Below are 57,671 nucleotides of genomic sequence, written 5' to 3'. Positions count from 1 at the left end.
CGCCGCAGCCGGTTGGCGCGCTGCTGCGCCGGGCCGACCTCATCGAGGCAGGCCAGCGGCTGCAGCTCGGTATCGGCGTCCTCGACCAACAGCCAGCCGCCGGGCCGCAGCGCCGCCACCATCGTCGCCAACGCCCGGGCACGGTCGGGCACGTGGACGAGCACGAGCCGGGCGTGTACCAGGTCGAACGTGCCTGGCTCCGGCGGCGGGTCCCCGACGATGTCGTGCCGGAGCACCTCGTACCCGCCGTGCGGGTCCAACCAGGCCGGATTGATGTCCGTGGCCAGCACGTAACCGGTTGGTCCGACGGCCGTGGCGAGTGCCTCGGGAACGCTGGGGCCTCCGGCGCCGACTTCCCAGCAGCGCCAGCCCGCCTTCACTCCGAGCCGGTCGAAGTGCCCCCGTGTGACACCGTCGAACAGCTCGGCCAGCCAGGTGAACCGCTCGCCCGCCTCCCTCCGGGCGTTGTCGAGCAGGTAGCGGTGATCCGGGGCAGACCCAGAGGTGTGCGGCGATGGGGGGCCGGACCCCACGCCAGCAGTATTCACCGCCCCGCCTGCGGTCGTGTCCGGCTCGGACCCGGGGTCGGCGAAGGGCTGCGATGAACTCATGCCTACATCCTCACGACCTACCACGTGCTGTGTCAGGGGGATATGGAATGAAACCAGACGGCCTCCGGGTGACCGGCCGGCGGGGGCGCTCCCACGCGGCCTCGCCGGCAGCGGTCAGCCGAGCCAGCTCGCGACCTGCGACTCGACCGCGGGGTACCAGCCGAGCTGGAGGTGGTTGGCGCCGCCCACGAGCGCGGTGCCGGCCACGGCGCCGATACCCGCCGTGGACAGCGCGCTGCTCACGAACACCACGCCGTCGCTGGGGCCGCGGTTCTCGTTGTAGATGCCGGCGACGCTCGGCGACCCGCCGGCCAGCAGGTACGTCGCCACCGACGCCGGCACGCCCGCCTGCCGGATGCGCGAGATCAGCGAGCCCGCGTCGATCGCGGCCTGGATGCCCGGCCCTGAGGTGTAGAAGCCCTGCCCGCCGTAGTACGTGGTGTACCAGTCCTGCTGCGTCTGGTCGACGCCGTACGTGCCGTCGAAGCGCGCCAGCATCTGCCGCTGCCCGGCATAGCAGTCGAACCCGCCGGCCGGCACGAACGAGAACTCCGGATGGTAGGCGTAGACGCCGTAGCAGGTCATGTGCGTGTGCGGCGCGGGCGAGTTGACGCCGCCTCCGCACTCGGGCCAGATCGAGAAGTCGTGCGCCCAGCCGTGCGCGAACGGGTAGTCGTACCCGGCGTTCGGGCCGCCCAGCGTGATGAGCTTGCGCACGTCGCCGGCGTACGGACGGCCCCAGCTCGGCTTGACCGACGACACGTACATTCGCGCCGACATCATCCCCTTGCTCCAGCCCACCAGGTCCACGGCGGGCACGCCGAGCTTGGCCTTGATGAGCGAGACCGCGTCGCCGACCTCCTGGGCCTGCATCAGGTTGTCGCCCTCCTTGTGCGCGAACCCGATCGCGAAGACCCGGTACCCGGCGTTCGCCAGATGCTGCATCATGCCGGTGCCCGGGCAGCTCAAGGCGCCGCACCCGAAGCCGCCCGACTCGCCGGGGTTGGCCCACGCCCGGTCCGGGTTGTCGTTGGCGCCGTGCACCAGCAGGACCGGCGGGCTCTTGGGATTGGTGTTCCATCCGGGGGCGTGGTACAGGAGGAACCGGCCGGAGAACGGTCGCTTGACGCCGCCGAAGAAGGTCAGGCGCTGGCCGTCCTGGTCGCCGCGGCCGTCCGGCGGGTAGCTCTCCTGGGTGAAGCCCGGCGTGGTGTCCAGGTACCTCTCCACGGTGGACCAACCGTTCGCGACGCTGTTGTACGTCGCTTCCAGCGTCAGGTACGACGGCGTCGCGGCCTGGGCCGCGGTCGGTACCAGCAACGCGGCCAGCATCACCGCGACCGTCCATAAGCAGCGCATGGGGCTCCTGTCCACAGGGTTGCGAGATGCCGCCGAGCTCGGGCTCGCCCCCCGCGCCGGCGGCACCCGGGGAACGCCCGCCATCGTCACCGCATCGTCCCGGCCGTTCCAGCGCCCCCCGTCACACCTTTGCCACACCGGGCGTGTGCGGACGGCACATCCGCCGGGCCGGCGGCGCGGCGCGTTGCTTGCGCGCTGCCGCGGATCTTACGGGCGGCACGGCCTGGTGACGCGGTGCCGCCCAGGCGCGACGCACCTGGGCGACGGTGCCGCGAGTGGAGGGTCGGATCAGGCCGCCTCGTCCTTGGGCTCGGGAGCCGGAGCCAGCCGCACGCGGCCGGGGTGAGCCTCCTCGTCGGGGAAGACCCACTTCCGGAACGCCCAGAACCGGAAGACCATGGCGATCAGCGTGCCGATGACCTGCGCGCTCACGAAGTCGGCGATCTCCTGGGTCACCAGGCTCACGTCCGGGGTCTCCAGCAGGAACACGTACCGGGAGATCCATAGCGGCACGGAGCTGAGCACCAGACCGACACCACTGACCAGGAAGAACAGCGCCGCCTCGTGATGGCGCTCGCGACCGCCCCTGGTTCGGAACGACCATTCACGGTTCAGCACGTAGGACACGATCGTCGCCACGAGCACCGCGATGACCTTCGCGGTCACCGGCTTCGGCTCCAGAATGGTCAGCTTCAGCCCATAGAACACTGCGTTGTCCACCAGGAACGCTGTTCCACCCACCACCACGAACTTCAGCAGCTCACGGTGCTTCAGCACAAGGGCGGGCAGCGGTCCCGGCAATCCTGCGAGTACTGCCTTTGCTGTTTCCCAGCGTCCCGATCTTCTCACCCGCTGGACACTCTGGTCTCAAGACTCACTGACACGGCCTTTCCGGCTCGGGCGACTGGCGCCGCACCTGACGACATCTGGTATCAATCCTCGCCCACACCACAGCCGAGTGCTTCGCGGTGGAGCGCCCGTCAGGGGCAGGACCGTCTCGGTGACCGGATGAGCCACCCAGCAAACCGCAGCCAGGACACGACGTTGGGATGACTCCCCGCCGAAAGCGGATGCTCAACACCGATCAGGCGGCCACCATACATTCGTCCCCTGGCCCCCACCACTGATCCCCTTCGGTGCCCGTCCTTGCAGTATCCGACCTATCAGACCGTCTCGTCGCCGCCCGCTGAGGCGAACCCGCTCTTGTCCAGGATGGATACCGGTATGGCGGAGGGTTTCGATCGCCGCGGCGGCGGGCCGGTGTCGGGGTCGTCGGCCCGGACCTTGGCCGCGGGGTTCTCGGTGACCGACCGGCACGACCGGGTGGCGCGTCAGGCGGTGCGGCGGGAGCGGGCCAGAGCCAGCCCACCGAGGACCATGGCGATCGGCCCGACCACCAGGTCTATGTAGCCCCCGACTATTCCGTAGCCGGTGCCGGGACCGCCCTCGGCGGCGGCCACGACCAGCGCGCCGATGACCGTGCAGGCGAGCCCCGCCGCCAGTGCCACGATGGCCCCCCTTCTCCCGGTGCCGGTGCCGATACGGCCGGCGGAGCGGGCCAGAGCCAGCCCGCCGATGACCACGCCGGCCAGCCCCAGCAGCGCGGCCACCACGGACCAGAGACGCCCGGTCGTCAAGGCGTACGCATCGACGGGCTGGGCCAGAACGTGCGCGGCTGCCGGTGTGGCGAGCCCCAGGACACCGAGCAGGGCGGCTGCGGCGGTGGCCGGCAGGTGACGGACGAACATGAGGATCCTGTCTGTCGAATGGCGGGCGTCGGCAGCGTGTGCAGCGGGGTGGATCGCCTGTGCCCGTCGAGGTGCCGGTGACGAGGGCGAGCGTCCAAGGAGAGGTTTCACGGAATCGATCCTCGCGCCGTCGAGGCAGCCGCGGCCTCCGGCAGGGGACGGCAGCGGCTACGCAGTTCTGCGTAGCCGGCTCGTGCCCCGGTACGCCCGTCGTCGTAGGCGGCCGCACACGGATCGGACCGGTGAGCCCTCACCGATCTGATCAACCAGTGCGCTGGGAGCAAACCGTTTTCGGCGCTGTCACCGACCGGCTCTCCGTTCGCTGACAACCCCGGACGACGATCGCGCCATCCGGCTACCGTTGCTCCGCATGACGCACACCGAGATCGACGTCAGCGCGGAGTTCGTGCGGGATCTGCTGCGTGAGCAGCACCCCGACCTGGCCGATCGCCCTTTGCGGCTTGGCGCGCGGGGCTGGGACAACCAGCTGTGGCGGCTCGGTGACGACCTCGCCGTCCGCCTGCCCTGGGCGACGCAGGACGCGGACGAGCTGCTGCTCAAGGAGCACACCTGGCTGCCCGTCCTCGCCCCGCGCCTTCCGCTGCCGGTTCCCGTCCCGCAGCGCCTCGGCGAGCCCTCCGCCCTGTTTCCACGACCCTGGATCGTCACCACCTGGGTGCCGGGCGAGCCCGCCGACCGCGCCCCTGTCACGCGCGCCGCGGAGGCTGCCGACGCCTTGGCCGCCTTCCTGACGGCTCTGCACCGGCCGGCCCCCGAGCAGGCACCCGCCGGCCGGGGGCGCGGCGGGCCGCTGGCCGACCACTCCGAGGGATTCGCCAGGCAGCTCGCCTCGGCGACCGAGCTGGGGCTGATCCCCGACCCGGACGCCGTCCGCGCGGTCTGGGAAGACGCCGCCGCCGCGCCCGAGTGGGCGGGCCCGGCGCTCTGGCTTCACGGCGACCTGCATCCGGCCAACGTCCTCACCGCGGACGGCACCTTCTGCGGCGTGATCGACTTCGGCGACCTCTTCGCGGGCGATCCGGCCTGCGACCTCTTCGCCGCCTGGATCCTGCTGCCGGATGGCGCCCGCGACCGCTTCCATGCCGCCTACCAGCCGGCGCCGGACGCCGCGACCCTGCGCCGCGCCCGCGGATGGGCGGTGGGACGCGCCCTCAGCGGCATCCTCATCGGCGAAGCCGGCGTCCGCGGCCGGCGAGGCGGCAAGGCCACGTGGGGCCCACCCGCCCACGCGGCACTGCGACGCCTCATCGCAACGGCCCATCCCTGATCGATCACCTCTCCACACGCTCGAACACCTTCGCGCCGGACCCCACGGTCGTGATCGCCTCGATAATGTACGTGCCCGGGTGGCACCGCTTGGGGAGTACGGCAGCGTTCGCGGGAGAGAGGCCAGGCGATGATGCAGGCGTCAGCGGCCGCGCGTGCGGTGGGTGCCGCCAGGTCGATCGCCTCAGCGCTCGACCTGGCCGTCGACGACGCGATCGTTCTGCATGACTCGAACAAGCTCTCTCTGCGTCTGCTGCCGTGTGACGTCCTGGCCCGGGTGGCACCCGCAACGCATCAGGTCGCGCGGTTCGAGGTCGAGCTTGCTCAGCGGCTCGCCGAGTCCGGGTGTCCTGTGGCTGTTCCCGACCCGCGGGTGGAGCCACGCGTCCATGAGCGTGACGGCTTCGAGATCACGCTGTGGACCTACTACGAACCCGTGACACCTCAGGCGGTCCCACCAGCCGGCTATGCCGATGCGCTCGAGCGGCTGCATGCCGGCATGCGCGAGCTCGACGTCCCGACGCCGCACTTCACGGATCGGGTCGAGCAGGCCCAACAGCTCGTGGCGAGCCGCGACCGTACGCCGGGGCTCGCCGACGCGGACCGGGAGCTGCTCGACGAGACGTTGCGAAGCCTGAGACGCGTGATCGGCGAGCGCGGCGCCGCCGAGCAGCTGCTGCACGGCGAGCCGCACCCGGGCAACGTGCTCACCACGACGAACGGGCTGCTGTTCATAGACTTCGAGACGTGTTGCCGCGGGCCTGTCGAATTCGACCTCGCCCATGCGCCCGAAGAAGTCAGCGAGCACTATCCGGGCGTGGACCAGGAGTTGCTGAGGGTGTGCCGGATCCTCGTGCTGGCGATGATCACGACGTGGCGCTGGGATCGAGGCGACCAGCTGCCGAACGGGCGCCGGCTGGGCGCCGAGTGGCTCAGCCGGATCCGAGCGGCGCTCGGTCGCGAAGGGCTGGACACCCGTGGCTGATCGCAGGTCTTCGGGGTCGCAGCCGCCACCCGGCGCCGGGCGCTTCCGGGGGCAGGGCGGCTGAGACGGCCCGGCGCATGACTCAGCGGTCGCACATCGCGGCGAGGAAGGCGTCGATCAGGTGCTGCCGATTGCGGGGCACGCCGGTGACGTAGACCGTGGCGGCGCGCCCGGCCCGGTCCCGGCCGCTGAACACCGCGGCCCCCGGCATGTCACCGGCGGCGAAGTAGGCGTAGCCGCAGCTCGACTTCATCCGGGCCACGCCGTAGCCGTAGCGGGCGCCCGCGGGCCAGCCTTCCGCCTCGACCTTGACCGGCCGGGTCATCATCGTGCTCAGCGGGGCCTCACGCCAGAACCGGATGAGGTCTTCGGGGGTGGACACCAGGCCGCCGCTGGGGCCGAACGCGTAGGTGGGCAGCTGGTCGGTCAGGTCGACCTCGCCGTCCTTCGGATGGCCGGGGTGCACCCCGTAGGTGTGGGCGTGCGGGCCGCGGATGCCGTAGTCGCCCTTGGCCGGCCAGTACGTGTCCCGCATCCCGTACGGCTTGAGGATCAGTTCCTGGCTCGCCTGGCGGTAGTCCTTGCCGGTCACCGCGGTCACGATCATGCCGAGGACCAGGTAGTTGGTGTTGGCATAGGCGAAGGAGCCGCGGGGCGTGGGCTTGAGCCTGAGCGCCACCCGCAGGAAGTCCGGGAAGGGCTCCTTCCACTCGATCGCGTCGGCGAACTCGGGCAGGCCGCTGGTCTGCTGCAGCAGCATCCGGACGGTGATCTTTCGGCCGTCGATCTCGGCGCCGTCACCGGTGCCGCGCAGCGCCCCGGGCAGGTAACGCTCCACCGTGGCGTCCAGGTCGAGCTTCTTCTGATCGGCCAACCGCAGCACGGTGGCGGCAATGATCGGCTTGCTCCCGCTGGCGATCCTGAACCGGCCCCGAGGGCCGATCATCGGCTTGCCGGTGCCCCGCTCCGCGGTGCCGGAGCGCCGGGTCACGGTCGCGCCGCCCGGGCTCCGCACCTGGCTCAACGCGCCCGCCATGCCGTCCTCGGTGGTGAGCACGTCAAGGCTGGACTGCGGCGAGGGCGTCACGGCGGCGGCGAAGGCGGGGGCGACAGGGGCGAGGACCAGGGAACCGGCGACAGCGGCGGCGAGCAATTTCGTCATGCCCCCAATGTCGCAGGAAGATCACCCACGATCAGTCAGGCCTGCCTGCCTGTCGGGGTGAGGCATTCCCTACCACCGAGGTGATCACCGCGCGAGCTGGATCGGGCGGTCCTGGATGCCGCCGAAGGCGATCAACGGCCCGGAACGACACAGGACAGAGCCCGGCGCAGGATGGCGGCGAAGGATTCGGGGTTGCCCGGCATGAGCCAGTGCCGCCCCGCCACGCGGATGGCGCCGGCGACCGCGGCGGCCGTGACGGCCGGGAACAGGTCGCGTCCGGGGTCCGTACCGGTGCGCGCCGCGATCGCCTCGGTGAGCGGGCCCTCCGCCATGGTGAACGCCTTCAGCGCCTCGCCCTCCAGCTCGGGCGTCGACATGATCATGCGCAGGCCGGCCTGGTCGGGCTCGGGGTCGGTGTAGAGCTCGATCACGGCCGCGATGATGGCTTGATCCAGCGGCTCGCCGGCGGGCCGGGCGTGCAGCGCCTCCCCCACGCGCTTGGACTGGCCGGCCTGGAAGGAGCAGATCGCCTCCTCCTTGCTGGAGAAGTAGTTGTTGTAGGTGCGGGGGGAGACGCCCGCGGCCGTGGCGATGTCATGGACGCGCACCAGGGCCAGTCCGTGGGGGCCCTGCTCGATGGCCAGGCGCAGCGCGGCGTGGCCGATCGCCTCCTGGGTGGCTTGCCTGTTGCGCGCCCGAAGATCCATGGCGTCGTTCATAGGGCCCACTCTACCCACAACTTGCGCGCCGCGCACTGTGTGCGTGACACGCAAGTTGTGGGTAGAGTGCGACGAGACGCCTGGCACTCACGCCTGGAGAGTGCCAACCACCTGGCGTGCGCCGGGACGACGAGGTCCGTGGGCAGGTCGGCCGCCCGCCAGCAGACCGTCCGTCGCGGGCGCCGTCCCGGCAACCCCCGACCGGACAGCCCTACGAAGAGCAGGAGCAGGAATGGCTTCGAAGATGATCGCGTTCGACGAGGACGCCCGGCGCGGACTCGAGCGCGGCATGAACCAGCTCGCCGACGCCGTCAAGGTGACCCTCGGCCCCAAGGGCCGAAACGTCGTGCTGGAGAAGAAGTGGGGCGCCCCCACCATCACCAACGACGGCGTCTCCATCGCCAAGGAGATCGAGCTCGAGGACCCTTGGGAGAAGATCGGCGCCGAGCTGGTCAAGGAAGTCGCCAAGAAGACGGACGACGTCGCGGGTGACGGCACCACCACGGCCACCGTGCTCGCCCAGGCGCTGGTGCGCGAGGGTCTGCGCAACGTCGCCGCCGGCGCCAACCCGATGGCCCTGAAGAAGGGCATCGAGTCCGCCGTCGAGCGCGTCAGCGAGGAGCTGTCCAAGCTCGCCAGGAACGTCGAGACCAGGGAGCAGATCGCCTCCACCGCCTCCATCTCCGCCGCCGACCCCGAGATCGGCTCGCTCATCGCCGAGGCGATGGACAAGGTCGGCAAGGAAGGCGTCATCACCGTCGAGGAGAGCAACACCTTCGGCCTGGAGCTCGAGCTCACCGAGGGCATGCGCTTCGACAAGGGCTACATCGCCCCGCTGTTCATCACCGACTCCGACCGGCTCGAAGCGGTCCTGGACGACCCGTACGTCCTGATCGTGAGCGGCAAGGTGGCCGCGAACAGGGACCTCCTCCCCCTGCTCGACAGGGTGGTCCAGGCCGGCGGGCCGCTGCTGGTCATCGCCGAGGACGTCGAGGGCGAGGTGCTGGCCACCCTGATCGTCAACAAGATGAAGGGACTCTTCAGGTCGATCGCGGTCAAGGCCCCGGGCTTCGGTGACCGCCGCAAGGCCATGCTCGGCGACATCGCCATCCTGACCGGTGGCCAGGTCATCGCCGAGGAGCTCGGCCTCAAGCTGGAGAGCACCACGCTCGACCAGCTCGGCCGCGCCCGCAAGGTCGTCGTGACCAAGGACGAGACCACCATCGTCGACGGCGCCGGCGACCCCGACGCCATCTCCGGCCGGGTCAACGAGATCCGCGCGGAGATCGAGCGCACCGACTCCGACTACGACCGCGAGAAGCTCCAGGAGCGGCTGGCCAAGCTCGCCGGCGGTGTCGCCGTCATCAAGGCCGGCGCCGCGACCGAGGTCGAGCTCAAGGAGCGCAAGCACCGCATCGAGGACGCCGTTCGCAACGCGAAGGCGGCCGTCGAGGAGGGCATCGTCCCCGGCGGTGGCGTGGCGCTGCTGCAGGCGGGCGCCAAGGCGTTCGACAAGCTGGAGCTGTCGGGCGACGAGGCCACCGGTGCCGCGATCGTGCGCAAGGCTCTGGAGGAGCCGCTCAAGCAGATCGCCGTCAACGCCGGCCTCGAGGGCGGCGTCGTGGTGGAGAAGGTCCGCAACCTCACGCCGGGTGAGGGCCTCAACGCCGCCACGGGCGAGTACGTCGACATGTTCGCCTCGGGCATCATCGACCCGGCCAAGGTGACGCGCTCCGCGCTGCAGAACGCCGCCTCCATCGCGGCGCTCTTCCTCACCACCGAGGCCGTCATCGCCGAGAAACCGGAGAAGAACCCCGCCGCTCCCGCCGGTATGCCCGGCGGCGGCGACATGGACTTCTAGCTCATCCTCACGTGCATCGCGGACGCGGGCGGGCGGACGTCCCCGGGGCCCGCCCGCCGCGGCCTGCCGGCGTACGCCGAGCCCGGACGAAACTGCCAGGACGCCGAGACCGGAAGAGGACGATGACGTGACGCTGCCAACCGCGAAGCTCGGCAGGACCGGACTGCGGGCGAGCCGCCTCGGATACGGAGCGATGGAACTGCGCGGGCCGCAGGCGTGGGGCAGGCCGGTGAGCGACGACGAGGCCCGCACGGTGCTGAACACGGTCCTCGATTCGGGGGTGAACCTCATCGACACCTCGCCCGACTACGGCGACGCCGAGGAGCACATCGGCCGCTGGATCTCCCACCGGCGCGACGAGTTCATCCTCTCCAGCAAGTGCGGCTGCCCCCTCGCGGCGGCCAGTGACCCGCGGATGTTCCCGCCGCACGTCTACACGAGGGCGAACGTCCGCGCGTGCGTCGAGCAGAGCCTGCGCCGGATGCGCACCGACCATCTCGACATCCTGATGGTGCACATGAGCCCGAGCGTCGCGGTGATGCGGGCCGAGGAGACGATCGCCGAGATGCGGGCCCTTCAGGACGAGGGCGTGATCCGCTTCACCGGCATGTCAGGCGAGCTGCCCAACCTTCCGGAGCACATCGCGACCGGGGCGTTCGACGTCTTCCTCCTCCCCTACTCGGCGCTCGACCGCTCCCACGAGGAGCTCGTCGGCGCCGCCGCGGCCGCCGGCGCCGGAACGATCGCCCGCGGCTCGGTCGCCCGCCCGCTCACGGCCCCGCCCGAGGCCATGCCGGAGCCGATGCGCCGGCCGCTGGCCGACCGCCACGCACGACTGGCCGCCGCCGGCCTGGACGATCTGGCCGACGGCGCCTCGACGATGGAGCTCCTGCTCCGCTTCATCCTCAGTCACCGGGATCTGGACTCGGTGATCGTCGGCTCGGCCCAGGTCGCGCACGTGCGGGCCAACGTCGCAGCCGCCCGGAAGGGCCCGCTCCCGGCGGAGGTGTACGACGCGCTGCGGGACCGCCTCGGCACGGGGTGAGAGCACGGGGGTGAGAGCACGGGGTGAGAGACTGCCGGCGAGCACGACGGGCGGTCCCCCGGCGGGCCGGCTCAGGGCCCCGGTGGATGATGTCCGGATGACATCTCAGGCGAACGGCGGCAAACGTATGCCCGTCGGGCTCATCGCGCTCACCCTCGGCAGTTTCGGGATCGGCCTGACCGAGTTCGTGATCGCGGGCCTGCTTCCGCAGGTGAGCCGGAGCCTGGCCGTGTCCGAAGCCGCGGCGGGGTGGCTGATCTCCGGATACGCGCTGAGCGTCGCGGTCGGCGCGATCGTGGTGACCGCCGCCACCAGCGGACTGTCCCGCAAGGCGGTCCTCGTCGGACTGGTGGCGCTGTTCTTCGTCGGCAACCTCCTCTCCGCCGTCGCATCGGGCTACCCGATGATGCTGCTCGGACGCGTCGTCGCCGCCCTGTGTCACGGCTCGTTCTTCGGCCTCGGCTCGCTCGTCGCGCGGCGGATGGTTCCGGCGGAGCGGGCGTCGAGGGCGGTGGCGGTGATGTTCGCCGGGTTGACACTCGCGAACGTCCTGGGCGTGCCGTTCGGCGCCCTGATCGGCGAACGCTGGGGCTGGCGGGCCACGTTCTGGGCGATCACCGCGATCGGCGTGATCGCGCTGATCGCCATCGCGGCGCTGGTGCCGCACTGGGCGGGCGCGGTGGACCGCGGGCATCCCTCGACGGCTTCCGGCCTGAGCGGCCTGCGTGTCCAGCTACGCGCGTTCCGCTCCGCGCAGGTCTGGCTGACGCTGGCGGCCACCGCGCTCGGTTACGGAGGGATGTTCGGCGCGTTCAGCTACATCGCGTACACCTTCACCCGGATCACCGGCTTCTCCAGCGCCGACGTCGCCTGGCTGCTCGTCGTGTACGGGAGCGGGCTGGTGATCGGGAACATGGCCGGCGGGCGGGCCGCGGACGGCAACCGGGACCGCACGCTGATCGTCTCCCTGGCCGGCCTCGCCGTCACGCTCACCGCGTTCGGGCTGCTGGCCGGCAGTCCCGTCGCCGCGGTGGTCCTGGTCTTCCTGCTGGGCCTGTTCGGGTTCGCCGGCGTTCCCGGCATGATCACCCGCGTCACCGACTACGCGAACGGGGCCCCGCTGGCCGCCAGCGCCAACGTGTCGGCCTCGAATGTCGGGAACGCCCTGGGGGCCTGGCTCGGCGGCCTGGCCATCAGCGCCGGCCTCGGCTACACCGCTCCGCTGTACGTCGGCGCCGCCGTCGTCCTGGCCGGGCTCGTCGTGATGACGATCAGCGCGCGACGAGCAGCGGCCCAGGCTCCGGCGGATTTGCTAAGGCTCCGCTGACGGCAACACCCGGACCCCGGCCCGCCCCGGCCGTGCGGCCAGGACCGCCGTCCTGGCCGCGTCCGCCGGCGCCTTCGTCACGTCACCGCCGGTCGGCGGCACCTGACGGGAACCGGACGCACCTGACCGGGCCGGCCGTCCCCGGCCTGGTCATCCGGTCAGGCCTGGCGACGGCGGCGCCGCTCGTGGGCGGCGGCGAGGATCAGGTAGGCGCTGGCCGTCCACGTGTAGGCACGGTCGCGGAGCCCTTCGCCGGTGCGGGCGTCGAAGTTCTCGGCGAACCCGGACCGCTCGCACAGCCTGCGGAAGCGGGCGCTGATGTCGTCGGCCAGCGCGGTGTGGCCGGCACGGCGCAGCCCGTCCTCGATGAGGACGGTCGAGGGCGCCCAGATCGGGCCGCGCCAGTAGCCGTCGTCCTGGTAGTGCTCCGAGGAGGGGTGCTCGGTGGCGGGCCCGAACGTGGTCAGGTGCTCCTGGACCCGTGCGGCGAGCGCCGTGTGCACGGCCTCCGGGAGTTCGTCGCCGAGCACGATCGGCATGAGGTCGAGCAGGCTGGAGCTGGCCCAGGTCTTGCCGGAGTGCGCGCCGCGGGCGACGAACCGCTCCCCGGTCCACAGCTCGGCGAGCAGCGCGTCGCGCATCCGGTCGGCGGCGCCGGACCAGTGGGCCGCCGCGGCCGGATCCGGCGCGCGCCGGGCCAGCTCGCGCAGTTGCAGGACGAGGAAGGCGGCCAGGTCGGCGGTCTCGACGACGCGCTCGGGGTCGAACGTGGTGGCGTTGTCCCAGCCGCTGTCGTTGCCGTGCTGGTAGTGCGGCAGCTCGTGGCCGGGGACGCGGCGGGCCTCCAGCCAGAAGGCGGTCCAGCGTTCCAGGAGCCGGTAGGTCTCCTCCGGCTCGTCCGCCGGCGGGAGGTGGCGCAGGGTCCAGCCGTGAATGGGGGGTTTGACGAAGTTGTAGAGGATCTCGGAGTGGGTGACGGAGTCGGGCAGCGCCCCGGCGGCGTCCTGGTGGTCGAACGGCAGCCGGAACTGGTCCCACGCCATCTCGGGCAGCCCGCCGCCCAGGGCGATGGCGTTGAAGCAGTGGTCCCAGCTCCACACCTTGTCCATCCAGTGCTTGGACATCAGCACGGCCGGTCGGGTGACGAATCCGGCCGGCCGTACGGTGGCCGACCACAGGACGTAGGCGGCCAGCTCGGCGGCGGGCGTGGCGTCGCTGCGCCAGGGGGCGACCGCCTCGGCGAAGACGTCGAACTCGGCGCGCGCCGCCTTGACCACCTGCTCGAAGGTGTCGGTGCCGGCGTAGGGAGCGCGGGCGGTCTCGTACTCCTCGATGGCGATCTCCCAGTCGCCCAGCAGCGTGACGCCGCGTTCGGCGGTGCCGAGCGCCTGCGCGCCGAGCGCCTCGGCCTGTCCGCCGAGCACGGTGATCCGATAGCGGCGTCCGGTCTGGTAGACGGTGAAGACGAACGATCCGTCGACGGGATCGATGTAGAAGTACGGGCCGCTGAAGGGCGTCAGCACGGGGTCGGCGGCCAGCAGCCGCAGTCCGAGCCCCCGTCCGCGCAGCCGCACCGTGTCGGCGCCGTCGTAGGCGAGGTCGATCCGGCCGTCGTCGCGGCTCCAGGTGAGCTGGTGCGGGGTGGCGGTGACGTCGCTCTCGGCGGTGGGGGCCAGCCGCAGGATCGGGTGCATGCCGGTCTGGTGGGAGACCAGATGCACATCCTGGGCATAGGTGTGTTCGGCGATCACGGGCGAGAAGCCGAACCAGGAGCCCCGATGACTGAACGGGATGTCCCGCAGGGAGAACACCGGGCCTGAGGCGGCGACGGTCATGAAGAGGGGGTCCCTTCTTTTCACAGGTCAGTCCTTGACGGCGCCCGCTGTGACGCCGGCGGCGACGTAGCGCTGGGCGACGATGAGCAGCAGGGTGGCCGGGACGGAGGCCACGACGGCGGTGGCCATGATGGCGTTCCACTCCTGGTTGTTGTTGCCGATGTAGTGGTAGATGCCGAGCGTGATCGGCTGGTGGTCGCCGCCCTGGTCCAGGGTGGAGGCGAAGACGAAGTCCGACCACGCCCACAGGAACGCGAACAGCGACACGGTGATGAGCGAGTTGCGGGAGACGGGCAGCACGATCGAGACGAACGTGCGCACCACCCCGGCGCCGTCGGTGCGGGCGGCCTGCAGCAGCTCCTCGGGGATGCCGGACATGAACGTGGTCAGGATCAGCACCGCGAACGGCACCGCGAGGGTGGAGTCGGCCACGATCAGCCCGGGGACGGTGTTGAGCACGCCGGTGGTGAGGAAGATGGCGTAGAAGCCCATCGCCATGATGATGCCGGGGATCATCTGCGCGATGAGCAGCACGAAGCTCAGCGCTCCCCCGCCGCGCGGTCGCAGCTTGGCCAGGGAGTACGCGGCGGGCGCCGCGAGCAGCAGGGTCAGCGCCACCGTGCCGAGCCCGACGACCAGGCTCACGCCCAGGTACGGGAGCTGCTGGCCGAGGACCGCGCGGTAGCCGTCCAGGGTGCCGTTGACGGGGAAGAGGTTCGGCGGGCTCTTGCGCATGTCGGTGTCGCGGGTGAACGACACGTTGATCATCCAGTAGACCGGGAACAGCATGACGCCCGTCAGCACCAGACCGATGCACGTTCTGAGGTGTCTCATGCCGGGGACTGCCTTCGCTGCGCGCGGATGTAGACCAGCCCGAACACCAGAGCCATCACGATCAGCAGGTTGCCCACCGCCGCGCCGGGGCCGAAGGAGGGCACCAGGTTGCCGAACCCGAGCCGGTAGGACCAGGTGGCGAACGTGGTGGAGGACCCGCTCGGCCCGCCCTTCGTCATGATCCAGATGATGTCGAACACCTTCAGCGTGTAGACCAGGCCGAGCAGCAGCGTGATCGCCGAGACGGGCCGCAGCAGCGGGAAGGTCACCCGCCAGAAGCGCTGCCATCCGTTCGCGCCGTCCAGCGCGGCGGCCTCGTAGATGGCCGGCGAGATGCCCTGCAGCCCGGCGTACAGCACCACGAGGTTGAACGGGATGCCGATCCAGACGTTGGCGATGATGACCGACCACAGCGACCAGTCGGGCGAGGTCAGCCAGTTCACCGGCCCTGCCCCGAGCAGGCTCAGCATGGCGTTGACCACGCCGGAGTCGCTGTTGAGCATCCATGACCAGGTCGAGGCCGACACGATCAGCGGCAGCAGCCACGGCACCAGGAAAAGCGCCCGCAGCGTGGCCGACAGCCGGAAGTTCCTGATGAAGAACAGCGCCAGGGCCAGCCCGATGGTGAACTGGAAGGCCAGCGACACCACGGTGAAGAGCACGGTGTGCCACAGTGCCGGGCCGAAAGTCGCGTCGGCGAAGACCTTGGCGTAGTTGTCGAACCCGGCGAACGGCGCGTCCCCCTGCACGAAGGAGCGCACGGTGTAGTTGCGCAGGCTCAGCTCGACGTTGCGACAGAGCGGGTAGGCGTAGAAGACCAGCAGGTAGACGACGACCGGGGCCAGGAACGCCCACGCCGCCCACTGACCCGACCGGCCCCGCCCCGTCGCCGGGACGGCGGCGCGGGCGGGGCGGACCTGCGTCTGTGTGACTCGGTTCATCGCGGGTTACTGCGTCGCGCTCGCCGCGGCCGTCTGTGCCGAGGCCATCGCCTCCTGCGGAGGCTTCGACCCGCTCAGCGCGGCCTGCACCGCGCCCCACATCGGCTCGGAGATCTTCGGGTACTTGGTGCCGAGATCGTCACTGGTGCGACCCTTGGCCGCCTTGACCGCGTCCACCCACACCTGCAGCTCCGGGGTCGCGGAGACCTGCTTGGCCTGCACCGCCTCGGTGGGCGCGATGTAGGACAGGGTGGTCGTGGTGCTCAGCGAGTTGTCGGTGCTGGTCAGGCAGGCCACCAGCTTCTGCGAGGCGACGTAGCGGGCGGTGTCGGACTGCACGGGGATGCTGACGAACTCCCCGCCGGTCGGCGCCGGCGCGGTGCCGCCGTCCTTGCCCGGGATCGCGATGATGCCGTACGCGAAGCCGGTCTTCTTGGCGTTGGCCAGTTGCCAGGTGCCGTTCTCGGCGAAGGCGAAATCACCGCCGGCGAACTCCTGCCAGCTGGTGGTCTGCGTGTTGTTGATGACGGAGTTGGGGGCGTAGCCCTTCTTCAGCCAGTCGTGCCACAGGGTCACCGCCGCGACGCCCTCGGGCGAGTCGAGCTTGGTGAGGGTCGCCCCGGAGCCCCAGAACCAGGGCAGGAACTGGAAGCTGCCCTCCTCGGTGCCGATCGCCGAGAACGTGATGCCCTTCTTCCCGGCCGCCTTCACCTTCTCCAGCGCGGCGGTCAGCGACGCCCAGTCCTTGACGCCGGCGGGGTCCACCCCGGCCTTCGTCAGGACGTCCTTGTTGTAGTACAGCGCCAGGGTGTTGGCGCCGATCGGCACGCCGTAGGTCTTGCCGCCGCTCTGCCCGGCCGCCAGCAGGTTGGGCGCCAGAGCGGAGACGTCCAGCTTGTTCTCCTCGGTCGTCGTCAGCACCCCGGCCTCGGCCAGCGTGGAGACGACCGGGTTGTCCACGATCAGCACGTCCGGCGAGTTGCCCTGCTGGGCCGCCAGCAGGGCCTTGTTGGTCAGGTCGCTGGTGTCGTAGCCGGTCCGTTCGACCGTCACCCCGGCCTGGGTGCCGCACGCCTGGAGCAGCTTCACCCACTCCGAGCTCTTGTCGTACTGCGGATAGGGGTCCCAGATCGTGTAGGCGCCGCCGCCCGCGGCGGTCCGGCCGGCGCTCGCCGAGCCGCCGCCGTCAGACGATGACGATGACGACGAGCAGGCCGCCAGTCCACCGGCGGCGGCCAGGACCGCCAGACTCATGCCGGCCGCGCGCCGGCCCCTTGACGCTGAACTCATTTGGCGTGACCTCCGCAGCGTTACGCGGCTGTTCTCGGGCCGCGGTCGAACCGATTCGGCGAATCGGTTCGACCGAACATAGGCCCGGCCTGTCGTGTGCGTCAATGGGCTGGGAGGCACGGTGTGCGGTCCGTGACACATCCCCGTCACGGACCCCGGGAGAGAAGGGCCGCGGCGTGAAACGATTCGACCTACGATGGTCTCCGGCCGACTGCCAGACTGAGGAGCGCGCGGGTGAACATCGGGGAGATCGCCAAGCGGGCAGGTGTGTCACGCAGCACCGTGTCGTACGCGCTCACCGGCAAGCGCCCCGTGTCCGAGGGGACCAAGCGGCGCATCCAGGCGGTGATCGACGAGCTGGGCTACCGGCCCAACGCCACCGCCAGGGCGCTGAAGGAAGGCCGCACCCGCACGATCGGCCTGGTCATCCCGCCCGCCGGCCGGCGCCTGACCGACATGCAGCTGGGCTTCGTGGCCAGCGTGGTCGACGCCGCCGCCCGCGCCGACCTCGACGTCCTGCTGTCGCCCTCGGGCGGCGAGCACGACCGCTCCTTCGAACGCGTCGTCACCGGCCGGCGCGTGGACGGCGTCATCCTCATGGAGATCCGGCTCGAGGACGACCGCGTCGCCCGCCTGAACGGCGCCGGCATGCCGTTCGTCGGCATCGGCCACACCAGCCACCCGGAGGAGATGTCCTGGGTGGACCTCGACTACGAGACGCTCATCGCCTCCTGCGTGCACCACCTGGCCGACCTCGGCCACCGGCACGTCGCCCTGGTCAACCGTAACGCCGAGCTGGTCGCCGCCGGTTACGGCCCCGGCCACCGCGCCCAGGCCGGTTTCGACCGCGCGCTCGCCGAGCGCGGGCTGCGCGGCGTGCGGGTCTGCTCCGGGGACGACGCCCAGGCCGGGCAGGCGTGTGTCGAGCGGCTGCTGGCCGAGCACCCGGAGCTGACCGCCATCGCCACCATCAACGAGGCCGCCGTCGCCGGCATGTACCGAGCGCTGGCCGGAGCGGGCCTGGCCGTGCCCGCGGACTTCTCCGTCGCCGGCGTCGCCGCCCGGCACTGGGCCGAGAACCTGCACCCGCCGCTGACCGCCGCCGACGTGCCCGCCGACGACATGGGCGCGCACGCGGTCGAGCTGCTCCTCCAGCGCATCGCCGACCCGCTCGCCCCGCATCGCCGTCTTCTGCTGACCCCGCCGATCTCGCTGCGCGGCACGACCGGACCCGCCCGGCACCGCCCCTGACCCGGGGACACGGCGGACTCGACTCCGGGCCGGACGCACGGCCGTGCGTGACGGCGGCATGGCCCCGGTGTGTCGGCGGCGTTTCCGGCTCTTGACCGCTTCGCGGCATGACGCCTATCGTCCAGTCGAATCGATTCGCCGAATCGATTCGACTCCTCCCCCCGCACCCCCCGAAGGGCAAAGCGCATGGCACCTCCCTTGTCCCGGCGGATTCTCGGCCGCAAGCCGCACACCGCCCTCGCCTCCGCCTCCGCCCTCGCCTCCGCCCTCACGCTGACCGTCCTCACGATGACCGCGATCCCGGCGGCCGCCCTACCGGCCGCCGGCGCCGGCCCGGCGCTCGTCCTGCACTACGACTTCGAAGGCGACCTGTCGAGCGGCACCGTCGAGGACCGATCCCCCTCAGGGCTGGACGGGACGCTGGTCAACCCCGGCTCGGCCACCACCGCCGCCGGCGCCGACGGCACGCAGGCGCTGTCCCTGCCCGGCGGCGCGAACGGCTCGGCCACCGCCCCCTACGTGACGATTCCGGGCGGCCTGTTCCGCGACCGCCACGCCATGACGATCTCCACCTGGCTCAGCTGGGACGGCGGGCCCGACTTCCAGTGGGTCTACAACCTCGGCAAGGACGCCGGGACCGCCACCTTCGCGACCCCGTCCTTCGCCGGCGACGCCACCACCCGCTCCTCCATCAAGCCGGTCAACGGCAACGTCGAAGTCGGCGTCCCCGGCACGCAGAAGCTGCCCACCGGCCGATGGGTCAACCTCGTCACCACCATCGACGGCAGGACCCTCACCTACTACGTCAACGGCGCGGCCATCGGCAGCACCGCCGCGCAGATCGACCTGGCGGCGGTGATGCACGCCGACGGCAACACCACCTCCGGCTTCCTCGGCAAGGCGTTCTGGGGCGGCCACCCGTTCCTGGCCGGCGACCTGGACGACTTCCGCGTCTACGACGCCGCCATGAGCCCCGAGCAGGTCGCCGAGCTGGCCGGCGACCACCTGGCCACGCTGAAGAAGATGGAGCGGACCTCCTTCGGCGTCACCACCTACACCGGCATCGCGCCCGACCTGCCCAAGACCGCCACCGCCGAGTTCTCCGACGGCATCCGCCGCGGCGTGGCGGTCACGTGGGACCCGATCGACGCGGCACGGTACGCCGAGCCCGGCCAGTTCACCGTCAAGGGCAGCGCGTACGGCACCCCGGTCGAGGCCACCGTCAAGGTGATCGCCAACAACCTCACCGTCGATCTGGGCGCCCCGACCGGGCCGTTCCACGGCGGCGCGTCCGGCACGCTGTACGGCGTCTACGGCGAAGGCGTCCCCACGGGCAACCTGCTGGAGGGCATGGGGCTGCGCACCGTGTCGACCAAGGCCCAGGACGGCCCGCAGCACCCCGGCGCCGACGCGCTGGAGGTGGTCAAGCCGCTGGCCGACGCCACCGACGGCGACGTGTACATCTACATGACCGACATCTACCGCGGCTTCCCCTACCAGTGGCCCGGCGACACGCCCGAGGAGCGGCTGAACGACTACAAGGCCAAGATCGCCAAGCAGGTCGACCAGGTCCGCAAGCTCGACCCGAAATATCAAGACAACGTCGTCTTCGTGCCGTTCAACGAGCCCGAGGGCAACATGTTCGGCAGCGGCTCGTGGAGCTACAACAACGTCAGCTGGCTCGCCGATCCCCAGTACTTCTTCAAGGCCTGGGACGAGGTCAACGCGCTGATCAAGGGCAGGATGCCGAACGCCAGGATCGCCGGCCCCAACACCAGCTGGCTCTACGACGGCGTCAAGGGCTTCCTGCGGCACACGGCGCAGGCCGGCACCGCTCCCGAGGTCGTCACCTGGCACGAGCTGTCCGAACCGGCCCACATCCGCAGCGCCGTCGCCACGTACCGGCAGTGGGAGCAGGCCGCTTTCGACGGCACCGCCTACGCGGGCAAGCGGTTGCCGATCAACCTCAACGAGTACGCGCACAACTACCACACCTCGGTGCCCGGCCAGATGATCCAGTGGGCCTCGGCCATCGAGGAGTCGAAGGTCGACGCCGACATCGCGTACTGGAACATCGACGGCAACCTGTCCGACTCCGCCGTCCAGGCCAACCGCGGCAACGGCCAGTGGTGGCTGCTGAACGCCTACAGCCGGTTGTCCGGCGACACCGTCAAGGTCACGCCGCCGCGCCCGGACTTCAGCTACACCCTGCAGGGCGTCGCCACCCTGGACAGGGCCAAGGCGCAGGCCCGTGCCCTGTTCGGCGGCACCTCGGGCAACGCCGGCATCCGCTTCGACCACGTGGACACCAGACTGTTCGGCGGCACCGTGCACGCCCTGGTCCAGGAGATCCCGTGGACCGGCCAGGTGGGCGACTCGGCCCAGCCGGACGTCGTCGCCGAGCTCGACCAGCAGGTGAGCGACGGCTCGGTGGCCTTCGCCTTCGGCGACGTGCTGCCGCAGCTGAAGGAGTCCTCGGCCTACCAGATCATCCTCACCCCCGGCCGCAACGCCACCTCCCCCGCCAAGGCGACCAAGCTGTGGCAGAGCACCTACGAGGCCGAGGACGCGGCGCACACCGGAAGCGCCTACCGGCGCGAAGGGCCCCAGGGCTCGCCCGACGACGTCGGCCGGTACTACACCTCCGGCCGTCACGACGTCGGCGGCCTGCGCACCGGCTCCGACCTGACGCTCGACGTCAAGGTCTCGGTGCCGCGGGACGGCACCTACGACCTGTCGGTCTTCGCCAACTCCCAGAACACCGCCGACGCCGTCAAGGAGCAAGGGCCCACCAACGTCTTCCTCCGCGTGGACGGCAAGGCCGAGCAGGAGCTCCACCTGCCCCTGGCCTACCGCTGGCTGGTCTGGGACCACGCCGACACGAAGGTCGAGCTGACCAAGGGCGAGCACGTCGTCACCCTGGCCACCAGGAGCCTCGACGGCACCCGTTCCACGAAGGGCGACGCACTCGTCGACAAGATCGACCTGTCGCTCGCCAATCCGGCGGCGGACGAGACGATCTACGAGGCCGAGTACGCCACCCTCAAGGGCGCCGGCACCGACTACACCCGCAAGAAGGTCTCCGGGTCCGGCGTGGCGACGGTCTCCAAGGACCAGACGGCCACCTTCTGGGTCTACTCCCCCGATGACGGCGAATCCACCCTGAACGTCGACACCCAGGGCGGCGGCCGAGGCCGGCTGGACGTCAACGGCCGGCGCCTCACCGGCGTCAGCGCCGACACCACGGTGAAGGCGTTCCTGTCCGGAGGCGTCAACAAGATCACTGTCACGGGCCAGGCCGGCAAGCTGGCGCTGGACCGCCTGCGCGTCACCGACACCGACGGGTCGCTCAAGCCCGTCTGGTACGAGGCCGAGGCCGCCCGCCTCGCCGGCACCGCCAGGGTCACCGCCCACCCGCTGGCCGGCGGCGGCAAGGCCGTCACCGACATCGGCGGCGCTCCCGGCAACGCCAACACCCTCACCTTCGACGTCACCGCCCCGGCCGACGGCACGTACGCGCTGACCGTCCGCTACGCCAACCCCGAGCAGTCCCCCGCCTCCCACTACAATCCCGACCCGCTGGCCCGCCACGCCGAGATCTCCGTCAACGGCGCCCAGCCCCGGCGGACCTGGTTCCCCCATTCCTTCCACGCGGGCAACTTCTGGGAGCTGAGCGTCCCGGTTCAGCTCAGGAAGGGAGCCAACACCGTCACCTTCGCCTCCCAGGAGCTGCCGAGCTTCGACGGCGGCACCTACATCTCCGACACCTTCCCCGACATCCTGCTCCGCTCGAAGTACGCCCCGATCGTCGACAGGATCGCGGTGACGCCGATCGCCAGGTAGCTTCCGCAGGTACTCGGAAACGGCCCTCGTCGCCATCCGTCTCGCCCTGGTCGCCCCCGCCGGCTTGCGCCCGCGGGGGCGGCCGTGGTCGTCTGGCCTCCATGACGTACCGGATCGGAGGGCCTGACGCCGTCCTCACCGAGGAGCGGATCAGGAGCTTCGTCGCCGAGCGGCTGGCGGAGGAGGATCTGGACGGCCGCAGCGTGTGCCTGGTGGTGCCCGACGGCACCCGGAGCTGCCCGCTGCCGTTGCTGCTGTCGGCGGTGCACGAGGCGCTGCACGGCCGGGTCTCCCGGCTGACCGTGCTGGTCGCGCTCGGCACGCACGCGCCGATGGGCGAGGCCGAGCTGGCCGCGCACGTTCCGCCATTGCCGGGGATGACGGTGCTCAACCACGCGTGGTGGGAGCCGTCCACGTTCGTCTCGCTCGGCACGATCGGCGCCGACCGGGTCGGCGAGCTGTCCGGCGGGCTGCTGCGTCACGAGGTGGACGTACGGCTGAACCGGGCGGTCGTGGAGCACGACGTGGCGCTGGTGATCGGGCCGGTCTTCCCGCACGAGGTGGTGGGGTTCTCCGGCGGCGACAAGTACTTCTTCCCCGGCGTGGCGGGGGCCGACATCATCGACCTGTCGCACTGGCTGGGCGCCCTCATCACCAGCGCCGACATCATCGGCACGCGCGGCGTCACCCCGGTGCGCGCGCTCATCCACGAGGCGGCCTCGCTCATCCCCGCCCGCCGGCTGGCGCTGTGCGTCGTCGTGCGGTCCGGCTCCGACGAGCTGCACGCCATGGCGTACGGGCCGCCGCAGCGGGCGTGGGCGGCGGCGGCCGAGGTGTCCTCCGAGGTCCACGTGCGCTACCTGGACGCGCCCGTGCGCAGGGTGCTGTCGCTGATCCCGGCCAAGTACGACGACATGTGGACCGCCGCCAAGGGCTTCTACAAGCTGGAGCCGGTCGTCGCCGACGGCGGCGAGGTCGTCCTGTACGCGCCCCACGTCACGACGATCTCCGCGATGCACCCCGAGATCGAGCAGATCGGCTACCACTGCCGCGACTACTTCACCCGGCAGTGGGACCGCTTCAAGCACCTGCACTGGGGCGTGCTGGCCCACTCCACGCACCTGCGCGGCGCGGGCACCTACGACGAGGAGCACGGCGAGCGCTGCCGGGTGACCGTCACCCTGGCCACCGGCATCCCCGAGGACGTCGTGCGACGGGCGAACCTCGGCTACCTCGACCCGGCAGAGGTCGACGTCGAGGCGTTCGCCGCCGACCCGCAGACCCTGGTCGTGCCCCAGGCGGGCGAGGTCCTCTACCGGCTGCGCCGATGAGGCACGCGTGGATCGACGCCTCGGCGGGCGTCGCCGGGGACATGCTGCTGGGCGCGCTGCTCGACGCCGGCGCCCGGCTGGAGACGGTACGGGCCGCCGTCGAGGCCGTCGTGCCGGGGCAGGTGCGTCTCGGGCGGGAACAGGTCACCCGTGCGGGGCTGCGCGCGACGCGGGCCCACGTCACGCCGGCCGGCCACGGGCATCACCGCACCTGGCGGGACATCCGCCTGCTTCTCACCCGGGCCGAGCCGGCGGAGCCGGTGCGGGAGAACGCGCTGGCGGTCTTCGCCCGGCTCGCCCGGGCCGAGGCGCGCGTCCACGGCATCGAGGCCGACGAGGTGCACTTCCACGAGGTGGGCGCCTGGGACTCCATCGCCGACGTGGTCGGCGTCTGCGCGGCCCTCCACGACCTGGACGTGAGCGAGGTGAGCGCCGGGCCGGTGGCGGTGGGCTCCGGGCGGGTGGTCACGGCGCACGGGGAGCTGCCCGTGCCCGTCCCGGCGGTCGCCGAGCTCGCCGCCGGCTGGCGGATCCACGCCGGTGGCCAGGGCGAGCTGGCCACGCCCACCGGCATGGCGCTGGTCACCACGCTGGCCCGGGAGTGCACGGAGCTGCCGCCCCTGCGGCTGGAGGCCACGGGCGTCGGCGCGGGCGCCCGTGACACGCCCGGCCGGGCCAACGTCGTACGGGTGCTCGTCGGCGCCCCCGGGGCCGATCCCGCCGAGGCCGTGGTCCCGGCAGAGTCCGTGGTCCTGGAGGCCAACGTGGACGACCTGGACCCGCGCGTGTGGCCGAGCGTCCTGTCCGCCCTCATGGAGGCGGGCGCGTCGGACGCCTGGCTGGTGCCCATCCTCATGAAGAAGGGCCGCCCCGCCCACACGCTGAGCGTGCTGTCCCCTCCCGGGCACGCGGACGAGCTCCGCGCGGCCATGTTCCACCTGACCACGACCCTGGGCGTCCGGGAGCGGACGGTCCGCAAGACCGCGCTCGAACGCGGCTGGGTGCACGTGGACGCGCTCGGCGCCCGGCTGCCGGTCAAGGTGGGCCACCGGGACGGCGTCGTGGTGCAGGCCACGCCGGAGTACGAGCCCGCCGCCCGGCTGGCGGCCGAACGGGGCCTGCCGGTGCGGACGGTGCTCGACGCCGCCGTGGCCGCGGCATGGACGGCGGGACTCGCCCCCGGCCGGTCCGTTCCCCGCGAACTGCGCCCGCATCCGTCCCTGTGACCCGCCTCCGCCGGCGGAGGCGGCATGTGGCGGTGCCCTCGGCGACGGCCGGCCACCGCTCCCTCGTCAGGGCCGGACGTTGTGGTTGCCGGCGAACAGGTTGGCGGGGTCGTACCGACGCTTGACCGCCGCGAGCCGCTGGTAGGTCCGGGTCGGATAGACCGCGGCGACATCCTCCTCGGTGGCGGAGGCCAGGAAGTTCGCGTAGGCGCCGTCGACGTGAGGCGCGAGTCTCCCCCAGATCGCGTCCAGAGCGGGACGCGCGGCCTCGACGACCGGCTCCGGACCCGCGCTGGTGGTCATGACCATCAGCTCCGCCCGGCGATGCGCGTAGGCGGTGGCGTCGTCGGGGACTCGCGACACCGCGCCGCCGACGCTGCGAACGGCGATGAACGGCGATCCCTGCGATGCCCCGGTCTCGGCGAGGATCCGCAGGACCTCGGGCACCGACTCCTTGCCGACGAACGCGCTCCGGGTGACGAGCAGGATGCCGGGCGGCGGGGTCACGCCGTCCACGAGCGTGTCCTCATAGGGCTTCAGCGCGACATCGTCGTCGATCACCGTGCCGAGCCGGCGGATCGGGTCGATGGCCCGGGCCGCGAGCTCCGGGTCGTCGCCGTCGAAGGCGACCTGGATCTCGACCGGCGCTTCGGGGCCGCCGGCGAAAGGGTTGGCGAAGCTCGCGATGGAGGTGAGCTCCTCGGGGGCGGTGCGGAGGTGGTCCGCCCACCCCTGGAGCACGCCGGCCGCCTCCGCCGCCGGGAAGGCGATCCTGCCGTAGAAGACGTCGGTCGTCGGGTGTGCGGCGAACTCGAAGACGGTCACGATCCCGAAATTGCCGCCGCCGCCGCGAATCGCCCAGAACAGCTCAGGGTTCTCCTGCGCGCTCGCCCGCACGACCTCTCCGCCGGCGGTGACCACCTCCGCGGCGACCACGTTGTCCAGGGCCAGACCGTACTTCCTGACCTTCCAGCCCATGCCGCCGGTCAACGTCAGCCCACCGACGCCGACGCTCCTGGTGTCGCCCGAGGAGATCGCCAGGCCGTGCGGGGCGAGGGCGGCCGCGACCTGACCCCAGGTGGCGCCGCCGCCGATCCGCACGAGGTGACGTTCCTTGTCGACGACCTCCACGTCCGCGAGGCCGCCGAGGTCGATCACGACGCCGTCGTCGTTGGTGCCGAAGCCCGCGAAGGCATGGCCGCCGCCTCGCACGGACAGCACGAGTCCCGCGGCGGCGGCGAACCTGACACCCGCCTGCACGTCCCCCACGCTCTTGGGCCGCAGAACGTAGGCCGGGCTGCCCGAGGCCAGTACCGAGCGACGGGCCGACTCGTACTCCGCTCCGCCCGGTTCGATGATGTCGCCGCCGAAGTCACGGCGAAGGGTTTCAAGCGCTGCAGTCATGACATTCCTCTCGTGATGCGAATCGTTCATGCGAACTGGCCCGGCTGGGCCGAACGAACACAAGATGCCGACGGCCCGGTCCTTGTGACGGCGCGGCGTAGTGACGTACGCCACAGGAACGGGCCACCGTCCCGGTGTCACAGAACGGCCGGGGCCGGCGTCTGATGGGTGTGACGAAGAACGAACAGGAGCCGCCCATGTCCGGCACGCCGGAGAGCACGCCCGCGGATCGCGGCGACGCCATGAGCGGGCACGACGGCCCGGACCCCGCCACCGAGGCGTTCGTCGCCCACCGCAACCTGCTGTTCACCGTCGCCTACGAGATGCTCGGCTCGGCCGCCGACGCCGAGGACGTGCTGCAGGAGACCTGGCTGCGGTGGGCGGGCGTCGACCTGGCCACCGTGCGGGATCAGCGCGCCTACCTGGTCCGGATCGCCACCCGGCAGGCGCTCGGCCGGCTGCGTGCGCTGGGCCGCCGCAAGGAGTCCTACGTGGGCCCGTGGCTGCCGGAGCCGCTGCTGACCGCGCCCGACGTGGCGGAGGACGTCGAGTTGGCCGACAGCGTCTCGATGGCGATGCTGCTGGTGCTGGAGACGCTTCAGCCGACCGAGCGGGCGGTGTTCGTGCTGCGCGAGGTGTTCGATCTCGACTACGACGAGATCGCCGAGGCCGTCGACAAGAACCCGGCCGCGGTCCGCCAGATCGCCCACCGGGCACGCTCCCACGTCGCCGCCCGCCGCCCGCGCGGCACCGGCTCCCCGGCCGAGCACCGAGCCGCACTCCAGGCCTTCCAGCGAGCAGTCCAGACCGGCGAGTTGCAGAGCCTGCTCGACATCCTCGCGCCCGAGGTCGTCCTGCTGACGGACGGCGGCGGAATCAAGCAGGCCGCGCTGGCTCCCGTCATCGGGGCCGGCATGGTGGCCCAGGTGCTGAGCAGGATCACCGGCACGGCGTCGCTACGGCCGGCACAGGTCAACGGCTACCCGGCGCTGACCGTCCACCTCGACGGCGAGCTCGACACCGTCGTGGCGGTGCGGATCGACGACGGGCTCATCACCGGGCTCTACGCCGTGCGCAACCCCGAGAAGCTGTCGCACATGGAGCGGGAGACCCCGGTGAGCCGCTGAGCCCGCCACTGACGGCCGACGAGACAACTGCCGTGAGCCGGCGAGGTACTACGTCTGGACGAGGCCGAGTTGCCGCAGTTGTGAGTAGACGTCGACGACTCCCCAGAGGTCGGTGATCCGGCCGTCGGCGAAGCGGGCGATGAAGATCTCGTTGTAGGTGACGGATCTGCCGGTCGGGGGCATGCCGCGGTAGGCGCCGGAGTTGGTGCCGGTGACCGTCTGCCGTGCGACGATCTTGTCTCCGTCGGCGAGCAGGTCCTCGACCGCTACGTGAATGTCGGGGAACGCGCGCAGGAGGACGTCCCAGATGCGCTTCTGCGCCTGCACCGCCGTCATGTCGGTCAGCTCCGTCGTGTGAAACCGCGCGTCCGGGTGGATGACCTCGTCGATCGCCTTCGAGATGATCTCCAGATCGCCGCTGTTGATGGCCTCGTGGAAGCGGTGGTACGTCTCCTTGTTGCGTGCTTCCTGAGCTGTCGACATGTCGTCTCTCCTTGATCGAGATGATGGGGGGCCCTGTGGTGATGCGCTCCCCCGAGCAGTACGACGTCACAGCACCGCGAAATGTGAGGTGACGCGCCCACCTCACAGTCGTACTGATGAGGGCGGATACGACGAGGGAGCCGACGACGCCATAACTCCCGACGCATAACGACATAACAATATTGATCTTGGAGAAAATAACTGCGAAGTCATAACGTCGGAGTCGTGCACAAATCGAGAACGGAGCCGGGAGGAGTCCCCATGCTCACCGTGGCCGCGCCCCGGACCACACCCACGGGATGGACGCTGCGGGCCGTCGTCAGCGCGCACGTGCTGGCGATCGCCGGCCAGCCGGTGTTCGCCGGGGTGTATCTGACCGGTGACTACGCCGGTTTGCGCCTGCATGCGGCCGGCGCCGACGTCGTCACCTCCATCGGGTACCTGCAGGCGATCGTCGCGATCGCGGTCTGGGTCCGGCTGCGCCAGGTCTGGCCGTTCCTCGCCACGACGGCGGTGGTGGCGGCCGAGACGGTGCAGTACTTCGCCGGGCTGAACGGCGCGCTGTGGTTGCACCTCCCGTTGGGGGTGATGACCGTCGTCGCGGTCGTGGTGCAGTTCATCGACGTGTGGCGCCGGCCTCTCCTTCGTGAGGGGGCCCGGAGTGCGTGACAGCCGCGGCATGACCAGGCGGCGGGCGCTGGGCATCGGCGGGGCGCTCGGGTTGACGGCGGCCACCGGCCTGTCGGCCTCGGCCGCGCTGGCCCGGCGGCCGCCGACCACCGGTGCCGAGCTGCGCAGCGCCGTGCCGCTGCCGGCGCCCTTCCAGGTGCCGCTGCCGATTCCCGCCGTGCTGAAGCCGGTCCGCACCGCGGGCGGCGCCGACCGTTACGAGATCACCCAGCGCGAGGCGAGCGCCGAGATCCTGCCCGGCGTGAAGACACCGCTGTGGACGTACGAGGGCACCTTCCCCGGGCCGACGATCGAGTCGCGCCGCGGGCGGCCGATCATCGTGACGCACCGCAACGAGCTGCCCGTACCGACCGTCGTGCACCTGCACGGGGGACGGACCCCGGCGGCCTCCGACGGTTACCCGACGGACCTGGTCCTGCCCGAAGGCCGGCACGACGCCGCCACGCACATGGAGCACGGCTCCGAGCAGCACATGCAGCACATGCAGCACGGCTCCGAGCACGGCATGCGGGACCCGAGAGCCGTGGTGACCAGGCTGACGCGGGACTACACCTTCCCGCTGGACCAGCGGCCGACGCTGCTGTGGTACCACGACCACCGGATGGACTTCACCGCCCCCGCGATCTGGCGCGGCCTGGCCGGCCTGCATCTCGTGCGCGACGACGCCGAGGAGGCGCTCGGCCTGCCCGCCGGGCCGCGCGAGCTGCCCCTCATGATCGCCGACCGCGCGTTCGCCGCCGACGGCAGCCTCGCCTACCCCGCCCTCGACCCCACGCTGCGCGGACGGCCCGGCGTCCGCGAGCCGTACCTCGCCGGGGTCCTCGGCGACGTCATCCTGGTCAACGGCGCGCCGTGGCCCGTGCACGAGGTCGACGCGGCCCGCCACCGGCTGCGCATCCTGAACGCCTCCAACGCCCGTCACTACGAGCTCGAGGCCGTCACCGACGACGGGCGCCGGCTCGACCTCGTGCAGATCGGCGCCGACCAGGGACTCCTCGCCGCCCCGGTCACCCACCGGCTGCTGCCGATCGCACCCGCGGAACGCTACGACGTGGTCGTCGACTTCTCCGGCGTCCCGATCGGCGGCCTCGTCAGGGTGGTCAACCGGCTCGGCTCCGGCCGTACCCGCGACGTGATGGCCTTCCGGGTCGCGCGCGAGGCCGCCGACGGCAGCCGCATCCCCCGCACCCTGTCCACCGACCTGCCGGCCTGGCGGCGCTCGGACGCCGCCAGGGTGCGCGAGTTCTCCTTCCGCGCCGGGCGGATGAACGCGGGCCACGGCTGGCTGATCGGCGGCCTGCCGTTCGACCCCGCCCGCACCGACGTCACCACCCGGCTCGGCGACGTCGAGGTCTGGCGGCTCATGGCCGACGTCCATCACCCTGTCCACCTGCACCTGGTCGGCTTCCGGGTGCTCTCACGCAGCGGCCGGCCCCCGCTGCCCCACGACGCGGGGCTCAAGGACACCGTCTCGCTACGGCCCGGCGAAGCCGTGGAGATCATCACCCGCTTCGACGGCTACCGCGGCCGCTACCTCTTCCACTGCCACAACGCCGAACACGAGGACATGGGCATGATGGCCAACCTCGAGATCGTCTAGGACGCCCCGCGGACCCGGCCGCCTGGCGCTCCTGCGGCCGGGCCCGCCGTACGTGTGGACCAGCGGTGCCCGGCCGGACCGGTCGTCAGGTGAGGGGGACGCTCAGCCGTGCGACCCGTACTTGGTGAGCAGCTTCTCCAGGTGCCGCACCACCGGCTGCCAGGTAGTCGGCGGCGTGTAACGGCTGGCCCGGTGGCCCTTGTAGGTGAGCGTGTACTTGAGGAAGTCGGCCCCCTGCGGCTGCGGCTCCGACGTGCCGACCTTCAGTTTCTGCAGAACGGTCCGGAGCCGGCGCAGCTCCTTGCCCGTCAGGCACGAGCTCACGATCGGACCGGTGCGGCGGCTGAACTGACCGCAGCCGTCGGTGAACACCCGCACCCGGTTGTCGAGTCCCGCGAAACCGCCCTGCTCCCGGAAGTCGACGAGCGTCTTTCGCTGCGCCTCCACCCCCTCTCGCACGTCCGCTCGCGCCTGTCGTCCGTCCGCGTGCGCCACCGAGACCCCCGAGGCGCCCAGGGCCAGGACGAGCACCGGTGGAAGCATGATCCGCCACATCTTCATGCCTACTCTGACGTACCGGGCCGGCGAATGGCTCACACCAACGGCAGGAAAGGCTCATCAGACCCGCAACCGACGAGCCGTGCCGGAGGTACGGGGGTCATGCGGCGGGGGCGGCCTTCCGCTCGTCGAGCTCGTCGAGAGGGAAGAAGGGCAGCTCGAGGTAGACGCTGCCGGCGGCGGCGAGAATCTTCGAGGCGTCGTCGACCGGCGGGTGGATGAGCTGGTTGATCAGCTTCTTGATGTCCGCGCCGTCGGCGCCCGAGGCCATCACCCTGCGGTCCCAGCCCCGGGCGAAGATCGCACCGGCGCCGCCCAGGTCCAGGCAGGTGACGTACGGGCCGGGGGTGAAGTCGCGCAGCGGCATGCCGAGCAGGTCGGCCGCCGCGTTGTACCCGGCGACCTTGCCGAGCGGGGTGGCGTGCTGGCAGGCCTGCATGACCGTGTGCTCGGCGTCGAACGCCGCCGCGGCCGTGTCCCCGGCGACGAACACCTCGGGCAGGGCGCGCAGCCGCCGGTCCACCGGCACCCGGCCGAGGTGGTCGAGCTCGTCGGAGATCTGCCGGGTGAGCTCGCTGGCCCTGATCCCCGCGGACCAGACCACCGCGTCCGCCTCCACCGTGGTGCCGTCGGACAGGACGGCGTATCCCTCGCCGACCTCCGTCACCGTCGTGCCGAGGCGGCGTTCGACGCCCAGCTCGTCCAGCGCCGCCTCGATCGCCTCGCGCGGGCCCGGGCCGAGCTGGTGCCCGACCACCTCCGACCGGTCCACCAGCAGCACCCGGCCCCTGGCGGCCAGCGCGGTGGCGGCCTCCAGGCCGACGAACCCGGCGCCGACCACCACGGCGGAGTAGTCCTCCCGCTCGCGCAGATGGCCGGTCAGCCGCCGGGCCCCTTCCAGGGTGTCGATGTCGAAGAGCCGTTCGGCGCCGGGCAGGCCCTCGGGACGGACGAGTTCGCTGCCCGCCGCCAACACGAGGCGGTCATAACCGATCTCCTCGCCGTCGGCCACCACCATGCGGCGGCCGGTGTCGATCGTGCTCACCCGGGCCCGCAGGTGCTCGACGCCGATCGGTTCGAGGACCCTGCCGAGCTCCACCTTGGCCAGGTCCGGCTCCGGCTCGTACAGGCGGGGCCGCAGCACCATGTGCTCGTCCGGCGCGATGAGCGTGATGCGCAGGTCCGCCTCTCCACGGGCCAGCGCCGCTCCCGCCGCGCTCCACACGCCCGCGAAACCGCCTCCGATGATCACAACGTGTGCCACTGTCTCGTCCTTCTCTCACCCCGGGGATGGTTCGGCAGGGAGACAAGACGGCGGGTTCAGATGTGACCGAGGTGAGCGAACTTCTCCGGATTGGCCAGCCTCCTGAACACCGTGATACGCCCGTCGGCGATCTCCACGGTGTCGAGCCAGACCAGCTCGCCGCCGTGGTAGGTCGCCAGGGCCGGGTGCCCGTTCACCTCGATGATCTGGAACGCGTCGGGGCGTCTGAGCTCGATCTGCCTGACCGTCAGCAGGGCGATGCGCTCCGCGCCCCGGACCGGCCTGCGCGCGGCGGTCACCTTGCCGCCGCCGTCGGCGACGTAGACGGCCTCGGGGTGCAGCAGCTCGACGAGCCCGGCCAGGTCCCCCGCGTCGGCGGCCGCCTTGAACGCCTTGAGCACGCGTTCGGTCTCGGCCCTGGACGCCCGGGGCGCCTCCTCGGCCGCGGCGACCCGCGCCCGCGCGCGGGAGGCCAGCTTGCGGCTCGCGGCGGGCGTGCCGCCGAGCACCTCGGCGATCCGGCCGAACGGGAGGTCGAAGACGTCGTGCAGCACCAGCGCCACGCGTTCGGCGGGGGTGAGCCGCTCCATGACCACCAGCATCGCGGTGCTCACCGACTCGTCCAGGAGCACCTGGGCGGCGGCGTCGGGCCCGGTCAGCAGCGGCTCGGGCAGCCAGGGGCCGACGTAGGACTCGCGCCGGACCCGCGCCGACCTGAGCACGTTGTACGACGTCCGGGCGGCCAGGGTCACCAGCCAGGCCCGCAGATCCCGCACCTCGGACAGGTCGGCGGCGGCGGCGCGCAGCCAGACGTCCTGCGTCACGTCCTCGGCCTCGGTCACGGTGCCGAGGATCCGGTAGGCCGCCCCGAAGACCGCGGCGCGATGCGATTCCCAGTCGGCCTCCGCCAACGTGCCGGTCAACTCCACCCCGGGCCTCCCGCCCCCTCGGATCAGTGGTCGACCTCCGATCCTAGGCAGGTCACCATCGACGCCGGCACCGACACCGAGGTGAACGGGGTGATCACCGGCTCCGGCGGCGCGGGCCGCCTGGACGTATACGTACAAGAGCTGTTGTGCAATGTCTCTTGTACGTATACGCTCCTCGCTGTGCCCGACGACGATCATGCGATCACCGACTCCCGGGTCCTGGCAGCCATGGCGCACCCCGTGCGCCGTCGCCTCCTCGACCTGCTGAAACTCAACGGCCCGTGCACCGCCAGCACCCTGTCCGAACACACCGGGGAAGCGGTCGGCAACGTCAGCCACCACCTGCGCGCCCTGGCGGCCGCCGAACTGATCGAGGAGGCGCCCGAGCTGGCCCGCGACCGGCGCGAACGCTGGTGGCGCCGGACCACTCCCACGCTCTGCTGGTCCTCCACCGACTTCGCCGACGACGCCGCGGGTGAGGCGGTGGCGCGGGCCGTCGAATCGCTCAACCTGGAGCGGCAGACCGGCCACGTGCGCCGCTGGGCGGACCAGCCCCAGTCCGAGCAGGAACGCTGGCCGCTCGGGCCGTTCTCGGCCGAGGCCTGGATCCGCGTCACCGACGAAGAGCTGGCCGAATACGCCGCCGAGCTCAAGGCCGTGATGAACAAGTGGGCAGAGCGCGAGCTGCCGGACGACGGCCGGGACCGCGGCACCGTCTTCACCTTCGCCCGCGCGGTTCCGGGCCGGCCGTGACGAGCACCGAGAAGACCCGGTTCGGGCTGCTGCGCCGGCGCGACTTCCGGCTGCTGTGGGTCGGGGAGAGCGTCAGCAGCCTGGGCAGCTCCGTCACCGGCGTCGCGCTGCCCCTGGTCGCGGTGACCGTGCTGGACGCGCCGCCGTTGGCGGTGGGCGTGCTGGCGGCGGCCACCTGGCTGCCCTGGCTGCTCATCGGCCTGCCGGCGGGTGTCTGGGTGGACCGCCTCCCCCGCCGCCGCGTGATGCTGGCCGCCGACTGGGCGTCGATGGCGGCCTTCCTCAGCGTTCCGATCGCCGCCGCCCTCGGCCGGCTGACGATCGGCCAGCTGATCGTGGTCGCGCTGGCCGCGGGGACCGCCAAGGTGTTCTTCGCGACCGCCTACCGCGCGTACCTGCCGTTCCTGGTGGACGGGCCTGACCTGCTGGAGGCCAACGCCAAGCTCCAGGGCAGCGAGCAGGTGGCGAACCTGGCCGGCCCCGGCCTCGCCGGGCTGCTCGCCCAGCTCTTCTCGGCCGTCGGCGGCCTGATCGCCGACGCCGCCACCTTCGCCGTCTCGGCCGTCTGCCTCATCCGCATCGAACGCCGCGAAACCCCCGTCCGCAGGCCCCGCCGCCGCCTGCGCGCCGAGATCCGCGACGGCTTGCTCCTGGTCGCCCGCGATCCGTTGCTCCGCGCCAACACGTTGTACGGCTGCGCGGCCAACCTGGCCCTGACCGGTTACACGTCGCTGACCGTGCTCTTCCTGGTCGACGACGTCGGGCTGGGCGCGGGCCAGACCGGTCTGCTGATCGCGGCCACCAGCCTGGGCGGCATCGTCGGCGCCATGGTCGCACGCCCGATGGCGGCGCGGTTCGGCAGCGCACGGGCCGTCCTGCTCGGCAAAGCCGGCCTGGCCCCCACCGGGCTGCTGATCCCCCTGGCGGAGCGCGGCGCCGGGCTGGCGCTGTTCGTCCTGGGCGGCGTGATGATCGTCGCGGGGGTCGTGGCGGGCAACGTGGTCTTCTCCGGTTTCATCCAGACGTACGTGCCGGGCGAGCTGATGGGGCGGGTGACGTCCAGCGTGCAGATGGTCAACTTCGGCGCGATGCCGCTGGGCGGCGTCCTGGCCGGGGCACTGGCCGGTGCGCTCGGCGTGCGCGCAGCGCTGTGGGTGATGCTGATCGGGTTCGCGCTGAGCGGCCTGATCCTGCTCGCCGGCCCTCTGCGCCGCCTGCGCGACCTGCCCTCCGGCCGGCTGGATACCGCGGGCCGCGAGGACCTCCTGGGCGTGTGAGACCGGGCCCAGTCAGCCGGGCCACCCAGTCAGAGGGTTTCCGCCACGAGGTCGAGGTAGGCGTGCCCGGCGGAGGTGGGGGCGCAACCCGGCGCGGGCGGCGTGGCGGGGGTGGCGGTCGCCGCGTCGGCGTAGCGGCGGGCCAGGTGGGCGAAGGCGTCCTTGAGCTCGGGCGGGCCGACGACCTCGATGTCGGCGTCGTACCTGCCGATGGCGGCGGCCAGGCCAGGCCACGACCACGAGCCGAGGACGAGCCGGCAGCGGTTCGGGCCGAGCTCCTCGACGACGCCGTCGCGGGTGTGGCGGGACACTTCGGCGGCGGGCAGGTGGAGGATCACCTCGCCGCGGCAGGGCCAGTCGCCGGAGCTGTCGGAGCCCCGGAACCGGCCGGCCACGAAGGCGGCCACCTCGCCCCCGGGCAGCTCGCGCGGGGTGAAGCGGGGCCCGTTGGGGGTGCGCGGGGTGATCCGATCGGCGCGGAAGGTGCGCCAGTCCTCGCGGTCGAGGTCCCAGGCGACGAGGTACCAGCGCCCGCCCCAGGTGACGAGATGATGGGGCTGCACCCGGCGCGGCGGGGCCGGCGCGCCGGTGTCGTCCGCCCCGGGCGGGTACGCGGGGGCGTAGTCGAAGCGCAGCACCTCGCGGGCGTGGACGGCGGCGCTGAGCGCCGTGAGCACGCCGCTGTCGGCCTGTGCGTCCGGCCGGATCGCGGGCCGCTCGACAGCGGTGACCTGGAGGGTGTCGATCCGGCGGCGCAGCCGTGCGGGCATGACCTGCCGGACGGTGTTCAGCGCCCGCGCCGCGGCTTCCTCGATGCCGGCACCGGTGGTGGTGGCGATCTGGAGCGCGATGGCCAGGGCGACGGCCTGCTCGTCGTCGAACAGCAACGGGGGCAACTCCGTTCCGGCGTCGAGCCGGTAGCCGCCGTCCGGCCCCTTGAAGGCCACGATGGGATAGCCGAGCTCGCGCAGGCGGTCGACGTCACGGCGTACGGTACGCGGGCTGATGTCCAGCCGCTCGGCCAGCAGCGCCCCCGGCCAGTCGCGGCGCGCCTGGAGCAGCGAGAGCAACGCCAGGAGGCGCGCTGAAGTCTTCGGCATGATGCCCATGTTGCCCTGAGAAGCGGCCACATCCTGACCTCTTCACCCTGCCCGGCGAGACGCCGGCCGGGATCCTCGGGCGACGTCCCCGATGCCGCGATCCTGACGGGCCGGGGTTCCGGTACGTGCCTGATGGTCGGCGTGTGACCTTGTTGTGCCTGTCTCGTGACAGATGACCAGAATGAGCGGATAGTTTCCGTTCCCTTCAGCCTCTCCACGCACACCGTTCACTCGTGCGCTCCAGTGTGTCCGCCCGAGAGCATGCCGCCTTATCGGCTGCTTATGAACGATGGAAGGGACTGCACCTGATGCAGCCAATGGCAGCACGAATGTCGTCGGGTGGCTTACGAGCTCGTCTGGTCACGGCCGCCGCGGTCGCGACGCTCCTCGTGAGCAGCTTCGTGACCGCGGCGTACGCCGACCCGGGCCCGGCGGAACAGGAACGGGGACGGCCCACCCCGACGCCGACCAGCACCGGTACCAGAACCCCGCCGACGCTCACCCCCGCCGACGGTTCGTACCTGGAGGGCACGGCCAAGGTCGCGGCGGTCCCGGCCACGGCCGGTGACAGCGTCACGAAGCTCGCCGTGGACGGCACCGCGCTCGACGCGACCCGGACGGTGGGCGTCTCCAAGCTCCGCTTCGACGTCGGCTCGAACTCGACGGAGGCGCAGTACCACAGCTACGTGCTGGTCAACGGCGGGTACCGCAGCGAGATCGGCAACTTCGTCAACCAGCGGGCGACCATCGACATCCCGAACGAGCACCTCGTCAAGGGAGAGAACACCGTCGAGATCGTCCTCGGCGCGATCCAGTCGTCCTGCGGCCTCAACTACGACGACTTCGTGCTGTCCGACGTGGGCCTCGAACTGCTCGGTGAGGTGGCGGACGGCGAGGACAACCCGTACACCCTGTCCTTCGGCGACGGCACCTGCGGCACCAACACCACGTTGCTGAAGCGGGTCACGCTCACGTTCTTCACCCAGTCCGACCCGCGGGCCACCACGGGCCTGACCGCGGACGTGGACACCACGACGCTGCCCAACGGCGAGCACGCCATCACCGCGACGACCGCCTCCGGGCTGAGCGTCAAGAACACCGTGACGGTGAACAACGCCCCGGCCGGGGCGCCGCGGCTGCTCCCCACGGACGGCACGCTCGTGGCGGGCACCAAGCCGGTCTTCGCGACGGTACCGGCCGGCGGCGGGGACGGCGTCAAGTCCCTCACCGTCGACGGCGACAAGCCCGCCACGAAGCCCACGCTCGGCAACGGCGCCGCGATGCTCGCCTTCGACGTGGGCGCGGACTCGATCAACGACAAGTACGACGACTTCCTGCTCGTCAACGGCAAGCGCATCGACCTGGGCGGCACCTACGCGAGCCGGCGCGTGACCATCGCGGTCCCCGCCCGCTACCTGATGCCCGGCGACAACACGATCAAGGTCGTCACCGGCGACTGGAAGAACATCTGCGGCAACGACCGTGACGACTTCACGATCGCCGGCCTCTCCCTCGCCCTCGACGGCGCCACCGTGACCGGCCGGGACGTCAAGCCGTCGTACGAGATGGGCGACGGCGACTGCGGCGGCGACCAGAGCCGCCTGCGCGAGGCCGAGCTGCGCTACACGATCGACGCCCCGGCGGTGACCGTCGTCGAGACGCTCGGCTCGGGCGACGCGACCCTCAGCTTCAACGTGGGCAGCAACTCAATCGAGGCGCGCTACCAGAACTTCGTGCTCGTCAACGGCCAGAAGGTCGTGCTCGACGGCGACTTCGTGAGCAAGCGCGTGGACTTCACGATCCCGAACGAGTTCCTCGTGCCCGGCTGGAACACGATCGACTTCGTGGCCGGCACCTTCCCGACGTCGTGCGGCAACAACCGCGACGACTTCACGATCTCCAACATCGCCCTCACCCCCGCGCAGGGCAAGGCGACCGGGCAGCTGCTCAAGACCTCGTACGTCATGGGCGACGGCAACTGCGGCGACAACGTGAACCCGCTGACCGAGATCGACCTCGAATTCCTCGTCGACGCCCCGGCCCGGGGCCTGCGCGCGGACCTCGACACCACGGCCCTCAAGGACGGCAAGCACACCATCGCCGCGACGTCGGCCGCGGGCCAGGTCGCCACCCGCGTCCTGATCACCGACAACTCGGCCCCGAAGGTCGCGAGGAGCGTCCCGGCCGCGGACGAGAAGATCACCGCCTCGGTCGTGCTGGACGTCAAGCTGGAGGACGCCTCCGGCGTCGTGTCCGGGCCGGACGTCAAGCTCGACGGCCGGCCGGTCGAGCTGGGCGCCGCGGTGGGCCCGGGCCTGAGCGCCGGCAAGCACACCCTGGCCGTGACCGGCGCCGACGGGCTCGGCAACACCACGACCCGGGACATCGTGTTCGAGTCCGCGGGCATCCCGGACGCACCCGCCGAGCTGTCCCCGGCGCTGGGCGCCGTCGACGTGTCCGATCCGGTCAAGCTGTCGGCGAAGGTGGCCGAGCCCGACGGGGGCAAGGTCACGGCGACGTTCTCCGCGGCCGAGATCCTGGCGCCGAACCAGGTGTTCCAGGGCACGGCCCCGTCCGTCCCCACGACCCTGCAGGTCCCGGGCGAGCAGCGCGTCAAGACCGACGCGCTCGAACCCGCCGACGGCAGGACGCTCGACGCGCCCGCCGGCCAGGATCTCGTCTACCAGCGCTACGACGTCAAGGTGCAGGGGCACGTGGACTCCCCCGTCCTGCGCTGGGAGGGTGTCATCGACCCCGAGCGCCTGGCGTCGCTGCGCGTGTGGAACACGAAGACAAAGGCGTGGGACCTGCTGACGAGCGCCCGTGGCGGCGCGGCCGAGGGCAGGACCGTTCTCACCGCCGTCGTCGACCAGGAGTACGTGGACAGGCAGCAGGTCCACGTCATGGTGACGGCCGAGGACCCGTTCGCCGACGACATCGACCCCGGTGACCCGAACGCCTTCGCCGACCCCTCCACGTACGACTTCTCGATCGTCCACTTCACCGACACGCAGTACATCTCCGAGGGCGCGGTGGAGCAGGAGACCGCCGAGGAGCGCGCGGTGTGGGAGTCCGCCTACGCCGGCATCGTCAACTGGATCAAGGACAACAAGGCCCAGCGCAAGATCTCGTACGTCGCGCACACCGGCGACATCATCGAGAACAACATCCGCAAGCCCGCCGACGAGGCCACGCAGCGGCAGATCGTCGAGATGGAGGTCTCCTCCAAGCAGCAGCGCGTGCTGGACGAGGCGAACATCCCGAACGGCGTGATCGCCGGCAACCACGACAACCAGTCGGGCACCGAGGACGGGCCCGACGCGATCTACAACAAGTACTACGGCCCCGGCCGGTACCGGACGGCGGCGCAGGGCTGGCAGCACGCCGAGTACGGCGGCCCGTGGAAGGAGGGCGACAACCAGAACCACTACGACCTGTTCTCCGCGGGCGGACTGGACTTCGTGGTGGTCGGCCTGTCGTACGGCGTGACGAGGGAGGAGGCCGAATGGGCCGACTCCGTCTTCAAGAAGTTCCCGGACCGCAACGGCATCCTGCTCTCGCACGACTACCTCGTGCCGAGCACCAACCCCGACGGGCGCGGCACCGGATTCTCGGCACCCGACGGCTCGATGCTGTACAAGACCGTGGTCGAGAAGAACCCGAACGTCTTCCTCATCCTCGCCGGGCACGAGCACGGCGTGGGCACCAACGTGAAGCCGAAGGTGGGCCGGCTCGGAACCGCGTCGTGGAGCTGCTGGCGGACTACCAGTTCTACACGGTGTCGGCCGACCGGCTCGGTCTCACCGAGGTCGGCGGGTACAACCCGGAGGACCAGCTCCAGTTCGGCGCGAGCTTCTTCCGGCTGCTCCAGTTCAACGTCAAGCGGGCCGAGCTGAGCGTGGACACCTACTCCCCGCTGCTCAAGGACTTCGGCGCCTCCGAGTTCGACCCGCTGCGCCGCTACGACGGGCGCGAGGACAACATGGTGCTGCCGGTGGACCTCACCTCCCGTACGACGAGCTTCCAGACCGACTCGCTGGCGCTGTACAAGCCCACGCGGATCATCGGCAGGAGCACGGTGCCGTCGGGTCAGGTCGCCTCGGTGACCTGGGACCGCCTCAAGGACGACACGGCCTACGCCTGGTTCGTCACGGCCCGCTCCGCCGGCGGCGGCGTGACCGCCTCCGAGCCGAGCGTCTTCGTCACGAAGGACGAGCACGGCCGCCCGGGCACGTGGGGCCAGGAGTCGCCCATGTACCGCTGGTTCCAGCACTAGCCACACCTCCATCCCCATCCCCGCCGCCCCGGACCACGTCCGGGGCGGCCCCTGTCCCCGAACCTTGAGAGACACCACATGCCTCGCAGGAGCTGGCTGTCCGCCATCGTCCTCGCCGTCATCCTCGGCGGCGCGCCGGCCGACCTGGCGCACGCCGCTCCCGCGGCGGCGCACGACGCCACCACGACCGCCCACGCCGAGGTGACCGGCACGGGCCGGAACGTCAGGGTCGTGCTCGACCTCGAGTACGACCTGCTGATGAAGTCGGCCTGGCTCTACGCGGAGGCCTACGAGGCGAAGGAGCGGACGGAGCAGCTCCGCCAGCTCAAGGTCAACCGTGACGCCGTGATCGGCTACGTCACGGGCCGCTTCGCCGTGGCGTACGACGACAAGCCGTGCACGCCCACGGTGGCGGACGACGCGGACGTGCGCGTCCGCGGCGAGGCGGCCTTCGCGGTGCTGACCCTCGCCTACGCCTGCGGCGGCGAGGGATCTCACGCCATCTCCAGCGCACTGTTCCCCGACGCCGAGAGCTTCGTCCACAGCACGGAGACGATCGTCCGCTACGACCTCGACGGCGAGAAGGGCTCCGCGGTCCTGGTCGCCGGGAGCCCGACGCTGCGGATCGGCGAGCGCCGGGCATCGACCCAGGTCGGGGAGTTCGCCCTGCTCGGCGCCGAGCACCTGCTGTTCGGCCTCGACCACATCCTCTTCCTGCTGTCCCTGCTCATCGGCGCGCGCCGCCTGCGCGACATCGTCCTCACCGCCTCGGCCTTCACGGCCGCCCACAGCATCACGTTCCTGCTGGCGGCGATGGGCATCGTGGACGTGCCCGCGGCGATCGTCGAGCCGGTCATCGCGGTGTCGATCACCGTCGTGGCGCTCGCCAACCTCCTGGGCCGCCAGGAGGACCGGCTGGGCCGCTGGCGGCTGCCGATCGTCTTCGCCTTCGGCCTGGTCCACGGGCTGGGCTTCGCGGGCGCGCTGGACCTCGACCGGAGCGGGTCGTGGGAGCTGCTCCTGTCGCTCCTGAGCTTCAACCTCGGCATCGAGGTGACGCAGCTCGCGATCATCGCCGCGCTGTTCCCGCTGCTGGTGCTGCTGCGCCGGACGTCCGCCGCCCGCTGGGCGGTGGCCGCGCTGTCGGTCCCGATCGTGGCGGTCAGCCTGTACTGGTTCTTCGACCGCATCCCGCTGCCGCTCTGAATCCCGCTGCCGCTCTGACGCGTCGCCGCGAACCCCTCGGCGATCTGCCATGATGCATCCGCACCTGGTGATCATCGAGGAGTTTCGCCCATGGACCGGAGACGTTTTCTCACCCTGACCGGCACCGCCGCGGTAGGCGCCGGGCTGGCCGCCGTGGATCCCGGCTCGGCGGCGCAGGCCGCCGGCTACCCGTACGCCGACAGCGGCGTCCCCGCCGAGGCGCACACGAAGACGGGCGAGCTGGCGCCGTACGGCATCACGGCGTTCGCGTTCACGCCGTCCAACGGCTGGGTCGTCGTCACCCAGGACGGCCGCTACTTCGCCCGCGGCATCCCGGACGCCTGCTTCGCCGAGCTCGGCCGGATGATCGGCAACGGCACGAAGATCCACTGCGTGGCGTTCCCGCCCGAGGGCGGCGACAGGTGGGTGATCACCGGCGACAAGGGGATGTCCGCCCGAGGGCTCCCCGACGAGTGCCACCAGCGCCTCACCGCCTGCTACGACGCCGGGCTCCAGGTCGTCGACGTCGCCTTCCCGCCCGCGGGCGGCAACCGCTGGGTGGTGGCCGACACCAAGGGCCACTACGCCCGGGGCATCGACGACGAGTGCTACCAGATGATGCGCAACCTGACGCACGGCCGCCGCGTGACCCGCGTCGCCTTCCCCAAGGCAGGCGGGTGGGTGGTCGTCGCGCAGGACGAGTTCCACGCGCGCGGCATCGACGACGCCTGCTTCCAGGAGCTGAACGACCTCGCCGGGAACGGCTGGCAGCCGCACAACCTGGCCTTCTCCCCCACCGGCGGCTGGTCGGTGAGCTCGCGCGGCAAGGTGCCGGCGCTGCCCGCGGACCGGGTCCGCCAGGTCGAGAACGCGGTGGGCGGCGGGACCGTCTGGCAGCGGATGAGCGCGTGGAAGACGCCCGGAGTGGCGGTCGCGGTGGTGGTCGGCAACAAGATCGCCTGGTCCACCGGGTACGGCTGGCTGGAGGCGGGCAGCGGCGCCGCCGCCCATCCCGAGACCGCCTTCCAGGCCGCCTCGATCAGCAAGGCCGTGGCCTCCGTCGGCGTCCTGCGGCTCATGCAGACGCGCAAGCTGCCCCTGACCAACGACATCCGCCCCTACCTGGGGTGGACCCTGCCGCGTCGCTCGTGCGTCCCGGCGACCGGGGTGCCGACGATCGACCGCGTACTGACGCATCGGGCCGGTGTCATCGGGCGCGGCTCCACCTCCCCGGCGGGGGCGTGCTCCGGCTTCGACGCCGGCGGTGGCGGGTTCGCCGGGTACGGCCCCGGCGCGACCGTCCCGTCACTGCTCCAGGTCATGAACGGCGAGGGCAACTCGCCGGGGATCGAGCTCACCACCGCCCCCGGGGCCGGGTTCCACTACTCCGGCGCGGGATTCGTGCTGCTCCAGCGGATGGTGGAGCAGCAGAGCGGCCTGCCGCTGGCGCAGTACATGGACAAGGAGGTGTTCGCGCCGCTCGGCATGAAGACCAGCTCGTACGCGCTGTCGCCCGGGTTCGAGCTGGCCGCCGGGCACACCGCCGCCGGCGCGGTGATCCCCGGCAGGCGCAACCGCTATCCGGAGTCGGCCGCCGCCGGCCTCTACACGAACGTGCTCGACCTGTGCCGTCTCGTGTCCTACCTCAACCGGGCGTGGACCGCCTCCGGCGACATCGCGGGCCCGCTCAGCAGGGCCTCCGTGCGCACGCTGCTCAGCGCGGGCCCCGAGCCCACCATGGGCCGGGGGTTCTTCATCGCCGGCGCCGGCACGAAGAGCTTCTCCTACACCCATGACGGCTCCAACTACGGCTTCAAGTCCGTGGTCAAGGGCTATCCGGAGCTCGGCGCCGGCTACGCCGTCCTGGCCAACGGCAACAACATGACCCTGGTCAACGAGATCGCCTCGGCCATCAGATCGGTCTACGGCTGGGCCTGACCGGCGGCGCGTTCGCCCTTCACGGCTGCTTGGCCGGCATCACGATGATCTCGGGCAGGTTGACGTGGCGTGGCCGGCCGACGCTGAAGGCGATGACCTGCGCCACGTCCTCGGGGGTGAGCGGGTCGATCCGCGTCTTCATGTCCTCGGCCCAGGCGGTCCCCAGCTCGGAGCCGGACAGCAGCTCGGTGACGACCATCCCCGGCTGGACGTCGGTGACCCGCACGTTCCGCGGGGCGAGCTCCAGCCTGAGGTGCCTGGACAGATGCGTGACGGCCGCCTTCGTGGCCCCGTACACGGCGGTGCCGAACTCCACCCGGCTCGCCGCGACGGACGAGACGTTGACGAGGTCGGCGGCGCCTCCGGCGGCTGCGGCTTCGAGCAGGTCCGGCAGCAGGGCCCGGGAGAGGCGGAGCAGTCCGGTGAGGTTCAGCTCGATCTGGCGCTCCCCCTCGTCCACCGGACCGTCCGCCAGCGTGCCGGGCGACAGGATTCCCGCCGCGTTCACCACCAGGTCCACGCCGCCCAGCTCCCGGGCCGCCAGCCGGGCGCCGGACTCGATCGCGCCCGGCTCGGCCCCGGCCAGGTCCAGGGCGATCGGCACGGCCCGGCCGCCCGCGTCCTCGATCTCCTTGCGCAGGGCGTCGAGCCGGTCCCGGCGGCGGGCGACCAGGGCGACCCGCGCGCCCTGCGCCGCCAGCAGCGTGGCGGTGGCGGCTCCGATGCCGGACGAGGCCCCGGTCACGACCGCGCGCCGACCGGCGAGGGGGGACAGAACAGTCATCGCTTGCTCCCAAGTGCTCGACATCTCCTGTGTTCGGCACGATGCTCCGGCCTGCCGTACGGGGACAGCCAGGACCTTGGTGAGGGTGGTACTGGCAGGGTCAGGGGAACGCAGGCGAAATGTCCGATACTGGGGGGCGTGGACATGGACCGAGAATTGGGCGCGTTCCTCCGCTCGCGCCGGGCACGCGTGCGGCCCGAGGACGCCGGGCTCCCCACCTACGGGGAGCGCCGGAGGGTCGCGGGCCTCCGCCGCGAGGAGGTGGCCCTGCTCGCCGGGGTGAGCGTGCCGTACTACGTGCGCCTGGAGCAGGGGCGTGCCACCAACGTCTCCGACGAGATCCTCGGCGCGATCGCCCGCGCGTTGCGGCTGGACGAGGCCGAGCAGGCCCACCTGCGCAACGTGGGCCGCCCTGTGCGCCGGTCCCGTACGGTGCGAAGGCCGTCGCAGCGCGTGCGGCCCACGATCCAGCGGCTGCTCGACGCGCACGGGTGTCCCGCGTTCCTCATCGGCCGCCGCAGCGAGCTGCTCGCCTGCAACCGGCTGGCCGCCCTTGTGCTGTTCGGCGGCTCCGATACGGCGCAAGAGGATATCAACTGCGCGCGCCTGGTGTTCCTCGACGACGCCGTGCGGGCCCTCTACCTCAACTGGGAGGACAAGGCCCGAGAGACCGTGGCCTTCCTGCGGCTCGACGCCGGCCGCCACCCCGACGACCAGGAGCTCGCCACGCTGATCGGGGAGCTGTCGATGCGGAGCTCCGACTTCCGCCGCCTGTGGGCCGAGCACGACGTCAGGGAACGCTCGAACGGCAGGGTCCACCTCGATCACCCGCTCGTCGGCGAGCTGCTCCTCGACTACGAGAGCCTGCGGGTCGGCGACGATCCCGACCAGGTGCTCGTGACCTACCTGGCCGAGCCGGGTTCGCCCAGCGACGCAGCGCTCCGTTTCCTGGCCAGCTGGCACGGCGAGCAGCCGACACCACCGCAGAGCCCGGTGACGAGATCGACCGGGACCTGAGGGGCGGCGGCCTCCGGCGTGCGTCGGCCGTCGAACCAGCTCGTCGATCCGGTTGACGGCCTCGCCCTGGTCAAAAAGGCCGCTCTCCTACATGATCGCTGCATGTCCTCCCGTGCGTCCGCCACGCTGGCGGGCTTGGCCCTGGCCGTCCTGGTCGCCGGGTGCGCCGATTCGGCCGACCGGGTGTCGCTCGTCAACGCGCCCCAGCCGCCGGCCTCCCCGCCGCAGCCGTCCTCCACGGTGCTCCTGCCGCGGCCCTCGCCCATGATGTCCTCGGGCCCCGTACGGCACCCGTTCCCGATGGCGACCTCCCTGGCCGATCCCATGGCGACCGGAACACCCCTGCCGGCGACGGGCCGGCCGCGCTTCTTCGTCTCCGCGCGAACTCCGCTCGTCCACTTTCCCGAGGGCTCCAAGAGCGGCGTCTTCACGCCGGTGCCGCCCGCCGTGCACAACGCCGAGACCGGGGCGTTCGTCGCGAACATCTCGCTGCCGCCCGGAATCGCCAGCTCCTGGCACCTCGTGGCCGCCGCCCGGGACAACCGCACGTTCGCCATCGCGGGCTGGACAGGACCGAAGACGGAAATCCGCTTCTTCCTGGTGCGGCTCGGCGACGACGGGCGCCCCGGGAAGCCGGTGGCTGTCACGCAGACCGACCCCGACGACCTCAGTGCGATCTACGACCTCGCCCTCAGCGCCGACGGCACCCGGCTGGCCTACTCCACGCCGCTCATCGGAGGTGGCGCCAAGATCTCCGTGCTCGACGTCGCCACCGGCCGGCGCCGAGACTGGAAGACGTTGACGCACTCCATGGTGACGGGCCTGTCCTGGGCCCCGGACGGCCGCTCGCTCGCCTGCGTGCTGGGTGGCCGGGCCCTCGCCTTGCTCGACCTCGCCCGCCTGGGCACCGGCCCGGACAGCGCCGCGTCCCGGATCGTCAAGAGCTCCATGGACGCCAGGCCGATCGAGTCGGTGGCCCACACCCCCGACGGCGGCGCGCTGATCTACGCCTCGGGGCACACCGTCGAACGCGTCCCCGTGACCGGCGGGCCGGCGCAGGTCCTGGCCCGGCCGGAGCTGCCGCGCGACGCCTCGCTGAGCCTGCGCTTCAGCGTCGACGGGACCGGCGAGCACCTCCTGTACGTGCACGGGTGGCGCGCCTACCGGGTTGGCCTCGCCGACGGCGCGGCCGGCTCGGTGCCGATCACCGTCGGCGAGCGTCCGAGTGAGGGCAACTCACCGCGCGCAGCGTGGTGACCACCCGCCGGCGCGCGTCAGCCGGTCGTCCAGGGCCGGAGCTTGTCGGGGTTGCGTACCGCCCAGAGGTGCGTGATCCGGTCCGCCGCGACGTCGAACGCCATCACCAGCACGGTGACGCCGTCCTGCTGGGCCACCAGGCCGGGCCGGCCGTTGACGGTGCGCTCCAGGATCGTCAGATCGGTCGCCCTGGCGGCGATGTCGACCAGGTAACGCGCGATCTGCTCGCCGCCCTTGACAGGGAGCAGCATGGCGTCGACCAGGCCGCCGCCGTCGGCGATCGCGGTGGCGTCCGGGGCCAGCAGGCCGATGAGGGCGTCGATGTCCTTGGCCTCCCACGCCATCTTGAAGTCCCGGACGAGGCCGGCCTGACGCGCGGGCGGGATCGCGGGAGTCTGCGACGCGCGGAGGCGGCGCCGGGCCGAGGAGGCCAGCTGGCGGCAGGCCGCCGGGCTGCGGCCGACGATGTCGGCCACCTCGGCGAAGGAGTAGCGGAAGACGTCGTGCAGGACGAACGCGACGCGCTCGGCCGGGGTCATCGCTTCGAGCACGACGAGGAAGGCCATGCTGACCGACTCGTCCAGGGTGACCCGGTCGGCCGGGTCGGCCATGGTGCCGCCCGGCCGGCCGCTGATCCACTCCGTACGGTCGGGCAGCGGCTCGGGGATCCATTCACCCACGTATTTCTCCCGCCGGGCCCGTGCCGAGCCGAGCAGGTCGAGGCAGATGCGGCCGGCGACCGTCGTCAGCCAGGCGCCGGGTGACTCGATGGCCTCCTGCTGCTGCCGGGACATGGCGTACCAGCGCGCGTAGGTCTCCTGCACGACGTCCTCGGCGTCGGCCAGCGAGCCCAGGAGCCGGTAGGCGACATTGATCAGCTGACGCCGCTCGCTCATGATCGCGCTCAGGCTCGGGTCGAACCGGTCATCTCCTGACCCGGATGCGGTGGTGCTCATGGTGTCGCCGACTTTCCCTTTGTCGCGGCTGCTCTCACCAGATCGACGGAACAGCCCCCCGGAATGTGAGGCCGGCGGCTCGCCTGACATTCCGAGGGGCTGCCTCGTCGTACTGCCAGTGGAGCACAGACGACAAGGACCCCTTCCCAGCAGGAGTGACCGAGCGATGTCAACCATGACCAAGCTCAGCGAGCTGACCGGCGACTACGTGTTCGACACCGCCCGCACGCGGATCGGGTTCGTCGCCCGGCACGCGATGGCGACCAGGGTGCGTGGGCAGTTCGACGCGTTCGAGGGCAGCGCGTACCTGGACGGCGACGACCCGTCGAAGTCCAGCGCACGCCTCACCATCGAGGCGAGGAGCATCCAGACCCGCAACCGGCAGCGCGACGACCAGCTGCGCGGCACATTCCTGGACATCGACCACCATCCGGCCATCACCTTCACCTCGTCCCAGGTGGAGCAGGTCGACGAGACCCGCTTCGAGGTCACCGGCGACCTGGCCGTCCGCGGCGTGACCAGAGCGGTCACCGTGGACCTCGAGCTGACCGGCGCGGGGAACGACCCGCGGGGCGGCATCCGGGTCGGCTTCAAGGGAAGTGTCACGATCGACCGCAACGACTGGGGCGTGAACTGGAACGCCGCGACCAGGATCATGGTCAGCCCGAAGGTGACGCTGGAGTTCGACGTCTCCGCGGTCCGCCGGTCCTGACAGGGTCATCACGGCGGCTCATGTGTCGCCGGCGTTCCCGGGCGGGGTCAGGTGCCGGAACCGGTACGTGGCGCCGCTGACGAGCCGGTCCGATGCTCGGTTGCGGTGAAGGGCCTCGCGGGGGTGGGCCGGCTCCGCGACCATGCCCCGGCCGTGCACGCCGCGCGGGCCGGCCGGGGGCGGCAGGTCAGCAGTGGCCGACGTACGGCTTGGTGAACACCTGGTAGACGTGGTTGTCGCCGGGCAGGTCGCTGATCTCGCCCCAGGCCGCGATGCACCGGCCGACGCCGTTGACGCGGGCGGGGCCGGCGTAGTACTCGAAGTTGCCGGAGTTGGAGTCGTCGTCGATGGTGTGGCAGTAGGTCGAGCCCTTGTCGGACAGGCGGCACGAGGAGATCGCGGCGACCATCCACTTGCGCTTGCCCCAGGTGGCTCCGGACGACTGCATCTCGGCGCAGTTGTTGGTGCCGTCCCAGTAGACGTTGAGCCAGCCGATCGTCGTTCCGGAGACGTTCTTCAGGGGTTGCGACTCGATGCGCGTCCCGCCGCAGGCCACGCCCGCCGACGCCGGGGCGCTCCACGCCACGAGCGATCCGGCCAGCACACCGGCGCCCAGGGCGACCGCGGTGACCTTCCGCAGCGCTTTCCGCAAGGCATGCATCGGCAAACTCCTCTTCATGATCAGCTGTTGAGGAGCCCACCCTAGGGCAGCCGCCCGCTCGCCCGCCAGGCCCCGGGGACGACCGGCCGGGCCGCCGGAGGCGGTGTCGGTTCGGGCCGGTGTCGGTTCGGGCCGGTGTCAGGAGGTCGTCGTGGGGGCGGCGGTCGGTGAGGGCGAGGAGGTGGGCTGTCCGGGCTGGTCGCCCCGGTGCCGGCGGTCTCCCCGACCGAACCGGCCCTGCCCGTCCCGCAGCGTCCCGTCGGGCGGGGTCCCGTCACGCAGGGTCCGGTCGCGCAGGGTCCGGTCGCGGATCGCGACGGCAGTGGCCGTGCCGCCGTCCACCTTGGCCATGACCATGACCTTCTGCCCGGTCTTGACCGTGTCGATGCCGCCGCTGCCGCGGTTGATCCGGGTGTCGGCGTTGACCGCGTACTCCTTGGTGTAGCCGTCCTCGCTCTTGACGGTGACCGAGTCGTGGTCGACGGCCGTGACGTCGCCGTACTGGGTGGCGACGGTCACGTACGCGCCCGCACCGTCGGGGACGACGTACTCGCCGTGGATGGGCGGACCACCGATGCCCGTCCTGTGTCTCCAGCCCGGCGCCCTGTCGGAGGGGGCCCCGGAAGGAGTGGCGGACGGCGTACCGGACGGGCTCGCCGACGGCGACGGTGACGGCGCGGGTGACAGCACCGCCGCGGCGGCCACGCCGGCACCCGTGACCAGGGCGAGCGAGGTGGCGGCGACGAGCAGCAGGGAGCGGGGGAAGCGGCGTCCGGGCGGCGGCTCGTTCGCCAGGGTCTCCGCGGTGCCGAATCCGTCCGGCCCAGGGGTCATCTCGTCCTCCCGACAGGTATGCAATGGGACAACAGTGCAGCGAACTACCTAAGACCGACGTAAGCGCCAGTTCGCCGGGGGACGCGGCCGGGACGGGCCGGTCAGTAACGCCGGGCGGCGTCTCGGGTGATACTGGCAAGATGCCGGTTACCTACGGGCCCGAGTACTCCCGCCCTGACCTGCCGGTCCCGCTGGTGCCGTTGTCGGGGGTGCCGGTGGTGGTCCGGCGAGCGCTGGCCTGGCCGGCGCCTGAGCGGGCCCCCGCGGCGACGGTCGGCTGGGCGGTGCTCACCGCCGGGCTGGCGCTGGCGGCGACCTTCACCCCGCATCCCGCCCTCTCCGCCGCCACCTGGCTGACGGCGGGATTCGTGGTGGCGCGGGTCGTGGCGCTGCGGCAGTTGTCGCGGGCCCAGTGCCGGTTCGAGCCCGCCTGGCTGGCCGCGCAGACGCGGGTCCTGCGCGGGCACGGCTTCGACATCCTGCGCTGTACGGTCGGCGGCCGGGTCTGCGACCTGACCAGGGCCGGCGACGTGGCGGCGCTGACGCGGGCCGCGCCCGGCGCGGAGGTGGTCCTGGAGTTCGGTTACCGGCCCGCGGCGGGAGACCGGGTCACGGTCGAGCGGGTCCGCCGCACGCGCGCGGAGCTGGAGATACGGCACGCGGCCTTCCCGCCGGACAGCGGCCGCGTGCGCTTCCCCGAGGCGAGCTACGTCATCGGCGCGAGCGGCCGGGTCACGGTCTGGGCGCTGGCGGGGCGGGTGCTCCTGACGCCGGCGGTCGCAGCCCCGCTGCGGCCTGATCCTGCAGCAGCTCGTGCCTGAACTGGTAGTAGGGCCCGGTACGGCGGAGCACTCCGCGCTCGTAGGCGTCGTGCAGGAACGTCATCAGCCGCAGGGGCAGCGCCCGCCGCCACGCGAACCACAGCCGGACGTCGATGAACCGTCCCCACGCGCTCGGCGCCATCATCGTGACGCCGAACCCGACCGCGCCGAGCACCGCGCCGCAGGCGGCGCCGATGAGCGTCTGCTGCCACCGGCCCAGGGTGAGCAGCCACACGTGGTCCCTGACCCGTAGCCCGGTCTCCATCCACCAGCCGAGGTAGGCGCCCACGGCGAGCCCGACCAGGCCGCCCGCGGCGAAGGCCAGCAGCACGGCCGCCCGGTCGTTGCGCAGGAAGCCGTCGGGCGTGCCGGCCTTGTCGGCGTTGGCCGGGGCCAGCGCGAGGGAGGCGGCCAGGAAGCCGACCAGGAACACCGCTCCCTCGGTGAACGCGTACGTCACCCCGTCGTACAGCACCAGGACGATCACCATGCCGGGCGTCACGCACACCAGGCCCTGGCCGAGGCGGCGCAGCAGGTAGCGCCGGGTCAGTGTCTTGCGGAGCTTCGGCCCCGCCTCACGCGGGTAGTGCTGCCTGGCCAGCGACACCGTGAGGCCACCGGTCAGCCCGATCGCCAGGCCGAACCACCAGCCGACCGCTCCCAGCCCGAACAGCACGGTCACGGCGGTGCAGAGCGGCACGAAGATGGCCATCCCGAGCACGGTCTGGACGGTGGGGACCACCGCGCGGGGCAGCGCCTGGTGCAGCTCCCACCAGGCCAGGTCGCCGGTCCCCCGGCGGCGCAGGAACTCGGCCAGGAACCGGAGGTGGCGGGCCGCCTGTTCGGGGTCCCACCGCTGATCGGCCTCCGGTTCCGGCCGGTAGACGGCCGGCACGAACCCCGCGACCAGGCCCTGCCTGATCCGTACGGCGGTGCCGTCGACGCGCGGGGTGTGGCCGCTCTCGCAGGTGCGGGCCGCCAGGAAGATCATCAACGGGGTGTCGAGGGCCTCGGCCAGCGGACCTCGCGGCTCCGCGCGCAGCCGGGCGACCAGCGCGGCGGCCGCCGGCACGTCGCCCCAGCGCGACTCGAGGTATCCGGCGGCCCCCGCGCCGTCCACCGGCAGCAGCCGCGCCACCGGCGTCCCGGCGAGCCTGCGAGTGACGGGGCCGGCGTAGGCCTCGACGCGGCTGGTCAGCACGCACGGCGAGCCGGACCAGTCCTCGTCGATGGCCCTGACCACGTCGGCACGCCGCGCGGGCGGCACCTCGTCGAAGCCGTCGAACACGGCCAGCAGGCTGCCGCTCCTGATCAGCCGTTCCAACGCGAGGGGAGCCGCCCGCAGGAACGGGAACTCGGTGACCAGCCGCAGCGCCACCCACTCGCGCAGGGCCAGCCGTGGCTCCCACGACGACAGCGGCAGCGTGACCGGGATCGGCCGGTGCCGCACCGAGGACATGCGCAGCGCCAGGAGCAGGCCGAGCGTGGTCTTGCCCGAGCCTCGCCCCCCTGTCACCACCACGCGCCCTTTCATGGTGAGGAGGTGGTCGGCCAGCTCCTCGATCGTCCCGGGCAGCTCGCCGCCCGACTCGCACCGGATCGGGATGCCACGGCTGTCCGGGACGTCGCGGTTGCCCGCCTCCCGCCTGGCCGCCTTCATGACCTCGTCGGCCAGCCTGTCGGCCAGGTCGGAGGCGTCGTTCGGGGGCCGGGCGCCCCGCAGCGTGCCGATGTAGGCCACGACGAGGGCGGCGGCGGCGATGACCGCCTCCACGTTGGACCACCCGCCCACCGCCAGCCGTACGACGGCCAGGAGGACGAACGCCAGCGGGAGGATGACGAGAACCGCCGTCTGCAGCTTGCGCATCTATGAGGCCCTCTTCGGGGGGATGGCGTGGGTGCCGCCGGCCAGCAGCAGCCCCAGCGGGGTGTCTGTCGTCGTCCTGCCGCGTCCGCGCCTGTGGCGTTTGAGCACGTCAGCCACCAGGACGAGGAGGAGCGTCGCGGCGAAGGGCCGGGCGGCGGCTCGCCCGTAGCAGGCGGCCAGCCGGGGCCGCAGGGCCCGCAGCCGCGCGCCCACCTCGGCCAGGCTCACCTCGCCCCGATTGAGCGGGGTGCCGATGCCGTCGCTGAGGTCGGCGTCCTGGTCGAGGTAGTCGTCCAGGAGCTGCAGCGCCTCGCCCGCCTCCATGACCGCGTCGCGCTGCACCACGCTCATGTCCGGGTGCACCATCCCGAACAGCACGACGCACGCCAGCCCGCCCTTCCCGCGAGTGATCTTGCCGAGCTGTGCCGCCGGGGTGGCGGGATCACGCTGCCGCCGGGAGAGCACCTGGTAGTCGTGCAGTTCGAGCAGCGCGGTGTGCCAGAGCTCCCCGGGAGCACGGCGGCGGATCTCCGCGTAGAGCGCGGCCAGCAGGCGCCGGTGCTGATCGCGGGCCACGGGATCCCCGCCGGCTCCGAACCCGCCGCCTCCGAACCCATCGGCTACGGACCCGTCGGCCTTGAACAGGGACGCCACCCACGCGTCGATCCTCGCGTCGCCGCCGTTGTCGATCATGTCGTCGTAGAGCCGCGCGACGGATCCGGCGAGCATGACCAGCTCGCCGTCGCAGGGCCGGCCCGCCATCCTGGCGTAGGCGTGGATGCCGACGTTGAAGGTCAGCGCGGTGCCGCGCAGGGAGGCGATCATCGCCGCCCGCTCGGGCTCGCACAACACGCCGCGGACGATCGGTTCCACGGCCCGCTCGAAGTCGCGCACGGCGGCGGGGGCGCAGGCGACGGCGTCCTTGAGCGCGACAGGGAGGGCGATCGCCGGCCGGGCACACCGCAGAACGGTCAGTAAGTCGCGAATCACTGCGCTCCCATCGGCAGACGGTGAGCGCATGATGACACGACGTCGACCAGCGGTAAACACAGGCTTTCCGCCCCATGCGATGACGGTGCGACGCGCCTGGTCACCGAGCTGAACAGGCGGCGGACTTGCAAAACGGGGTGGCCCTCCATATCGTACTCGATCAGAACCGGAGGGGTGCCCCACTTAGACGGGTGGCCTCCGCATGCCTACCGAGTGGAGTCACATCGTGAAGACCATCGTGGTGGTGGGGGCGACCGGCCTGCAGGGCCGCGCCGTGACGGCGCGGCTGCTGGCCGAGGGCTGGCGGGTACGAGCGGTGACGCGCGACGCGAACTCCCCCGCGGCCCGGACGCTGGCGCAGGCGGGCGCGGAGCTCGCCAGCGCCGAGATGGACGACCTCGCCTCGCTCGTCGCCGCAGCCGAAGGCGCCCACGGCGTCTTCAGCGTCCAGCCCACCGTCGGCTCCCCCGGCACCGCGCCGGGCTTCGGCGCCGACGACGAGGTGCGCTGGGGCCGCAACGTCGCCGACGCGGCCCACGCCGCCGGTGTGCGGCACCTGGTCTACGCCTCGCTCGCCGGCGCCGGCCGTCACGACACCGAGAAGCTGCCGCAGAACGTGGTGAGCAAATGGCGCATCGAACAGCACATCACCCGGCTGGGCCTGCCGGCGACCTTCCTGCGCCCGGTCTCCTTCATGGAGAACTACACCGGCCCCTACCACCTGCACGGCGGCACCGTGGCCACCGCCTTCGCGGCTGACGTGCCCCAGCAGATCATGGCCGTGGACGACGTCGGGGTGTTCACCGCGCTGGCGTTCGCCCGGCCGCAGGAGTGGATCGGCCGCGCCGTCGACCTGGCCGGAGACGAACTGACCCCCGTACAGATCGCCGCCGCCATCTCCAAGGCCGTCGGACTGTCACTGCCCTACGTCCAGATCCCCGTCGAGGCGATCGCCGAGTTCGGCGTGGACTTCGCCTACTCCTACATCTGGCTCAACGAGCGCGGCTACCGCGCCGACGTCGCCTTCACCCGCGCCCTGCACCCGGGCCTGATGGACCTGCCCACCTGGCTGGCCCGCGGCGGAGCGGCCCAGATCAAGAGCTTCCTGGCCGCGCAGGACGCCACGAAGCAGGACCGCGCGGGGCAGGACACCGCACAACATGACACCGCGCGGCAGGACCCATGAGCGGGCTCGACCTCGGACGGGTCGGCCGGCCGACTGCGGGGCCGGAGACTAGCTCCAGCGAGCCTCGGCGAGGATGTCCTCCAGCCCTTCGGTGCCGAACTCGTCCACCACGATCACCTTCGAGGCGGGCACGTACCAGACGGCCTGGTCGTAGGAGTGACCCGGCGCCGGCTTGCCGGACTTCGCGTTGCAGGAGATCTCCCAGGTGGTGTAGTGGGCCTTCTTGGTCCCGATCTTGCGATACCCGGAGTACAGGTTCTTCGCGGTGCCCGTGTCGTACTTCTTGTCCGTCACGCACTCGGTGACCCCACTGCTGACCTGGTAGGGCCGCTTCACGCTGTACGTGCCGCCTTCGTCGCCGTACTTGATCGCGTTGGGTCCGCCGATCCTGAAGCCCTCGCATTCGACGGCGGCCTTGGAGCAGGTGCCGGTGAGGACGTGCAACGCGGTCCCCTCCTTCTTGACCTTCCAGGTGGCGGGCACCTGGAGGGTCATCCCGCGGTACGACACGGTCTTCGCGGACGTCTGAACCGGGGCCTGAGCCGGCGATCCGGCAAGCAGAACGGCGACGCTCAGCGCCAAGGTTGTGATCATGTCGGCGATCCTAGGCGACCTCCGACGGCCATCAGGGCCGCAAGCGGCCCACAAAAACAGACCAATGAAACGGTGGTCCGGCGCGAACTTTTCCGACGCGCGCGGACGACCTTGCGGTCCGCGCGCGGCCGCCCGGGGAGGCACGCGGGAGCCGGCCGGCGCCGCGCCGGACCGGCTCGCGCGGCGCATGCGGGCCGTGACCTGTTCGTGGACATCCCTTGACATGCGCGGACGCGACAAGTTAGCGTCCTCGAAACCTGGAATTAACGTTCACGTGAACGTTAATCCACCCAGGGAATTCATCGATGGGAAGGACGCCTCCAGCGTGGAGACCACCCATGTTCCGGCTGATGATCTACGGCGCGCACTGATCGCGGCGGATCCGAAGCTGTCCAAGTTCAATCCCCTGCCACGCATCCTCGCTTTCGACGAGTTCAACACCGGGACACACGGCTGGTGCGAACTCATCGGCAATCACGACGGCTACGGAAATCTCGACACCGTCGACGTCCACATGCGCGACTTCCGGCCGCCGCAGCTCAGCTCGTGCGATTTCTTCGACATCGGCACCCACGCGGCGATGAGCGGCAACTACGCGCTCAAGGTCGCCACCCGGCCGGTGACGGGCCACACCGCCGTCGCCATCCGCCGCCTGACCATGGCGCAGCGAGGGGTGGTGCAGTTCGAGACGTACTTCACCTACAAGAGCGAGGCGGCCACCGCCGACTCCTCGCTCGGCAACAGCTTCGGCGACATCGAGTGGGACGGCAACCTGCACCCGTCGGAGGCCCAGTTCGGCGCGTTCACCGTGGCCACGGACCTGTGCGACGGCGAGGGCATCCGCTACCACTGCGTCGCCCGCTACCAGAACACCGACCTGGACAACCGGCTGACCCGGCGCTGGGTCTACCCGGTGGTGCCCGAGCCCACCCCCAGGGAGAACCTGCACAACCAGGAGAACCTGTCGCCCACCGAGGACTTCACCGCGCCCCGCCCGGAGGACTGGCACGCGCTGGAGGAGGAGCCGCAGTTCCTCTGCTACAACGAGGTCCCGACCAAGGTCAATTGGCATTACCTGCGCTGGCAGTTCGACACCAGGACCCGGACGAATATCGAGCTTCAGGTCAACGACCGGATCATGGACATGCGCCAGGTGCCGGTCCCCCAGTATCCCGACAAGTACGACGGCCTGGAGAACCTGCTCAATTTCTACGTGAGCGTGCGCACCCATTCCCCGGTACGCAACTTCCTCTTCCTTGATTCCGCACTTATTTCCGTGGATTGGTGAACATCGGCATGAGGCATGCTCTTACCGCGGTTCTGGAGCGCAACACCACTTTCACCGCCGACTTCACGACCGAGCCGTACGAGGCCGGGTGGGCGGGGGAGGCGCGCTGGTTCGTGCGGACCCTGGCTCTGGAGGGCGAGGCGCCCGCTCTGGAGCTGACCACCCAGATCTCCCCCGACGGCCTGCACTGGTGCGACGACGACGACGCCGGACAGGTCACCACCGAGCCGGGGCTGGTGTCCTGGCGGGTGCGCGAGTTCGGCCACTGGCTGCGCGTGCGCGGCACCCTGACCGGGTCCGGCGCCAAGGCCAAGGTCCTGATCTACCTGGCGCTCAAGAGCTGAGAGAGGAACGGACATGACAGCAACGGAGGGAGTGGGCAGGCGGCAGTTCCTGACCCTCCTGGGAGCTGGGGTCGCCGGCGCCTCCCTCCCCGCCCTGGTCTCCGGGTGCGCCCCCGGCGCCCCGGGGACGGCGGCGGCACCGGGACGGAACCGGCCGCTCAGCGCCGCGTTCTACCAGGCCATCAACGACCTGGACCCGCACGGGGCGAGCGCGGTCGACGAGGCGTCGCTGCTGGCCAACCGGCAGATCTACGACACCCTCGTCACGAGGAAGGGCGAGGAGCTCGCACCGAGCCTGGCCACCTCCTGGCGGCAGCCCGACGACACCTCGTGGGAGTTCACCCTGCGCGAGGACGTCGTCTTCCACGACGGCGCCAAGCTGACCTCGGCCGACGTCAAGGCGTCACTGGAGCGGCTGGCCGCCTCCGACGGCCCGCAGAAGCCCCTGTGGAGCGCCGTCGACAGCGTCGAGGCCCCCGACCCGCGCACCATCAGGATCACCACCAAGGAGCCCCTCGGCACCCTGCTGGTGAACCTGACGCTCGCCTTCGTCATCCCCGCCACGCAGATCGGCAAGGCCGACCTGTCCCGCAAGCCCATCGGCAGCGGCCCGTTCGCCGTCGAGTCGTTCACCCCGTCCTCGCAGCTCCTGCTCAAGCCCGCCGCGAACCACTGGGGCGGCGCCGCCAAGCTGTCCGGGCTGCGCCTGCCGTACATTCCGGAGGCCTCCACGCGCATGACCTCGCTGCAGAACGGCGAGGTGGACGTCACCTGGATCATCCCGCCCGACGAGCTCAAGCGGCTGGGCGGCGTCAACGGCGTGCGGATCGAGAGCAAGCCGGGCCTGAACTACTTCCTCGCCTGGTTCAACTGCGGACGCAAACCCTTCTCCGACCCGCGCGTGCGCCGCGCGCTCCACCACGCGCTGGACATCAAGGGCATCGTCTCCAGCCTGTACGGCGACGCCGCCACGGTCATGGACGCCCCGATCCCGGCCGCGGTCTTCGGCCACGCGCCGCAGCAGCCGTACCCGTACGACCCGGACCTGGCCAAGCGCGAGCTGGCCGAGGCCGGCCACGGCTCCGGCATCCGCACCTCGA

Annotated in this window: 48 protein-coding genes (2 of these 48 only partly in view); 25 read left to right on the top strand and 23 right to left on the bottom strand. The window is 71.5% G+C overall.

The genetic code is table 11. The features are described 5' to 3' along the window. From MTP10_RS27400 to MTP10_RS27385, 4 genes are all read right to left on the bottom strand, one after another. Positions 1-611 carry the 5' portion of a methyltransferase domain-containing protein gene (locus MTP10_RS27400; RefSeq protein WP_310712564.1) on the bottom strand. Its footprint begins 337 nt before the window's first position, so the window shows 611 of its 948 coding nt (coding positions 1-611); the start codon lies at positions 609-611; the stop codon falls past the left edge of the window. Positions 612-725: 114 nt separating this feature from the next. Beyond that, a complete protein-coding gene (locus MTP10_RS27395; RefSeq protein ID WP_310712563.1) occupies positions 726-1,970 on the bottom strand; it encodes a hypothetical protein in 1,245 nt (414 codons plus the stop codon). A 288-nt stretch (positions 1,971-2,258) separates the two neighbouring features. Continuing rightward, positions 2,259-2,747, bottom strand: a complete 489-nt coding sequence (locus MTP10_RS27390) for a GtrA family protein (protein WP_310712562.1) — start codon at positions 2,745-2,747, stop codon at positions 2,259-2,261. 554 nt (positions 2,748-3,301) lie between these two features. After that, on the bottom strand, positions 3,302-3,718 hold the full coding sequence (locus MTP10_RS27385) for a DUF6223 family protein (RefSeq protein WP_310712561.1): 417 nt from the start codon (positions 3,716-3,718) through the stop codon (positions 3,302-3,304). 370 nt (positions 3,719-4,088) lie between these two features. Between MTP10_RS27385 and MTP10_RS27380 the strand changes: the two genes are divergently transcribed. Both MTP10_RS27380 and MTP10_RS27375 read left to right on the top strand, forming a co-directional pair. After that, a complete protein-coding gene (locus MTP10_RS27380) occupies positions 4,089-5,006 on the top strand; it encodes an aminoglycoside phosphotransferase family protein (RefSeq protein ID WP_310712560.1) in 918 nt (305 codons plus the stop codon). Between the two features lie 129 nt (positions 5,007-5,135). Further along, a complete protein-coding gene (locus MTP10_RS27375; protein WP_310712559.1) occupies positions 5,136-5,990 on the top strand; it encodes an aminoglycoside phosphotransferase family protein in 855 nt (284 codons plus the stop codon). Between the two features lie 82 nt (positions 5,991-6,072). On the opposite strand, the gene MTP10_RS27370 is transcribed toward MTP10_RS27375, so the two are convergent. Both MTP10_RS27370 and MTP10_RS27365 read right to left on the bottom strand, forming a co-directional pair. Continuing rightward, positions 6,073-7,152: a serine hydrolase domain-containing protein gene (locus tag MTP10_RS27370; RefSeq protein WP_310712558.1), complete on the bottom strand. Its 1,080-nt coding sequence runs from the start codon at positions 7,150-7,152 to the stop codon at positions 6,073-6,075. Between the two features lie 131 nt (positions 7,153-7,283). Next, positions 7,284-7,871, bottom strand: coding sequence for a TetR/AcrR family transcriptional regulator (locus MTP10_RS27365; protein ID WP_310712557.1), 588 nt, complete (start codon positions 7,869-7,871; stop codon positions 7,284-7,286). Positions 7,872-8,103: 232 nt separating this feature from the next. Here MTP10_RS27365 and groL point away from each other — a divergent pair, with 232 nt between their 5' ends. The 3 genes from groL (at position 8,104) to MTP10_RS27350 (ending at position 12,104) form a co-directional block, all read left to right on the top strand. After that, a complete protein-coding gene (groL, locus tag MTP10_RS27360; protein ID WP_310712556.1) occupies positions 8,104-9,732 on the top strand; it encodes a chaperonin GroEL in 1,629 nt (542 codons plus the stop codon). 127 nt (positions 9,733-9,859) lie between these two features. Continuing rightward, complete coding sequence (locus MTP10_RS27355) at positions 9,860-10,777, top strand: aldo/keto reductase (RefSeq protein WP_310712555.1); 918 nt, start codon at positions 9,860-9,862, stop codon at positions 10,775-10,777. A 97-nt stretch (positions 10,778-10,874) separates the two neighbouring features. After that, a complete protein-coding gene (locus MTP10_RS27350; RefSeq protein ID WP_310712554.1) occupies positions 10,875-12,104 on the top strand; it encodes an MFS transporter in 1,230 nt (409 codons plus the stop codon). Positions 12,105-12,262: 158 nt separating this feature from the next. Here MTP10_RS27350 and MTP10_RS27345 read toward each other — a convergent pair whose 3' ends face one another. Genes MTP10_RS27345 through MTP10_RS27330 form a run of 4 tightly spaced genes read right to left on the bottom strand, consistent with a single transcriptional unit; the run spans position 12,263 to position 17,004 of the window. Beyond that, positions 12,263-13,963 (bottom strand): MGH1-like glycoside hydrolase domain-containing protein, encoded by a 1,701-nt coding sequence (locus MTP10_RS27345; protein ID WP_310712553.1) that lies wholly within the window; start codon positions 13,961-13,963, stop codon positions 12,263-12,265. 3 nt (positions 13,964-13,966) lie between these two features. Next, the gene (locus tag MTP10_RS27340) at positions 13,967-14,773 is read right to left on the bottom strand and encodes a carbohydrate ABC transporter permease (protein WP_310712552.1); all 807 of its coding nucleotides are present in this window, start codon (positions 14,771-14,773) and stop codon (positions 13,967-13,969) included. Further along, positions 14,770-15,714 (bottom strand): sugar ABC transporter permease, encoded by a 945-nt coding sequence (locus MTP10_RS27335; RefSeq protein ID WP_310712551.1) that lies wholly within the window; start codon positions 15,712-15,714, stop codon positions 14,770-14,772. Before MTP10_RS27335 ends, MTP10_RS27340 begins: the two co-directional genes overlap by 4 nt. 6 nt (positions 15,715-15,720) lie before the next feature. Continuing rightward, entirely contained in the window at positions 15,721-17,004 is a 1,284-nt protein-coding gene (locus MTP10_RS27330; RefSeq protein ID WP_310712550.1) for an extracellular solute-binding protein, read from the bottom strand. A gap of 234 nt (positions 17,005-17,238) precedes the next feature. Here MTP10_RS27330 and MTP10_RS27325 point away from each other — a divergent pair, with 234 nt between their 5' ends. The 4 genes from MTP10_RS27325 (at position 17,239) to larC (ending at position 24,655) form a co-directional block, all read left to right on the top strand. Next, positions 17,239-18,255, top strand: coding sequence for a LacI family DNA-binding transcriptional regulator (locus MTP10_RS27325; protein ID WP_310712549.1), 1,017 nt, complete (start codon positions 17,239-17,241; stop codon positions 18,253-18,255). A 186-nt stretch (positions 18,256-18,441) separates the two neighbouring features. Then, entirely contained in the window at positions 18,442-22,098 is a 3,657-nt protein-coding gene (locus MTP10_RS27320; protein WP_310712548.1) for a LamG-like jellyroll fold domain-containing protein, read from the top strand. A gap of 101 nt (positions 22,099-22,199) precedes the next feature. Next, positions 22,200-23,429 (top strand): lactate racemase domain-containing protein, encoded by a 1,230-nt coding sequence (locus MTP10_RS27315; protein WP_310712547.1) that lies wholly within the window; start codon positions 22,200-22,202, stop codon positions 23,427-23,429. Next, positions 23,426-24,655: a nickel pincer cofactor biosynthesis protein LarC gene (gene larC, locus MTP10_RS27310; RefSeq protein WP_310712546.1), complete on the top strand. Its 1,230-nt coding sequence runs from the start codon at positions 23,426-23,428 to the stop codon at positions 24,653-24,655. Before MTP10_RS27315 ends, larC begins: the two co-directional genes overlap by 4 nt. A gap of 66 nt (positions 24,656-24,721) precedes the next feature. Here larC and MTP10_RS27305 read toward each other — a convergent pair whose 3' ends face one another. Beyond that, positions 24,722-26,059 (bottom strand): FAD-binding oxidoreductase, encoded by a 1,338-nt coding sequence (locus MTP10_RS27305; protein ID WP_310712545.1) that lies wholly within the window; start codon positions 26,057-26,059, stop codon positions 24,722-24,724. A gap of 242 nt (positions 26,060-26,301) precedes the next feature. On the opposite strand from MTP10_RS27305, the gene MTP10_RS27300 reads away from it, so the two are divergent. Continuing rightward, positions 26,302-27,186 (top strand): RNA polymerase sigma-70 factor, encoded by an 885-nt coding sequence (locus MTP10_RS27300; protein WP_310712612.1) that lies wholly within the window; start codon positions 26,302-26,304, stop codon positions 27,184-27,186. 48 nt (positions 27,187-27,234) lie between these two features. Here the strand turns inward: MTP10_RS27300 and MTP10_RS27295 are convergent, their stop codons facing one another. Further along, complete coding sequence (locus MTP10_RS27295; protein WP_310712544.1) at positions 27,235-27,669, bottom strand: ester cyclase; 435 nt, start codon at positions 27,667-27,669, stop codon at positions 27,235-27,237. A 261-nt stretch (positions 27,670-27,930) separates the two neighbouring features. Here MTP10_RS27295 and MTP10_RS27290 point away from each other — a divergent pair, with 261 nt between their 5' ends. Beyond that, complete coding sequence (locus MTP10_RS27290) at positions 27,931-28,338, top strand: hypothetical protein (RefSeq protein ID WP_310712543.1); 408 nt, start codon at positions 27,931-27,933, stop codon at positions 28,336-28,338. Beyond that, entirely contained in the window at positions 28,331-29,959 is a 1,629-nt protein-coding gene (locus tag MTP10_RS27285; protein ID WP_310712542.1) for a multicopper oxidase domain-containing protein, read from the top strand. The genes MTP10_RS27290 and MTP10_RS27285 overlap by 8 nt, the downstream gene beginning before the upstream one ends. A 102-nt stretch (positions 29,960-30,061) precedes the next feature. Here the strand turns inward: MTP10_RS27285 and MTP10_RS27280 are convergent, their stop codons facing one another. The 3 genes from MTP10_RS27280 to sigJ (MTP10_RS27270) form a co-directional block, all read right to left on the bottom strand. Beyond that, a complete protein-coding gene (locus tag MTP10_RS27280; protein ID WP_310712541.1) occupies positions 30,062-30,502 on the bottom strand; it encodes a hypothetical protein in 441 nt (146 codons plus the stop codon). 115 nt (positions 30,503-30,617) lie between these two features. After that, a complete protein-coding gene (locus MTP10_RS27275; RefSeq protein ID WP_310712540.1) occupies positions 30,618-31,781 on the bottom strand; it encodes an FAD-dependent oxidoreductase in 1,164 nt (387 codons plus the stop codon). Between the two features lie 56 nt (positions 31,782-31,837). Beyond that, on the bottom strand, positions 31,838-32,710 hold the full coding sequence (sigJ, locus tag MTP10_RS27270) for an RNA polymerase sigma factor SigJ (RefSeq protein WP_310712539.1): 873 nt from the start codon (positions 32,708-32,710) through the stop codon (positions 31,838-31,840). A 180-nt stretch (positions 32,711-32,890) separates the two neighbouring features. Here sigJ (MTP10_RS27270) and MTP10_RS27265 point away from each other — a divergent pair, with 180 nt between their 5' ends. Both MTP10_RS27265 and MTP10_RS27260 read left to right on the top strand, forming a co-directional pair. After that, a complete protein-coding gene (locus tag MTP10_RS27265) occupies positions 32,891-33,463 on the top strand; it encodes a helix-turn-helix domain-containing protein (RefSeq protein WP_310712538.1) in 573 nt (190 codons plus the stop codon). After that, positions 33,460-34,740 carry an MFS transporter gene (locus MTP10_RS27260; protein WP_310712537.1) on the top strand — a complete coding sequence of 427 codons (1,281 nt, stop codon included), beginning with the start codon at positions 33,460-33,462 and terminating at the stop codon, positions 34,738-34,740. Before MTP10_RS27265 ends, MTP10_RS27260 begins: the two co-directional genes overlap by 4 nt. 29 nt (positions 34,741-34,769) lie before the next feature. Here the strand turns inward: MTP10_RS27260 and MTP10_RS27255 are convergent, their stop codons facing one another. Further along, positions 34,770-35,840: a WYL domain-containing protein gene (locus MTP10_RS27255; protein WP_310712536.1), complete on the bottom strand. Its 1,071-nt coding sequence runs from the start codon at positions 35,838-35,840 to the stop codon at positions 34,770-34,772. A 389-nt stretch (positions 35,841-36,229) separates the two neighbouring features. On the opposite strand from MTP10_RS27255, the gene MTP10_RS27250 reads away from it, so the two are divergent. The 3 genes from MTP10_RS27250 (at position 36,230) to MTP10_RS27240 (ending at position 43,260) form a co-directional block, all read left to right on the top strand. Then, positions 36,230-39,736, top strand: coding sequence for a metallophosphoesterase (locus tag MTP10_RS27250; RefSeq protein ID WP_310712535.1), 3,507 nt, complete (start codon positions 36,230-36,232; stop codon positions 39,734-39,736). 458 nt (positions 39,737-40,194) lie between these two features. Beyond that, the gene (locus tag MTP10_RS27245) at positions 40,195-41,322 is read left to right on the top strand and encodes a HupE/UreJ family protein (protein WP_310712534.1); all 1,128 of its coding nucleotides are present in this window, start codon (positions 40,195-40,197) and stop codon (positions 41,320-41,322) included. A gap of 90 nt (positions 41,323-41,412) precedes the next feature. Continuing rightward, positions 41,413-43,260 carry a serine hydrolase domain-containing protein gene (locus MTP10_RS27240; protein ID WP_310712533.1) on the top strand — a complete coding sequence of 616 codons (1,848 nt, stop codon included), beginning with the start codon at positions 41,413-41,415 and terminating at the stop codon, positions 43,258-43,260. 19 nt (positions 43,261-43,279) lie between these two features. On the opposite strand, the gene MTP10_RS27235 is transcribed toward MTP10_RS27240, so the two are convergent. Continuing rightward, positions 43,280-44,044 (bottom strand): SDR family oxidoreductase, encoded by a 765-nt coding sequence (locus MTP10_RS27235; RefSeq protein ID WP_310712532.1) that lies wholly within the window; start codon positions 44,042-44,044, stop codon positions 43,280-43,282. A gap of 144 nt (positions 44,045-44,188) precedes the next feature. On the opposite strand from MTP10_RS27235, the gene MTP10_RS27230 reads away from it, so the two are divergent. Further along, entirely contained in the window at positions 44,189-45,061 is an 873-nt protein-coding gene (locus tag MTP10_RS27230; protein WP_310712531.1) for a helix-turn-helix transcriptional regulator, read from the top strand. A 102-nt stretch (positions 45,062-45,163) separates the two neighbouring features. After that, on the top strand, positions 45,164-46,318 hold the full coding sequence (locus MTP10_RS27225) for a hypothetical protein (RefSeq protein WP_310712530.1): 1,155 nt from the start codon (positions 45,164-45,166) through the stop codon (positions 46,316-46,318). Between the two features lie 17 nt (positions 46,319-46,335). On the opposite strand, the gene sigJ (MTP10_RS27220) is transcribed toward MTP10_RS27225, so the two are convergent. Further along, positions 46,336-47,274 carry an RNA polymerase sigma factor SigJ gene (gene sigJ / locus MTP10_RS27220; protein WP_310712529.1) on the bottom strand — a complete coding sequence of 313 codons (939 nt, stop codon included), beginning with the start codon at positions 47,272-47,274 and terminating at the stop codon, positions 46,336-46,338. Between the two features lie 166 nt (positions 47,275-47,440). On the opposite strand from sigJ (MTP10_RS27220), the gene MTP10_RS27215 reads away from it, so the two are divergent. Continuing rightward, positions 47,441-47,986 carry a YceI family protein gene (locus tag MTP10_RS27215; RefSeq protein WP_310712528.1) on the top strand — a complete coding sequence of 182 codons (546 nt, stop codon included), beginning with the start codon at positions 47,441-47,443 and terminating at the stop codon, positions 47,984-47,986. A 187-nt stretch (positions 47,987-48,173) separates the two neighbouring features. Here the strand turns inward: MTP10_RS27215 and MTP10_RS27210 are convergent, their stop codons facing one another. Together MTP10_RS27210 and MTP10_RS27205 are read right to left on the bottom strand one after the other, a co-directional pair. Continuing rightward, positions 48,174-48,647, bottom strand: a complete 474-nt coding sequence (locus MTP10_RS27210; protein WP_310712527.1) for a hypothetical protein — start codon at positions 48,645-48,647, stop codon at positions 48,174-48,176. Positions 48,648-48,785: 138 nt separating this feature from the next. Continuing rightward, positions 48,786-49,481, bottom strand: coding sequence for a hypothetical protein (locus MTP10_RS27205; RefSeq protein WP_310712526.1), 696 nt, complete (start codon positions 49,479-49,481; stop codon positions 48,786-48,788). A gap of 140 nt (positions 49,482-49,621) precedes the next feature. Between MTP10_RS27205 and MTP10_RS27200 the strand changes: the two genes are divergently transcribed. After that, positions 49,622-50,302: a hypothetical protein gene (locus MTP10_RS27200; protein ID WP_310712525.1), complete on the top strand. Its 681-nt coding sequence runs from the start codon at positions 49,622-49,624 to the stop codon at positions 50,300-50,302. Here the strand turns inward: MTP10_RS27200 and MTP10_RS27195 are convergent. Together MTP10_RS27195 and MTP10_RS27190 are read right to left on the bottom strand one after the other, a co-directional pair. Continuing rightward, positions 50,214-52,169: a hypothetical protein gene (locus MTP10_RS27195; protein ID WP_310712524.1), complete on the bottom strand. Its 1,956-nt coding sequence runs from the start codon at positions 52,167-52,169 to the stop codon at positions 50,214-50,216. The two genes, MTP10_RS27200 and MTP10_RS27195, sit on opposite strands and share 89 nt — an antisense overlap. After that, positions 52,170-53,159 carry a hypothetical protein gene (locus MTP10_RS27190; protein WP_310712523.1) on the bottom strand — a complete coding sequence of 330 codons (990 nt, stop codon included), beginning with the start codon at positions 53,157-53,159 and terminating at the stop codon, positions 52,170-52,172. A gap of 226 nt (positions 53,160-53,385) precedes the next feature. Between MTP10_RS27190 and MTP10_RS27185 the strand changes: the two genes are divergently transcribed. Next, on the top strand, positions 53,386-54,345 hold the full coding sequence (locus MTP10_RS27185; protein ID WP_310712522.1) for an NmrA/HSCARG family protein: 960 nt from the start codon (positions 53,386-53,388) through the stop codon (positions 54,343-54,345). A 48-nt stretch (positions 54,346-54,393) separates the two neighbouring features. Here MTP10_RS27185 and MTP10_RS27180 read toward each other — a convergent pair whose 3' ends face one another. Then, entirely contained in the window at positions 54,394-54,939 is a 546-nt protein-coding gene (locus tag MTP10_RS27180; RefSeq protein WP_310712521.1) for a hypothetical protein, read from the bottom strand. Positions 54,940-55,264: 325 nt separating this feature from the next. On the opposite strand from MTP10_RS27180, the gene MTP10_RS27175 reads away from it, so the two are divergent. The 3 genes in view from MTP10_RS27175 to MTP10_RS27165 are tightly spaced (at most 13 nt apart) and all read left to right on the top strand, a layout consistent with a single transcriptional unit that may run on beyond the window. Further along, entirely contained in the window at positions 55,265-56,227 is a 963-nt protein-coding gene (locus MTP10_RS27175; RefSeq protein WP_310712520.1) for a DUF6772 family protein, read from the top strand. Between the two features lie 8 nt (positions 56,228-56,235). Continuing rightward, a complete protein-coding gene (locus tag MTP10_RS27170; RefSeq protein WP_310712519.1) occupies positions 56,236-56,571 on the top strand; it encodes a hypothetical protein in 336 nt (111 codons plus the stop codon). A 13-nt stretch (positions 56,572-56,584) separates the two neighbouring features. After that, on the top strand, positions 56,585-57,671 hold the 5' portion of the coding sequence (locus MTP10_RS27165; protein WP_310712518.1) for an ABC transporter substrate-binding protein. Its footprint extends 461 nt past the window's final position; 1,087 of the gene's 1,548 nt are visible here — the first part of the coding sequence; the start codon lies at positions 56,585-56,587; its stop codon lies off the right edge, out of view.

It is taken from the genome of Nonomuraea sp. 3-1Str (genome assembly GCF_031570565.1).
Classification (GTDB): domain Bacteria; phylum Actinomycetota; class Actinomycetes; order Streptosporangiales; family Streptosporangiaceae; genus Nonomuraea.
The sequence above is the reverse complement of the archived record's forward strand: the minus strand, read 5'-3'. Positions and strand labels throughout refer to the sequence as shown.

Coding starts and splice junctions, on each gene's coding strand:
- MTP10_RS27395 (WP_310712563.1), bottom strand. CDS start 1,970: ATGCGCTGCTTATGGACGGTCGCGGTGATGCTGGCCGCGTTGCTGGTA.
- MTP10_RS27385 (WP_310712561.1), bottom strand. CDS start 3,718: ATGTTCGTCCGTCACCTGCCGGCCACCGCCGCAGCCGCCCTGCTCGGT.
- MTP10_RS27380 (WP_310712560.1), top strand. CDS start 4,089: ATGACGCACACCGAGATCGACGTCAGCGCGGAGTTCGTGCGGGATCTG.
- MTP10_RS27375 (WP_310712559.1), top strand. CDS start 5,136: ATGATGCAGGCGTCAGCGGCCGCGCGTGCGGTGGGTGCCGCCAGGTCG.
- MTP10_RS27370 (WP_310712558.1), bottom strand. CDS start 7,152: ATGACGAAATTGCTCGCCGCCGCTGTCGCCGGTTCCCTGGTCCTCGCC.
- MTP10_RS27365 (WP_310712557.1), bottom strand. CDS start 7,871: ATGAACGACGCCATGGATCTTCGGGCGCGCAACAGGCAAGCCACCCAG.
- groL (WP_310712556.1), top strand. CDS start 8,104: ATGGCTTCGAAGATGATCGCGTTCGACGAGGACGCCCGGCGCGGACTC.
- MTP10_RS27350 (WP_310712554.1), top strand. CDS start 10,875: ATGACATCTCAGGCGAACGGCGGCAAACGTATGCCCGTCGGGCTCATC.
- MTP10_RS27340 (WP_310712552.1), bottom strand. CDS start 14,773: ATGAGACACCTCAGAACGTGCATCGGTCTGGTGCTGACGGGCGTCATG.
- MTP10_RS27335 (WP_310712551.1), bottom strand. CDS start 15,714: ATGAACCGAGTCACACAGACGCAGGTCCGCCCCGCCCGCGCCGCCGTC.
- MTP10_RS27330 (WP_310712550.1), bottom strand. CDS start 17,004: ATGAGTTCAGCGTCAAGGGGCCGGCGCGCGGCCGGCATGAGTCTGGCG.
- MTP10_RS27320 (WP_310712548.1), top strand. CDS start 18,442: ATGGCACCTCCCTTGTCCCGGCGGATTCTCGGCCGCAAGCCGCACACC.
- MTP10_RS27315 (WP_310712547.1), top strand. CDS start 22,200: ATGACGTACCGGATCGGAGGGCCTGACGCCGTCCTCACCGAGGAGCGG.
- larC (WP_310712546.1), top strand. CDS start 23,426: ATGAGGCACGCGTGGATCGACGCCTCGGCGGGCGTCGCCGGGGACATG.
- MTP10_RS27305 (WP_310712545.1), bottom strand. CDS start 26,059: ATGACTGCAGCGCTTGAAACCCTTCGCCGTGACTTCGGCGGCGACATC.
- MTP10_RS27300 (WP_310712612.1), top strand. CDS start 26,302: ATGAGCGGGCACGACGGCCCGGACCCCGCCACCGAGGCGTTCGTCGCC.
- MTP10_RS27295 (WP_310712544.1), bottom strand. CDS start 27,669: ATGTCGACAGCTCAGGAAGCACGCAACAAGGAGACGTACCACCGCTTC.
- MTP10_RS27290 (WP_310712543.1), top strand. CDS start 27,931: ATGCTCACCGTGGCCGCGCCCCGGACCACACCCACGGGATGGACGCTG.
- MTP10_RS27280 (WP_310712541.1), bottom strand. CDS start 30,502: ATGCTTCCACCGGTGCTCGTCCTGGCCCTGGGCGCCTCGGGGGTCTCG.
- MTP10_RS27255 (WP_310712536.1), bottom strand. CDS start 35,840: ATGCCGAAGACTTCAGCGCGCCTCCTGGCGTTGCTCTCGCTGCTCCAG.
- MTP10_RS27245 (WP_310712534.1), top strand. CDS start 40,195: ATGCCTCGCAGGAGCTGGCTGTCCGCCATCGTCCTCGCCGTCATCCTC.
- MTP10_RS27240 (WP_310712533.1), top strand. CDS start 41,413: ATGGACCGGAGACGTTTTCTCACCCTGACCGGCACCGCCGCGGTAGGC.
- MTP10_RS27235 (WP_310712532.1), bottom strand. CDS start 44,044: ATGACTGTTCTGTCCCCCCTCGCCGGTCGGCGCGCGGTCGTGACCGGG.
- MTP10_RS27230 (WP_310712531.1), top strand. CDS start 44,189: ATGGACCGAGAATTGGGCGCGTTCCTCCGCTCGCGCCGGGCACGCGTG.
- MTP10_RS27225 (WP_310712530.1), top strand. CDS start 45,164: ATGTCCTCCCGTGCGTCCGCCACGCTGGCGGGCTTGGCCCTGGCCGTC.
- sigJ (WP_310712529.1), bottom strand. CDS start 47,274: ATGAGCACCACCGCATCCGGGTCAGGAGATGACCGGTTCGACCCGAGC.
- MTP10_RS27215 (WP_310712528.1), top strand. CDS start 47,441: ATGTCAACCATGACCAAGCTCAGCGAGCTGACCGGCGACTACGTGTTC.
- MTP10_RS27210 (WP_310712527.1), bottom strand. CDS start 48,647: ATGCATGCCTTGCGGAAAGCGCTGCGGAAGGTCACCGCGGTCGCCCTG.
- MTP10_RS27205 (WP_310712526.1), bottom strand. CDS start 49,481: ATGACCCCTGGGCCGGACGGATTCGGCACCGCGGAGACCCTGGCGAAC.
- MTP10_RS27200 (WP_310712525.1), top strand. CDS start 49,622: ATGCCGGTTACCTACGGGCCCGAGTACTCCCGCCCTGACCTGCCGGTC.
- MTP10_RS27195 (WP_310712524.1), bottom strand. CDS start 52,169: ATGCGCAAGCTGCAGACGGCGGTTCTCGTCATCCTCCCGCTGGCGTTC.
- MTP10_RS27180 (WP_310712521.1), bottom strand. CDS start 54,939: ATGATCACAACCTTGGCGCTGAGCGTCGCCGTTCTGCTTGCCGGATCG.
- MTP10_RS27170 (WP_310712519.1), top strand. CDS start 56,236: ATGAGGCATGCTCTTACCGCGGTTCTGGAGCGCAACACCACTTTCACC.